We start from the raw sequence: 57,671 nt of genomic DNA, 5'->3' as shown, positions 1-57,671 counted from the left end.
ATTGATAATAAGAAGATGTCAAAATCTCTCGGAAACTTCCGCACTGTACGGGAGATCGGGGAGAAATATGACCTGCAGGTATTCCGGTTCTTTATGCTGAGCGCGCATTACAGAAGCCCGCTGAATTTCAGCGCGGAGCTGATGGAAGCAGCAAAGAACAGTCTGGAGCGTATTACCAATGCTGCAGACCATCTGAAACACCTGATGGAAACAGCACAGACAGAGCAGATGACAGATGTAGAGAAAGAAAACGCGGCAAAGACTGCAGAGTTCATCAAAGAATTTGAAGACGCTATGGAAGATGACTTCAATACAGCCGATGCCATCACTGCTATCTTTGAACTTGTAAAATTTGCCAACACAACAGCAGACGGAGAAAGCTCCAAAGAGTACGCAAAGGCACTTTTTGATCTGATTGTGCGTCTTTGCGATATCCTCGGACTGATTGTGGACAAAGAAGAGGAAATGCTGGATGCGGACATCGAGGCTCTGATCGAGGAGAGAACAAAGGCAAGGAAGGAAAAGAATTTCAAACGTGCTGATGAGATCAGGGATGAGCTTCTGGAAAAAGGAATTGTCTTAAAGGACACAAGAGAAGGAGTACAATGGAAGAGAGTATAACGATGGAACTGGATTCGTATCTGTGTGAAGTCTTTCAGACAGAGGAACATGATATCAGAAGTTATTCCCCTTTGTCCCTTGCCTTTATCGGGGACTGTGTCTATGACCTGGTGATCAAATCGCTGATTATCAGAAAGGGAAACCGCCCGGTGAATGTTATGCAGAAAGAGACGAGCAGGCTTGTGCAGGCATCTGCACAGTCTGCCATGATGAGGGTGATGCAGGAACATCTGACGGAAGAGGAACATGCGGTTTACCGGAGAGGGAGAAACGCAAAATCCGTTTCCCCGGCGAAGAATCAGTCCATCACGGACTATAGACGGGCAACAGGATTTGAAGCGCTGATCGGATATCTTTATCTGAAAAAAAACTACAGACGGATCGTTGATCTGATCAAAACCGGCCTTGTCGGGCTGGAGGAAGCAGAGGAGAAGGATGAAAGACCAGAAGAATAGAAATGAATCGATGATTGAAGGAAGAAATGCGGTGCTGGAAGCATTCCGCTCCGGGAAACCGGTGGATAAGCTGTACGTTCTGGACGGATGTCAGGACGGACCGGTGCGGACCATCGTACGGGAAGCAAAAAAGCACGATACGATTTTAAACTTTGTTACAAAAGAGCGGCTTGACCAGCTCTCGGAAACAAAAAAGCATCAGGGCGTTATTGCAGTAACAGCCGCGTATGAATACTCGGATATTGAGGATATGTTCAACCTTGCGAAGAAGAAGGGGGAGGATCCGTTCCTGATCCTTCTGGATAATATCGAGGATCCGCACAATCTGGGAGCCATTATCCGGACGGCCAATCTGGCGGGTGCCCACGGGGTGATCATTCCGAAACGCCGGGCGGCAGGATTGACCGCGACAGTCGCAAAAACATCGGCAGGGGCGTTAAACTATACTCCGGTTGCAAAGGTGACCAATCTGGTGAAAACAATGGAAGAATTAAAGGAACGGGGACTCTGGTTTGTCTGTGCCGACATGGGAGGCGATGTGATGTACGATGTCGATCTCAAAGGGCCGATCGGGCTTGTGATCGGGAACGAAGGAGAGGGAGTTTCCAGACTCGTAAAGGAAGCATGTGATTTCACTGCGTCAATTCCTATGAAAGGAGAGATTGATTCTCTCAACGCATCTGTGGCGGCCGGCGTACTGGCTTACGAGATTGTTCGCCAGAGGACAAGGTAAAGGAGCGGCAGAAAGATGGCTGATTATGAAACCAGAACAGATGAAGAGCTGATCCAGAGCCTTCGAAGCGGAGAAGCCGAGATTATGGATTTCCTTCTGGAAAAGTATAAGCCCGTGGTTAAGAAAAAAGCGCGGGCGATGTTCCTTTTGGGCGGGGACAGTGATGACCTGATTCAGGAGGGAATGATCGGTTTGTTTAAAGCGGTGCAGGATTACGATCCGGAGCAGGAGGCTTCCTTTGAAACCTTCGCGACGATCTGTGTGACAAGACAGCTGTATTCAGCGATCCGGGCATCGAGGAGGAAGAAACATCTGCCGCTGAATTCCTATGTTTCTCTCTATGATAAACAGGAGATTTCCGAGGAAAAGGAATCCGAGCTGATCGGTCTCCAGAATACTTCATCCAACAATAATCCGGAGGATCTGGTGATTCACAAGGAATCCGAGGATTCTTTCATGAAAGATCTGGAGGGACGTCTGAGTGATCTGGAAAAGAGGGTGTTGTACCTGCATCTGCTTGGAACCGATTATAAAACGATTGCAGGGCTTCTGGGAAAGAAGCCGAAGACGGTGGACAATGCCCTGCAGAGAATTAAAACAAAAGCAGAGGACCTGCTCTGATTATATTGTAAAACAGTGAAAACCGCCAAAATATTCATTGAAAAATGCGAGTGTTTTGGCGGTTTTTCTGTTATATAAATAACAATTGGAAAAATGTTGACAGGTCAAGAAAAAAACCTTATAATCCTACTGTTAGGAAACGAACAAATCATAGGAGTGGAAACGATGGACCAAGAGTTACGTAAGGCACGGGAGCATCACGTTGGGAGAATCATCCATATGCTGTCCCATCAGCTGAAAAGGCGGGGAACGATGCCGGAAGTGGAGATGGGGCTGACGCCGATGCAGAAGCATGTCCTGACCTTTATTCTGTTTGAGACGATGGAGCGGGATCTGTACCAGCGGGATATCGAAGAGGAGTTCCGTATCAGAAGATCTACCGCAAGCGGGATTTTGCAGCTGATGGAAAAAAACGGATTTATTTACCGCAATAGTGTTGCGAGGGATGCAAGGCTCAAACAGATTATCCCTACGGAAAAGGCAGAGAAACTCAGGATGGATATTCTGGTAAATATTCAGGAGATGGAAAAGAAGCTGACCGGAGGGATTCCGAAAGAGGACCTGGAAGTGTGTCTTCGTGTTCTGCGGAAAATGATCTGCAATCTTTCGGAAGAAGAACAGATCAAATGAATAACTTCAGGAGGTAGAGATGAACAGAAAGCTTTTTAAATCAATCAGGGAATATAAAAAAGAATCCGTTCTCGCACCGTTTTTTGTCATTCTGGAAGTGTTGATGGAAGTATTGATCCCGCTTCTGATGGCAAACATTATCGATATCGGAATTCAGGACGGCAATCTTCCCTACATTATTAAGATGGGCGTCCTTCTGGTCGTTATGGCCATGCTTGCTCTCTGGTTCGGAGTAAAGGCCGGTACCTATGCGGCAAGAGCCGGAGCGGGATATGCGAAAAACCTGCGGCATGATATTTTTTACAAGGTTCAGGAGTTTTCCTTTAAAAACATTGACCACTTTTCCACATCCAGCCTTGTAACACGTATGACGACAGATGTTACCAATGTGCAGATGGCGTATATGATGAGCATCCGTCTGCTTGCAAGAGCACCGATTATGATCGTTCTGTCATGGATCATGACACTGACGATCAATGTAAAAATCGCGCTCCTGTTCCTTATTGTAATCCCGCTGCTGGGAGGGACACTGATTTTCATTGCCAAGAAGGCCCATCCTCATTTTATCAAAGTATTTGATGAATACGATGTTCTGAACAACGAGGTACAGGAAAATGTCAATGCGGCCAGAGTGGTAAAGGCATACGTAAGAGAAGATTATGAAATCAGGAAGTTTCATAAAGTCTCCCGGACTGTCTACGATCTCTTTACGAAAGCAGAAAAAATCGTGGCCTGGAACTCTCCGACCATGCAGTTTTTTGTATATGCGGTTGTACTTTGCATGGTGCTGATTGGAGGAAAGGATATTGTATTTGAAACGATGGAAACAGGAGAGCTGACAAGCGTTATTGTCTATGCACTTCAGATTCTTTCTTCCCTGATGATGGTATCTTTTGTTTTCGTTATGATTATGATTGCGGAGGCTTCCAGTGACCGTATTGCGGAGGTACTGGATGAAGTGCCGGAGATGCAGGATAAAGAGGATGCTGTCAAGGTCGTTCCGGACGGATCCATCGATTTTGAACATGTGGATTTCAGCTATGCCGGGGAAGGTGGAAATCTTTCCCTGAAAGATGTCGATATTCACATCAAATCCGGCCAGACAATTGGAATTATCGGCGGTACCGGAAGTTCCAAATCTACGTTTGTGCAGCTGATACCAAGACTTTACGATGTGACAAAGGGATGTGTTAAAGTCGGGGGTATTGATGTCAGAGAATACAACCTGGAAGCACTGCGTGACCAGGTATCCATGGTGCTTCAGAAAAATGTGCTTTTTACCGGAACAATTTACGACAATATCCGCTGGGGTGATGAAAACGCATCTGATGAAGAAGTGCAGAGAGTATGTAAGCTTGCCCAGGCAGACACCTTTGTGCAGGAATTCCCGGCTGGCTACAATACAATGATTGTTCAGGGCGGAAACAATGTTTCCGGCGGACAGAAGCAGAGACTTTGTATCGCGAGAGCCCTTCTGAAAAAACCAAAGATTCTGATCCTGGACGATTCCACAAGTGCGGTGGATACGAAGACGGATGCCATGATTCGAAAGGCATTCCGGGAAGAAATTCCGGACACAACAAAGATCATTATCGCGCAGAGAGTCTCTTCTGTTGAGGATGCAGACCTGATTATCGTCATGGATGATGGTAAGATCAACGGAATCGGCACATCCGAAGAGCTTTTAAAGACAAACGCGATTTATCGGGAAGTTTACGAATCGCAGGTAAAGGGAGGTGAGGAAGATGAATAAGAATGACGAAAAGGTACGTGTTTCCAAAGGAACCTTAAAGACGGCAAAACGACTGCTCGGCTATGTGACCAGCCGCTTTAAAGTACAGTTTTTTGCAGTATTTATCTGTATCATTATCAGTTCCATCGCGTCTATTTCGGTATCTCTGTCACTGAAATTTCTGCTGGATGACTTTATTATCCCGCTGATCGGGCAGGAGTCGCCGGATTTCTCAGAGCTTTACATGGCGCTTGGAGTACTTGGAACCATCTTCCTGGCCGGAGTGATTTCTACATTTGTTTACACAAGACTGATGGTAACGATCGGGCAGGGTGTGTTAAAACAGGTCAGAGATGATATGTTTGAACATATGCAGAAACTTCCGATCCGCTATTTTGACCAGAATACCAACGGCTCCATCATGAGTCTTTACACCAATGATACGGATACCCTGCGTCAGATGATTAACCAGTCCATCCCGCAGGTGCTGATGTCTTCCATTACCATCGTGGTTACGTTTATTTCCATGGTGGCGCTGAGCCCGATTCTGACGGTTCTGGCTGTTATTATGATCTTCCTGCTCATCTTTGTCGCAAAGACGATCGGAGGAAACAGTGGAAAATATTTCCTGAAACAGCAGATTGCCATCGCAAATATTACCGGGTTTGTGGAAGAGAGGATGAACGGACAGCGTGTCATCAAGATTTTCAACCATGAGCGCGTATCGGAAGAAGAGTTTGATGAGTTGAATGAGAAACTTTATGACAGCGCCGCAAACGCAAATACCTTTGCAAACATGATGGGACCGATTATCGGAAACATTGGAAACCTGCAGTTTGTACTTACGGCGGTACTTGGAGGATTCCTGTCCGTCATGGGAGTGGGCGGCATCACCCTTGGTGTTATGGCTTCCTACCTTCAGTTTACAAAGAGCTTTACCCAGCCGTTCATGCAGGTGGCACAGCAGTTTAACTCCATTGTCATGGCGCTTGCCGGCGCGGAGCGGATCTTCTCGATGATGGATGAAGAGCCGGAAGTGGACGAAGGATATGTGACACTGGTCAATGTCCGCAAGGATGCAGACGGCAATATGATCGAGTGCAAAGAGAGAACCGGTATGTGGGCATGGAAGCATCCGCATCAGGCGGATGGTACCGTGACCTACACGGAACTGAAAGGGGATGTACGGTTCTACGATATGACATTCGGGTATACGGATGAAAAGATGGTGCTCCACGATCTGACACTCTACGCAAAACCGGGACAGAAGATTGCGTTTGTAGGTTCCACCGGAGCCGGAAAGACGACCATCACAAACCTGATCAACCGGTTCTACGATGTGCAGGATGGTAAGATCCGTTACGATGGCATCAATATCAACAAGATCAAAAAGTACGATCTGAGACGTTCTCTTGGAATTGTATTGCAGGATACCCATCTGTTTACCGGAACAATCATGGAAAATATCCGGTACGGAAGACTGGATGCAACGGACGAGGATGTATACGAGGCAGCAAAACTTGCCCACGCGGATCAGTTTATCAATATGCTTCCGAATGGTTATCAGACCATGTTAAGCGGTGACGGAGAAGAACTTTCCCAGGGGCAGAGACAGCTTCTTGCCATCGCGAGGGCAGCTGTATCCAATCCGCCGGTACTGATTCTGGACGAAGCAACATCCAGCATTGATACCCGTACGGAAAGCATCGTACAGAAAGGTATGGATAACCTGATGAAAGGACGTACGGTATTTGTCATTGCCCATCGCCTTTCCACGATCCGGAACAGCGATGCTATCATGGTTCTGGAACACGGACGCATTATCGAACGGGGCAATCACGAAGATCTGATCAAACAGAAAGGGACATACTACCAGCTTTATACAGGAAAACTGGAACTGTCATAAACAGAAAACCTTCCGGTACAGCACGAAAAGAAGCTGTACCGGAAGGTTTAAAATTTTCTCTTGACATTTCTGATAATTTACGATATAGTAAATGAGCGTGTTAAATATGCTGCCTTGGCTCAGTCGGTAGAGCGTCGCCTTGGTAAGGCGGAGGTCGGCGGTTCAAGTCCGCTAGGCAGCTTAAAAAACTCCTGAGAAATCAGGAGTTTTTTTAATGCCCGCACATATTCCCTCATTTTTGCTGATACGACGTGTTTCCTGAACGTCATAAACTTCAAAATTTTCAAACAGCATTGCAAAATGCCTCCGTTCGATCTGATCTGAAAAAACCGGAAAAAGCAAGAGGAGATTTGAGACTCTTCCGGAGAAATGATATAATTAGAATCAGTGAATAATATAGTATCAGGGAAAAGGAGGCGTTTACGTTGAAAGCAATGGTTTATCAGGGAGAGGGAAGAGCCGCGCTTCTTCAGAAGCCGCGCCCGGTCATCCAGAAGCCAACGGATGCTGTCATCCGGGTGACCCTATCAACGATCTGTTCCAGTGATATTCACATCCTGCATGGTGCGGTTCCAAAAGCGGTGCCGGGTGTGACTCTGGGACATGAATTTGTCGGCATTGTGGAGGAGACCGGACCTGCAGTCAGAAGCGTTTCCGTTGGAGACCGGGTGGCGGTCAATGTAGAGACATTCTGCGGAGAATGCTTTTTCTGCAAAAGAGGATATGTGAATAACTGTACTGATCCGGAGGGTGGATGGTCGCTTGGATGCCGGATCGACGGAGGACAGGCGGAGTACGCAAGGATTCCTTTTGCAGATCAGGGACTTATCAGGATACCGGATGAAGTGTCTGACGAGGAGGCACTGTTCACTGGGGATCTTCTTTCCACCGGATACTGGGCGGCACAGATGGTGGAGATCCGGAAAGAAGATACGGTCGTGGTTATCGGGGCAGGACCTGCGGGACTTTGCACGATGCTCTGCGCAAGACTGTATGAGCCAAAACGGATTATTGCCATTGACTGTATGAAAGAACGCCTTGCCTTCGCGGAAAAATACAAGATGGCGGATCTGACATTTACACCGGACGATATGGATCTTCTGGAACGGGAGATCCGGGCACTGACAGACGGACGCGGGGCTGATGCTGTCGTAGAGGCAGCAGGAGGCACCAACACCTTTGAGATGGCATGGAGACTGGCACGTCCCAATGCAGTGATCGGGCTGGAAGCCATGTACGAAGAACCACAGACACTTCCGCTCCCGGATATGTACGGGAAAAATCTGATCTGGAAATCCGGAGGGGTAGACGCATGCAAATGCAAAGAGATTCTGGAACTGATCCGGGAGGGCAGACTGGATGCCAGACCTTTGATCACCCACACATGCACACTTTCCGAGATCGAAAAGGCATACCGGATCTTCGAAAACCATGAAGACGGCGTGATGAAATACGCAGTCTATACGGAATAGTTTGATGCCGCTCGTTTGCGGTTTTGGCTTGTGGTTGCAGGTGTTTTATGGTAACATAAAAGTTATGAATAAAACCAAACCTATGAGGAGGGCTTTATGGAGACAACAGCAACTGAATCCAGGAATTTTATTGAGCAGGAAATAGAAAAAGATTTGAGGGAAGGAGTGTATGATCATGTCTGCACACGGTTTCCACCGGAGCCGAATGGATATCTGCATATCGGACATGCAAAGTCAATCCTTCTGAATTATGGTCTCGCACAGAAATACAATGGGGAATTCCACATGCGTTTTGATGATACGAACCCGACAAAAGAGCGTATGGAGTTCGTAGATTCTATTAAGGAAGATATCCAGTGGCTCGGCGCGGACTGGGGCGATCATCTCTACTTTGCATCCGATTATTTTGATGTGATGTATGAGTGTGCGGTAAAGCTGATTAAAAAGGGAAAAGCATATGTCTGTGATCTGACTCCGGATGAGATCAGAGAATACAGAGGAACTTTGACAGAGCCTGGCAAGGAGAGTCCGTACCGGAACCGTTCTGTAGAAGAGAACCTGGAATTATTTGAAAATATGAAGAATGGCGTTTACAAAGATGGAGAAAAGGTACTCCGTGCCAGGATAGACATGGTATCCCCGAATATCAATATGAGAGATCCGATCCTGTACCGTGTGGCGCATATGACTCACCACAATACAGGAGACAAATGGTGCATCTATCCGATGTACGATTTCGCGCACCCGATTGAGGATGCGGTTGAGAAGATCACACATTCCATCTGTACACTGGAGTTTGAGGATCACCGCCCGCTTTATGACTGGGTAGTCAGAGAGTGCGAGTTTGATCACGGCCCGAGACAGATTGAGTTTGCAAAGCTTTATCTGACCAATGTCGTGACCGGAAAGCGTTACATTAAAAAGCTGGTAGAAGAAAAGATCGTCGATGGCTGGGATGACCCGAGACTGGTGTCAATCGCTGCCCTCAGAAGAAGAGGATTTACGCCGGAATCCATCCGGATGTTTGTAGAGCTGTGCGGGGTTTCCAAAGCACAGAGCTCTGTAGACTATGCGATGCTTGAGTACTGCATCCGTGAGGATCTGAAGCTGAAACGCCCAAGAATGATGGCAGTACTGGATCCGATCAAACTTGTGATTGACAACTATCCGGAAGGAGAAGTGGAATATCTCGAGGCAGATAACAACCTGGAAAATGAAGCACTTGGAAAACGTATGGTACCGTTTGGCAGAGAGCTTTATATCGAGAGAGAAGATTTCATGGAAGAGCCTCCGAAGAAATACTTCCGTCTGTTCCCGGGCAACGAAGTGCGCCTGATGAATGCGTATTTTGTAAAATGTACCGGATGCGAAAAGGATGAAAACGGTAATGTGACAGTCGTACACTGCACCTATGATCCGGAGACAAAATGCGGCACCGGATTTACCGGCCGGAAAGTCAAAGGAACGATTCACTGGGTGGCAGCGCCGACAGCAGTGAAAGCAACCGTACGTCTTTATGAAAACCTGATTGATGAGGAGAAAGGCGTATACAATAAGGAGGACGGGTCTTTGAACCTGAATCCGAATTCTCTGGAAGTAAGAGAGTGCTATGTAGAGCCGAATTTCCAGGATGCAAAGGCATACGACAGCTTCCAGTTCGTACGCCAGGGATACTTCTGTGTGGATTCCAAAGATTCCAGACCGGATGCACTGGTATTTAACAGAATCGTATCACTCAAGAGCTCCTTTAAACTTCCGAAAAAATAAAAATGAATGAATTGACAATGAATCTGGAACCGCACAGTGCGGTTCCTCTTTATGAACAGATTTATCAGTATATAAAAAATGACATACAGAAAGGGAGGATTTCCGCAGGGGAAAAACTCCCTTCTACCCGTTCTCTGGCCGGCTATCTGGAAGTCAGCAGAAGTACGGTGGAACTTGCCTATGAACAGCTTGTATCGGAAGGTTATATCGAATCGGTACCGTACAAAGGGACATTTGTGCTGGATGTTAAGGAACTGTACCGGCTAAAACCGAAAAAGACAGTTGCAGGAGGACAGCAGGAGAAGAAAAAAGATATCCTGTATGACTTTTCTCCGCACGGGGTAGATCTGAAGCGTTTCCCGTATCAGGTGTGGAGAAAGCTCTCGAAAGATGTGCTGGGGGAGGACAAGTCCGAGCTGTTCCGGATGGGAGATCCGCAGGGGGAATATGGACTGAGAAGAGTCGTCGCCTCCTATCTTTACCAGGCGCGGGGGGTCAACTGTACGCCGGAACAGATCATCATCGGGGCAGGGAACGACTATATGCTTCTTCTGCTCCATACCATTCTCGGACATAATCATAAAGTGGCGTTCGAAAATCCGACTTACCGACAGGCATACCGGATGTTTGAGCGGCTCGGATATCCGGTATGTACCGTGGATATGGACAAATACGGAATGGAAGCCAGTATCCTTCGGGAGACGGATGCGGATATTGCCTATGTCATGCCGTCCCACCAGTATCCCCTTGGAATTGTTATGCCGATCAGGCGGAGAATGGAGCTCCTGGCATGGGCAGATGAAAAAGAAGGGCGTTATCTGATCGAGGATGATTACGACAGTGAATTCCGTTATAAAGGAAAACCGATCCCGGCGCTGAAAGGTTACGATGCGTCGGAGAAGGTGATCTATCTCGGCACTTTTTCCAAATCCATCGCTCCGGCTATCCGTATGAGTTACATGGTACTTCCGGAAAGCCTGATGAAAGTTTATCAGGCGGCCTGCCGGTTTATCAATCCGACCGTATCCAGAGTGGATCAGATGATTCTGCAGAAGTTTATCGAAGACGGTCATTACGAGCGTCACCTCAACCGGATGCGGGCACTTTATAAAGGAAGGCACGATACCTTTCTGAACTGTCTGAAACCATTTGCAGGAAAATGCAGGATTTCCGGAGAACATGCCGGTGTCCACCTGCTTTTGACATTTGAGAACGGACGGTCGGAAGAGGAATTGATCCGGCTTGCAAGGGAGGAAAAAGTGGCGGTCTACGGTCTTTCCTCCTACGATACACAGGGGACCAGAAAAAACCAGGCTTCTGTGCTTCTCGGTTATGCCAATATGGAAGAAGACCAGATTAAAGAAGCAGTGGAAATCCTGAAAAAAGCCTGGCTTTCCTGAGAAAAATCAAATGTGAATTTTTCAAAAAAAGGCTTTCAAAATCGTGGAAAAACGAGTATAATAAGGAGCTGTCTGATAAGAAAAATATGCACATAAGGCAGGAGAAAAACAATGAGAGAGGTATATGTGAATATTGGTTCAGTGGAGAAAGCAAAAGGACTGAATGGAGTTCTGAGAAAACTGGAGGGGGATTTCGATCTGGTTCAGGGGAGAGCCACGATTGATGCGAAATCCTTTTTGGGGATCCTTAGTATGGATTTATCCAAATCTGTCAAGCTGATCATTCATGACAGTGATTCGGTCGACATGACACTTCTGGAAGAATATATGGCATAGTGACAGAGAGGATAAAAGGGAAAAAGAAAGAAGCATCAAACGGGGATGCTTCTTTCTTTTCATAAAGAGAAACCCGGAAACAAATTTAAGCAGGAGATTAAAAATGGAGAACAGAATAGAAATAAAAGATGAGATTTATGTTAACGGAGAAAAACTGCAGATCATTTCAGGAAGTATCCATTATTTCCGGGTAGTTCCGGAATACTGGAGAGACCGTTTGGAAAAATTAAAGGCCATGGGCTGTAATACGGTGGAAACCTATGTGGCGTGGAATGTCCACGAGCCGTACGAAGGGGAGTTTCACTTTGAAGGAGAATATGATCTTTGCAGATTCATGGAACTGGCACAGGAGCTGGGGTTATATGTGATTTTAAGACCGTCTCCGTATATCTGCGCAGAGTGGGAGTTCGGCGGATTCCCGGCATGGCTTTTAACGAAACCGGGAATCCGGCTTCGCTGCAATAACAAAGTATATCTGGACTGCGTAGAGCGTTATTATGACAAACTGATTCCGATGATTGTGCCGTATCAGTTCACAAAGGGCGGTCCGGTACTGATGCTTCAGATCGAGAACGAATATGGTTCTTATGGAAATGATAAAGAATATCTGAACGCATTGAAAACAATGATGGTAGAACGAGGAATTGAAATACCATTTGTGACTTCGGATGGCACAGATGATCATATGCTGGCTGACGGAGGCGTTGAAGATGTCTGGCAGACTGCAAATTTCGGTTCCAAAGGTTCGGAGAGATTTGACGAGTTGGAAAGTGTCATTGGAAATCAGCCGCTGATGTGTATGGAATTCTGGGATGGCTGGTTCGATCACTGGGGACAGGGAGAACATAAAGTTGTAGGTCTTGAGGACCATAGAAAATCCCTGGAGGATATGCTGAATCGGGGACATGTGAACTTCTACATGTTCCATGGTGGAACAAACTTTGGGTTTATGAATGGTTCTAATTATGATGGAAAGCTTCTTCCGGATGTGACATCCTACGATTACGATGCTCCATTAAGCGAGGATGGCCAGATTACAGAGAAGTATCTGGAATTCCAGAAAGTGATTTCCAAATTCCGTGAGATTCCGGAAGTGGAGTTTACAACTCCAATTACAAGAAAATCATATGGAACATTGCAGGTACAGGAAAAAGCAGGACTTTTTGATACGCTGGATACATTAAGTACCCCGGTCAGAGAGGCCATGCCGTTGTCCATGGAGGAACTTGGACAAAATTATGGCTATGTTCTCTACAGAAGTACAATTACCAGAGGAAAAGAGATTCGTTCCTGCGAAATCCGTGGCGGAGCAGACCGTGCAATTCTCTTTGCGGATGGAAAACAGGTAGATATCCGTAATGATTATGAGATGGACAGAACGACTGGATTTGAACTGGAAAATGAACAGGGAAATCTTGATATTCTGATGGAAAATATGGGAAGGGTCAATTACGGACCGGAAATTGAATTACAGAAAAAAGGAATTACCCATGGGGTTCTGGTCAATGGAACGTTCCATATGGGATGGGATATGTATCCGCTTCCGCTTGAGGACATCTCAAAGGTGGATTTCGCAAGAGATTATGAAGAAGGGCTGCCTGCATTCTACAAATTTACATTTGATGCCGGGGAGACGGGAGATACATTCCTTGACGTGACCGGATTCGGAAAAGGATGCGTGTTTGTAAATGGTAAAAACATCGGAAGATTCTGGGAGGCCGGCCCGCAGAGACGTCTTTATATTCCGGGACCGCTGTTGAGAGAAGGAACCAATGAAATCATTCTGTTTGAGACGGACGGAAAATCAGTTGAGACAATCTGTCTCATGGATACACCGGATCTGGGATAAATAAAAAATATAACACAACACAAAAGATGTCCCTTGTCCACGGAAAACCTGCATAGTATAATAAATAAAAAGGGTTTCGGCCCTTGAAAAAGGGCAGAGTCCAAAAGGAGAGGATTGCCATGCAGGAGTTAAACAAGCTGGACACATTGAGGGAGATTATCGACAGAGGGCAGTATATTGTCGCATTATGCGGTTCCGGGATGATGGAAGAGTGCGGAATTTATCCGCTCAAGGATCAGGAACGTGCTTACCGGATTGAGGAAAGGTACGGACGATCTCCGGAATACCTTTACACGGACGCCTTTTTTAATACACGGACAGAAATGTTTTACGATTTTTATAAACACGAGATCCTTGCAGATCTGGAGCCGTCGGCATCTACCTATGCTCTTGCGGCAATGGAGCGGGCAGGAAAGCTGAAATGTATTATTTCAAGCAATATCTATGAGTTAAGTGAACGGAGCGGATGTAAAAACGTGATCAATCTTCATGGAAGTGTTTATCACAATCATTGCCAGAGATGCGGAAAAACATATTCTGTTGATTATATCAGACAGGCAAAGAAAGTTCCGTACTGTGAAGTGTGCGGAGGCGTGATCCGTCCGGATGTGTCGTTTTTTGGAGAGATGCTTGACAGCGAAAAGCTTTCCAGAACACTGGAAGAGATTGAAAAGAGTGATGTACTGCTTCTGCTGGGCACATCGCTTAGTTCGGAAGTATTCCATAACTATATTAAATGCTTTGAGGGAAGCAAGATCGTCTTGATTCACAATGAAGAGACGCTGATGGATGAAAAAGCAGATCTGCTGATTTATGACGAACCGAAAAATATTCTTCCCAAACTTGGCTATTAAAGAATAAAGACTGCTGTGCGATTTCAACAGCAGTCTTTTTCCGTGCATTGACGCAAATGGAAAAATCCCTTATCATATCTGGTAGTATGATCGGATACAGAAAGAATGAAATCGAAGAAGACAGGAGCAGCAAAGAGATGAATATCATAAATATAGAACACATTACAAAACGATTTGGCGATAAGTTTCTTTTTGAAGATGCCTCTTTTGGGGTACAGGAAGGAGACAAAATAGGGATTGTCGGAATTAACGGTACCGGAAAATCCACCCTTCTGAAGATGATTGCCGGAGAGGAGGAGCCGGATGAAGGACAGATTATCCGGCAGAATGGGAAAAAGGCTGCCTATCTTCTGCAGAATCCGGTGTTTTGCGCGGATTCGGATATTGCCGGATATGCACTGGACGGAAATCCGGATACGGACTGGAAGGTGCAGAGCAATCTGACGAAGCTTGGAATTCTGGACTATACGGCAAAGATGGCAGACCTTTCCGGCGGACAGAGGCGAAAGGTGGCGCTGGCGAAAGTGCTGGCCGAAGATGTGGATATTCTGCTTCTGGACGAGCCGACCAACCATCTGGATGAGGGAATGATTATCTGGCTGGAAGACCACCTGAGAAATTACCGGGGTGTTGTACTGATGGTAACCCATGACCGTTATTTTCTGGACCGTGTGACGAACCGGATTCTGGAAGTGGATAATGGAAAAATCTATGGATATGAGGCCGGTTATTCCGGATTTCTGGAACTGAAAGCCCAAAGAGAAGAGATGGAACTTGCATCTGAGAGAAAGCGTAAAAGTGTGCTCCGTATGGAGCTGGAATGGGCAAAGCGGGGATGCCGTGCAAGAAGTACAAAGCAGAGAGCGAGACTGGAACGGCTGGAGGCACTGAAAAACGGAAAAGTGCCGGAGGCGGAAAAGAGTGTGGATGTTGCAAAGATCAGTACCAGGATGGGAAAGAAAACCATCGAACTTCACCATATTTCAAAAGGATATGGGGAGAGGAACCTGATCCGGGATCTGGACTACATTGTTCTGAGAGACCAGAGGCTTGGCATTATCGGACCGAACGGCTGCGGAAAGTCCACACTGCTGAAAATGATGGCGGGGCAGATTGCTCCGGATGAGGGAGAGATTGAAATCGGGGAGACGATCCGGATCGTTTATTTCGCCCAGGAAGTGCCGGATATGGATAACAGTGTCCGGGTGATCGATTATATCAAGGACTTCGGAGAATATGTCCAGACGGAAGAAGGAAAGATCAGCGCATCGGCAATGCTGGAGCGATTCCTTTTCACGCCGGAGATGCAGTACACGCCGGTGGAAAAACTGTCCGGAGGAGAAAAACGCCGCCTTTATCTTCTGAGTGTTCTGATGCAGGGAGCGAATGTCCTTCTGCTTGATGAACCGTCCAATGATCTGGATATTGCAACGGTGACCATTCTGGAAGATTATCTGAATTCTTTTGAGGGGATTGTCGTGGCCGTATCCCATGACCGCTATTTCCTCGATAATGTTGTGGACCGGATTTTCGAACTGGACGGAAACGGGGATGTAACACAGTACGAAGGAGGATACACCGATTATCTGAATGCCAGAGGTGAACAGAGAAAAGAGACGGAAGAGGCGGAGAAATCAAGGAAAAACGAAGCGGGAGACTGGAAGAAGCCCCGTCAGGCAAAACTGAAATTTACTTACAAAGAGCAAAAAGAGTATGAGGGGATTGATGATGAAATATCATCTCTGGAAGCAAAGCTTGAAAAACTGGATCAGGATATGATGGCGAATGCCACCAATTCTATGAAACTGACAGAATTGACCCGGGAAAAAGATAAAACAGAAAAAGAACTGGAAGAAAAAATGGAACGGTGGGTCTATCTCAACGATCTGGCCGAGCGGATTGCAGAACAGAACGCACAGTAAGAAACAGAAAAGAAAAAAGATTTAATGCTTTACTTGACAAAAGGATGATTCATTGTTACAATAAAAAAACAGAACGCACTCTGTTTTTAGAAAAGAAAGTAGAGGTAGGTTGTATGAGAAAGCAGGTTTATTCTTTATTGGTGGATAATACACCGGGAGTGCTGAGCCGTATTGCAGGACTTTTCAGCAGAAGAGGGTTCAGTATTGACAGCATTACGGCAGGTGTGACAGCGGATCCGCGTTTTACAAGGATCACGGTTGTGGCAAGCGGGGATGAGAGGATTCTCTCTCAGATCGAAAAGCAGGTTCGGAAGCTGGAAGATGTACTGGAGATTAAGCTTCTCAATGATGAGGAAGCGGTTTACAGAGAGCTTATTCTTGTAAAGATCAAGGCAGATGCGACGCTTCGGCCGGGTATTATCGCGATCGCGGATGTGTTCCGTGCGAAGATCATCGATGTGGAGAAAGAATCTCTGATTATAGAGCTTACCGGAGCACAGTCTAAACTGGACGCGTTTTTGAATCTGCTTGACGGCTACGAGATTCTAGAACTTGCGCGGACCGGAATCACCGGACTTTCCAGAGGAAATAAAGATATTGCGGATGCAGAGGAGATTCTGAGAAAACGGGCCGAGGAAAACGGTCTGGACTAATCAGCAGCTGAAGGGATGATCCCTTTGACGATTATATCAGAAAATCAGGAGGTAGAGTAACAATGAACAAACCAAAAATCTATTATCAGGAAGACTGTAATTTAGCATTGCTGGAGGGAAAAAAGATTGCCATCATCGGATATGGAAGCCAGGGACATGCACATGCCCTGAACTTAAAAGAATCCGGATGTGATGTTGTAGTCGGACTTTACGAAGGAAGCAAGTCCAAAGCAAAGGCAGAGGCACAGGGACTCAAAGTCATGACAAACCAGGAGGCTGCAAAATGGGCTGATATTATCATGATCCTGATCAACGACGAGTTACAGGCCGACATGTACAAAAAAGACATCGAGCCAAATCTGACAGAAGGTAAGATGCTGATGTTCGCTCATGGATTCGCAATCCACTTTGGACAGATCAAACCACCGGCAGGCGTGGACGTAACTATGATTGCTCCGAAAGCGCCTGGACATACAGTAAGAAGTACATATGTAGACGGACAGGGCGTTCCGGCTCTCGTATGTGTAGAGCAGGATGCATCCGGAAGAGCACTGGATCTGGCACTTGCCTATGGTGCAGCAATCGGATGTGCAAGAGCAGGTCTTCTGACAAGTACATTCCAGATTGAGACAGAGACAGACCTTTTCGGTGAGCAGGCAGTTCTCTGCGGCGGTGTATCTGCACTGATGCAGGCTGGATTTGAAACTCTTGTTGAAGCAGGATATCCGGCAGAAAATGCATACTTTGAATGTATCCATGAGATGAAACTGATCGTTGACCTGATCTATCAGAGCGGTTTCGCAGGAATGAGATACTCTATCTCCAACACAGCAGAATACGGTGATTACATCACAGGACCAAAGATCATCACAGAAGATACAAAGAAAGCAATGAAGAAGATCCTCTCAGACATCCAGGACGGAACATTCGCAAAAGACTGGCTGTTAGAAAACAAGATCGGTGCACCGCACTTCCACGCTATGAGAGCAAAAGGCGCTCAGCATGAGTCAGAAGTAGTTGGAGCAGAATTAAGAAAACTCTACAGCTGGGCTGAAGACGACAAACTGATCAACAACTAATTTTTGATGCACGAATAATGCTATATGGAGAGTCGATATTGGGACACATGTTTCCCGGTATCGGCTTTCTTTTTGCTGTTTCACATGATAAAGACTATATGATACAATGAAAGAAAAGGGAAGAGGGAGTGAAATAGATGAAAAAGTGGAAGTATGAGATCATGGCAGGGACTCTTCTGCTTCTGGTCAGTATCCGGATTTATGAAATCGAAATTGGAACTCTGGTGGGACTTGTGTGCCTTATACGGGGATTGGAAGAGCTCTACCGACAGACGGGAGATCAGAGGTTCCGGTATGCCTGGATTGCAGGAATTGGAACGGCAATGGTTCGGTTTACAGGCACCTATGAGACAGGACCCTGGAGATGGGCGGGGCTCCTGGCGCAGCTGTTTTATCTCGTTATGGCAACATTGGCAGTCTGTGCCGCTGCCAGGGATGATCCGGAGCAGGAGCAGAAATCAAAACGCTTCGCCGTATGGCAGATGTTGTTCCTGATTTATACAGCAGTCTGTGGATTCAGAAGCTTTGTGGGAGATCAGGCTTCGTATGCCTGGATGTTAAGTCTTGTGTTACTGGCAGGAGGCGTGCTGCTGGCAGTGACGCTTGGCATCCTGATCCGAGACTGCAATGTGATCAGAGATGTTCCGGCAGAATAAAAAAACAGAGATACCTTTGAGCAAAGAGAAACAACAAATAAAAAAGACATCCTCTGACGGTTTCAGGATGTCTTTTGCTTTTTGTTTCTATAAATTAAGCGATAGAGTTTACAGCTTTTGTAAGGCGGGAAACTTTTCTTGCGCAAGTGTTTTTGTGGTAAACACCTTTGCTTCCAGCCTTGTTGATCTCAGAGATTGCTACGCTGAGTGCTTCTTTTGCAGCAGCAGCGTCTTTGTTAGCAACAGCTGTCTCAACTTTCTTCACGCAAGTTTTCACTTTAGATTTGATCGCCTTATTTCTTGCAGTTCTTGTCTCAGCAACTAAAATTCTTTTCTTTGCGGATTTAATGTTAGCCATGACCTACACCTCCAACTCTGGTAAATTCATTTCTTGTTCATCGTCAGAGCCGGACACGGAACGATCTGACGAAGCATACTCATTTATTTTATGTCAATAAATAATTTCTGTCAATACATATTTCGGCTTTTTTTTGAGAAACTAGTGTTTAAATGAAAAAAAGCGAGGTTTTATCATGGTTGAGAAGTATAGTATCCGGACCGATCTGGCTTTGGAGGAGAAAGAGCGATTTGAAGAAGAAAATGTGGAAGTTCAGGGCGTCGTTCTGGAAGAGGAGTATGACGAGGAACGGGAAATCAGGACTACGACGGTAAAGATCAAGACAGAGAACGGAGCAAAAACGATGGGAAAGCCTGTTGGAACATATATTACAATGGAGGCACCGAATCTTGCCGTACCGGATGAGGGGTATCACAGGGAAGTTTCTGTAAAGATCGCAGAGTGTGTGGAGAAACTTCTGAAGGGAAAATGGAAAAAAAGAAGCAAGGATGAGGACATTTCGATCCTGATGGTGGGACTGGGGAACCGGGAGGTGACGCCGGACGCTCTGGGACCGTATGTGGCGGACAATCTGAATATTACGAGGCACATTGTCCGGGAATATGGAAAGTACGCGATGGGCGAGGATGAAGTGACCCTGGTAAGCGCTCTTGTCCCGGGGGTAATGGCACAGACCGGCATGGAAACCGCAGAGATCGTCCGTGGCGTTGTGGCAGAGACGAAGCCGGATGTAATCCTTGTGGTGGATGCGCTGGCGGCCAGAAATTCCAAACGTCTGAACCGGACAATCCAGATTGCGGATACGGGGATCAGTCCGGGCTCCGGCGTCGGAAACCACCGCAATGCCATTACCGAAGACAGTATCGGTATCCCGGTGATTGCCATCGGTGTACCAACGGTTGTGGACGCTGCTACCATCGTAAATGATGCGATGGAAAACCTGATGAAAGAGATGGAACATTCCGAGGCGCTCAAGGGAGTCGGTGTGGTGCTGCAGGGGTATCATGCGGCCGAGAAATATGAATTGGTCAGACAGCTGATTTCCCCTCATCTCAACGGTATGTTTGTCACGCCAAAAGACATCGATGATACGGTAAAGCGGATCAGCTTCACCATATCGGAGGGCCTGAATCTGTTATTCTCCAGGAATGAGGAGAGCGGCGAAATGACAGGACAGGCACATAATCACGAAGAAAAAGGCATATAGTGTTAAGACATGAAAATCCTGATATGGTAAGAAAGTAGAGTGAGGCATTTGAGTGGAAACATACACCTTAGGCATCTCCTGATCGGAGGTGTGGTGAGTGTGCTTGGCGGATATATTATTCTGGGAGGTTATGAAAGTTCGGCAGAGTTTATCCGGGCAGAAATCGGGAGGACTATTCAAAAAGGGGCGGAGGCAATGTATTTCCCCGCCCTTGTCCGGGTGAACGATCAGCCGGAAGGAACGGTCGGTGAGTGGGTGGCCAGGCAGGCGATGCAGATGACGCCCCTCGGAAACTATGTAAAAGCGAATGAAGTAAGCGAGACGGAAATCGAGGACTCGGAAACGTATGAGATGCTTTTGAAAAAGGAGGCGGAAGATGAGAACGTGGTAGATGAAAATGGAAAGCTGATTGAACAGAATCAGGATACCACGACGGAAAAACCTCATGAAACGCAGATTCAGGGGACCATCGACCGGGAGAAGCTGAAGGACTATGAGTATCTGACCAGTCATTTTTATACGATTGACAGTACGACGATGACCAGCCCGGAAGAGTTGAATGCGGAAACGCTGCTTGCGAAAAACATGAAATTTGAGAATAAGGACAACGGGCCGAAAATTCTGATCTATCACACGCACTCGCAGGAAACGTTTGTAGATTCGGTTCCGGGGGATGATTCCACTTCCATCGTGGGAATCGGAGATTACCTGACGGATCTTCTGAACAATACTTACCATATTCCGACGATCCACGACCGGGGTGTCTACGATATCATCAATGGGAAACTGGACCGAAGCGAAGCCTATGAGCTCTCCGGAGCCGCGGCGGAAAAGATTCTGGCTGAAAATCCATCCATCGAGGTGGTCATTGACCTACATAGAGACGGAGTTGCCGAAACGACCCACCTGGTGACGGAAGTGAATGGAAAGCAGACGGCAAAGATCATGTTCTTCAACGGCCTGTGCCGGACGAGGGCAAACGGAGATATCCAGTATTTCAACAATCCGTATATTCAGGATAACCTGGCGTTCTCCCTTCAGATGAAGCTGGATGCCGATGAGCATTATCCGGGATTTACGAGAAATATCTATCTGAAAGGATACCGCTATAATATGCAGCTTGTCCCGAAGATGCTTCTCGTGGAAGCGGGAGCCCAGACGAACACGGTGCAGGAGATGAAAAATGCCATGGAGCCGCTGGCAGAGTCCTTAAACCGTGTGCTGAACGGGTAAAATTTAATTTCTTGAATCGTATGTTCGATTGTGGTAAACTGTTGAAAGTAATGGATTTTTTGAAAGATACGAATAATCAGAAGGAAGAAAGGAAGAATACGATGGCGAAACATACGACATACGATGCGGACAGTATCGCGGTACTGGAAGGTCTGGAGGCAGTCCGGAAGCGTCCCGGCATGTATATCGGAAGTGTAGGTACAAAGGGGCTGAATCATCTGGTATACGAGATCGTGGACAATTCCGTGGATGAACATCTGGCCGGATTTTGCATGAATATAGAAGTGACGCTGGAAAAAGACGGCTCCGCAACAGTCTCCGATGACGGGCGCGGCGTGCCGGTTGGAATGCATCAAAAAGGCGTATCGGCGGCGCGTATTGTCTATACAACACTGCACGCAGGGGGAAAGTTTGACGATTCTGTCTACAAGACAAGCGGCGGGCTCCACGGTGTGGGCTCTTCCGTAGTCAATGCCCTTTCCGAATATATGGATGTGAAGATCAGCCGTGACGGGGCCATTCACCATGACCGATATGAGCGGGGAATTCCGGTGGTGGAACTGGAAAACGGGCTTCTTCCGGTGATCGGAAAGACGAAAAAGACAGGGACGACCATTAATTTTCTCCCGGACGGCGAGATTTTTGAAAAGACAAGATTCCGGGAGGAGGAGATCAAGAGCAGGCTTCACGAGACTGCATATCTGAATCCGGAACTGACGATTCATTTTACAGATAAGAGAAAAGAGCCGGAAGAGCAGATTACCTACCATGAGCCGGACGGACTGATCGGGTTTATCAAGGATCTGAATTCCAAGAGCGAGCCGGTTCACGACCCGGTCTACTTCAAAGGGGAGGCCGAGGGCATCGAGGTGGAGGCGGTTTTTCAGTATGTCAATGAGTTTCATGAGAACATTCTTGGATTCTGCAACAATATCTATAATGCAGAAGGAGGAACTCATCTGACAGGCTTTAAGTCCACCTTTACGACAGTGATGAACCAGTACGCAAGGGAGCTTGGAATTCTGAAGGACAAGGATGCCAACTTTACCGGCGCGGACATCCGGAACGGGATGACGGCGATTGTCTCTGTCAAGCACCCGGATCCTAGATTTGAGGGGCAGACAAAGACGAAACTGGACAACCAGGATGCAGCCAAGGCCACAAGCAAGGTGACAAACGATGAAATCGTGCGTTACTTTGACCGGAATCTGGATGTCTTAAAGAAAGTGCTGTCCTGTGCGGAGAAGGCGGCAAAGATCCGGAAAACGGAGGAAAAGGCAAAGACAAACCTGCTGACAAAGCAGAAGTATTCTTTTGACAGCAACGGAAAACTCGCAAACTGCGAATGCAGGGATCCGAAAAAATGTGAGATCTTTATCGTGGAGGGAGACTCCGCAGGCGGTTCTGCCAAGACGGCGAGAGACCGGATGTACCAGGCGATCCTTCCGATCCGCGGAAAGATTTTAAATGTAGAGAAGGCAAGTATCGATAAAGTGCTGGCAAACGCGGAGATCAAGACAATGATCAATGCCTTTGGCTGCGGATTTTCCGAAGGATACGGAAATGATTTTGATATCAGCAGGCTGCGGTACGATAAGATTATCATCATGGCCGATGCGGACGTGGACGGAGCGCATATTTCCACGTTGCTCCTGACCTTGTTTTACCGCTTTATGCCGGAGCTTATTTTTGAGGGACATGTCTATATTGCCATGCCGCCTCTTTATAAGGCCATGCCAAAAAGCGGCAAGGAGGAATACCTCTACGATGACCGGGCTCTGGAAGAGTACCGGAAGAAGCACAAAGGGCCGTTCACGCTCCAGAGATACAAAGGTCTGGGAGAGATGGATGCCCAGCAGCTCTGGGAGACGACACTGGATCCGAAGACCCGGATTTTAAAACAGGTGGAGATCGAAGACGCCCGGATGGCTTCCAGCGTGACAGAGATGCTGATGGGTACCGAAGTACCGCCGAGACGGACGTTTATCTACGAGAATGCCAGAGAGGCAGAGCTGGATATTTAGCAGGAAACGGACAGTTACCATTAGAAATGAGGAAGATACATGAGTCAGAATGAAAGTGAACAGATCATCCGGACCGAATATTCGGATGTCATGAAAAAATCATATATTGATTATGCGATGAGCGTCATCGTTTCCCGTGCCCTGCCGGACGTCAGGGACGGCCTGAAGCCGGTCCAGAGACGTACCCTTTATGATATGTACGAACTGGGAATCCGGTATGACAGACCGTACAGAAAGTGCGCGCGTATTGTCGGGGACACGATGGGTAAATACCATCCTCACGGCGACAGTTCCATTTATGAGGCTCTTGTCGTGATGGCACAGGATTTCAAAAAGGGCATGGTGATGGTGGACGGCCACGGAAACTTCGGTTCCATCGAAGGGGACGGGGCTGCGGCCATGCGTTACACCGAGGCAAGACTTGCGAAGGTGACCCAGGAAGCGTTTCTTGCGGATCTGGACAAGGACATTGTCAACTTCGTTCCGAACTTTGACGAGACGGAAAAAGAGCCGGAAGTTCTTCCGGTCCGTTTCCCGAATCTTCTTGTCAATGGAGCGGAAGGAATCGCAGTCGGTATGGCGACAAGCATCCCGACCCACAATCTGGGGGAAGTCATCGACGCGGTGAAAGCATACATGAAGAACAATGCCATCAGCACCAGGCAGCTGATGAAATATCTGAAAGGCCCGGATTTCCCGACGGGCGGCATCGTGGTCAATCAGGACGACCTGCTGCAGATCTACGAGACCGGAAGCGGGAAGATCAAGCTGCGTGGAAAAGTGGAGATTGAAGACCTAAAAGGCGGGAAAAAGCGTCTTGTCATCACGGAGATTCCATACACGATGATCGGAAGCGGAATCGGTAAATTTTTAAATGATGTCTGCGCCCTTGTGGAGACGAAGAAGACATCGGACATTGTGGATATTTCCAACCAGTCCTCCAAAGAGGGAATCCGTATCGTCATCGACCTGAAAAAGGATGCCGATGTGGAAAATCTGACGAACATGCTTTACAAGAAGACGAAACTGGAGGATACGTTCGGCGTCAACATGCTGGCGGTGGCGGACGGAAAGCCGGAGACGATGGGGCTGAAAAAGATCATTGAATATCATGTGGATTTTCAGTTCGAGATTACTACAAGGAAATACCGGACACTGCTTGCAAAAGAGCAGGAAAAACGTGAGGTACAGGAAGGTCTCATCAAGGCCTGTGATGTGATTGACCTGATTATCGAGATCCTGCGGGGAAGCCGTTCGGTCAAGGACGCCAGGGCCTGTCTGATGTACGGAATCACCGATGAGATTACATTTAAAAGCAAAACTTCAGAGAAGATGGCAAAGCTTCTTTCCTTTACAGAGCGGCAGGCAACGGCCATTCTGGAGATGCGTCTCTACCGGCTGATCGGTCTGGAGATCGAAGCGCTTCAGAAAGAGCATGAAGAAACAATCCGTAAGATCGAGCGTTATGAGAAGATCTTAAATGACTACGATGAAATGTCGGCTGTCATCATTGATGATCTGAATAAGCTGAAGAAAGAATATGCGGTGAAGCGCCGCACCCTCCTTGAAAATGCAGAGGAAGCAGTTTACGAGGAGAAAAAGATCGAGGAGCAGGAAGTGATCTGTCTGGTGGACCGTTTCGGATATGCAAGGACGGTGGATCCGTCTGTTTACGAGCGGAACCAGGAGGCGGCGGACGCAGAAAGCCGCTATATTATCCGCTGCATGAATACCGGAAAGCTCTGTCTGTTTACTGCTGAAGGACGGATGCACCAGATCAAGGTACTGGATATCCCGCATGGCAAATTCCGGGACAAGGGACTGCCGGTGGACAATATCAGTAATTATGACAGCACAGGGGAACATATCGTTGCCTTGATGAATGAAGCGGATCTGGAAGGAGAATTCCTTCTGTTTGCTACAAAGGACGGACTTGTCAAACGGGTGGCAGGATCGGAATTCCTTGTTTCCAAGCGGACAACCGCGGCGACCAAGCTTCAGGAAGGTGATGAAGTACGAGCTGTGCTTCCGATGAACGGGCAGGATTTTGCCGTGCTTCAGACAGAAAACGGCTACTTCCTCAAATTCCCGGCGGAAGATGTATCCGAGAAGAAAAAGGGAGCCCTCGGAATCCGGGGAATCAGGCTTCAGAAGAAGGACGCTGTGGAAAGCGCCTATGTTTTTGCAGAAGGAACTGAGACCAAAGCAGTATATAAGGAAAAAGAAATTTCGCTGAACCGTCTGAAAACAGGAAAGCGTGACACGTCGGGCGTAAAGCAGAGAGCATAAAAAAGACCTCCTTTTTGTGAAAATGTCTTGACTCTGGGATAGTACCAGAGTTTAAGATAAACATAAAGGAGGTTTTATGATGTTGAAGAATAAGATGAGATGAACAGTACAAAGACTGGTTGAGGGAATTACGGTGCCGATGTTGTTATGGATTGCCGTGGGAGCGGCAATCTGTACCTTCGGTATCCACAATATTCATTCACAGACCGGGATTACTGAAGGAGGTGTCATTGGCATGACACTGTTTGCAAACAAATGGTTTCATATTCCAAAAGGACTTGTAACCCCGATCCTTGATCTGAGCTGCTACCTTCTGGCATTCCGGTTTCTTGGAGGAAAGTTTATCAGGATTTCCGTGATTTCCACCTTATTTGTGTCTCTGTTTTATGATCTGTGGGAACAGTTTCCCTACATGCTGCCGGATCTGTCGGATTATCCGCTTGCGGCGGCGCTTCTGGGAGGTGTTTTTGTAGGAATCGGTGTCGGCCTGATTGTACGTCAGGGCGGATCAAGCGGCGGAGACGATGCACTTGCCCTTTCCATTTCCAGAGGAACCGGGTGGAGACTTTCCAGAGCCTATCTTTTTACGGATCTGGTAGTACTGGGACTTTCCCTTTCTTATATTCCGGTCATCCGGATTGCGTTTTCCGTGGTGACAGTGATGCTTTCATCACTTTTAATTGACTTTGTACAGAATTTTAGAAGACAACCCGAACCTGAGACGGCGGGCGAATAAAACCACTCCAATAAACATTGGGGACGTGTTCCGGTGAAAAGGAACCCGTCCCCAATGTTTTTTTGTTAAATGAATTTTACATTTCCTGAAAAGACAGTAACGTGATTTTTGCAAAAGCTTTACGCAGGCCGGATGGAACAAAAAAACGTAAAGAGTTATAGTGCTATAAGATGAAAAAAACGATGAAATGTAGAAAATCTGGATAAAAGAAAGGGGCATTTGTACATGCTGGAATTAAAGCATATCAAAAAATCATTTGACGGAGTGAATGTTTTAAAAAACATCAATCTGCAGATCGAGGATGGCGAGATTGTATCGATTCTCGGACCGTCCGGATGCGGGAAAACAACACTTTTAAATATCATCCTCGGACTGACACAGGCAGATGCCGGTGAACTGATTTTTCAGGGTGAAGATATTTTAAATGTACCAATGGAAGAGAGAGGATTCAATATTGTATTCCAGGATTATGCGCTCTTCCCGAATCTGAATGTGAAACAGAATGTTACATACGGCCTTCGCAATAACAAAAACATTGTAACGGTGGAGGAAGTCAATGGACTGATCAATCTTCTGGGACTGAAGGACCATCTGGATAAGAAGATCGAACAGCTTTCCGGCGGACAAAAACAGAGAGTGGCTCTTGCGAGAACCATGGTAATGAAGCCGAAGATCCTGCTTCTTGACGAGCCGTTGAGTGCTTTGGATGGCGTGATCAAAGAATCCATCAAAGACAAGATCAAGGAGATTGCAAGAGAATATCATCTGACAACCATTATAGTCACACATGATCCGGAGGAAGCGCTCACCCTTTCCGACAAGGTTGTCATCATGAATCAGGGAACGATCGCCCAGTACGGAAGACCGGAAGATATTATCAATACACCGGAAGAAGATTTCGTAAAGAACTTCATTTTAAGACAGCTCGAAATCAAGAGAAACAACATCATGATGCTGTTCAGTGAATCAGAAGCAAAGAGATTTCAGGTGGTGTAAAAGATGAAGAAGATAAAAGAAAAAGAAATCAAAGGAATTTACGGGATTGCGCTTCTTCTGTTTTTGATCTTTCTGTTTGTCCCGGTTATCGTACTGTTTCAACAGTCTCTTGCAGGTGAGTCAGGACTTTCCCTGGCACACTACAGTGAAATGCTGACACAGAGAGGATTCGGCCTGGCTGTACGGCACAGCCTGGAAGTATCCATCGTCAGCGCGGTGGTGGCAACACTCCTTGCGTTTTTACTTGCGTACACCGTACATTATACAAATGCACCTGGAAAATATAAGAAATTTATCCGTCTGGCAGCACAGCTTCCAATGCTTCTGCCGACTATTACATACGGATTTGCCATTATCTATTCCTTCGGAAAACAGGGACTTCTGACAAGGCTCTTTGGAAGACAGCTGTTTGATATCTACGGATTTAACGGACTTGTGATCGGATATGTGATCTACACCCTTCCGGTATCCTTTATGCTTCTGTCCAATACGATGGAATATATCGATAAGAAATTTACGGTTGTCTCCAGAATCATGGGAGACTCCCCGCTGAAAACATTCCAGCAGACGATCATCCGTCCGTTGCTTGGAACCTTTGCAACATCCTTTGTACAGTGCTTTTTCCTCTGCTTTACCGATTACGGTATTCCGGAATCCGTGGGAGGAGAGTACGAAGTTGTTGCAACCGTACTTTACAATGAGATGCTTGGAAGTATCCCGAATTTCAACAACGGAGCGGTAGTAGCCGTGATCATGCTGATTCCTTCGATTGTCAGCATCCTGCTTCTGAAATTCCTGGAACGATACAACATCCGGTATACGAAGATCTCCGCAATCGGGTTAAAGAAAAACAAGACAAGAGACATCCTCTGCTCGGTCGGATCGGCTGTGATCCTGATCTGTGTATTTGCAGTCTTTGCTGTGATCTTCATCATGCCGTTTATTCAGGAATGGCCTTATCAGGCAGTGTTTACACTGGATCACTTCCGCGATGTATTCAACGACAATACATTGACGGCAGTATATAAAAACTCATTGTTTGTAGCATTTATGACGGCGATTTTCGGAACCCTGCTTGCTTACGGATGTGCGCTTGCTTCCGCGCGGAGCAGCCTGAGAGGATCCGCAAAGCAGGTGGTAGAAAGCACAGCCCTGATCACCAACACCATTCCCGGAATGGTTATCGGTATTGCATATATGCTTGTGTTCTCAGGAACATCGCTTCAGAACACTTTTTTACTGATCATCATCTGTAACATGATCCATTATTTTTCTACACCATACCTGATGATCAAGAACGCGCTTCTGAAGCTGAACACCTCCTGGGAGGCGACAGCGAAACTGCTTGGCGACTCCTGGGGGAAAACCCTCATAAGAATTATCACACCGAATATGTCATCTACACTTCTGGAAGTGTTCGGATACTATTTTGTGAACGCAATGGTAACCGTCAGCGCGGTGATTTTCATCGCGGGAGCGAGAACCATGGTCATTACGACAAAGATCAAGGAATTACAGTACTTTATGAAATTCAATGAAATTTTCGTACTGTCCACCCTGATCCTTTTGACCAATCTTTGCATAAAGGGAGTATTAGTCCTCCTTTCAGATAGAAAAAAATCTGAATTTAAAGTGAAAAAGGAGAAAAAAATTATGAAGATGAAAAGTGTGACAGCAATGTTTATGGCATGTCTGATGGCCGGCTCCGTAATGCTTGGCGGATGTTCCGGATCAGATGCGGCTTCAGGATCTTCAGAGGATCAGATCATTATCTATTCCAACGCTGATGAAGAGGCGGTAGATGCCATGAAAAAAACACTGGATGATAATGGATATGAAGGCGAATATGTATTCCAGACATTCGGAACATCCGAACTGGGAGGAAAGCTGATCGCGGAAGGAAAGAATCTGGAAGCAGACATGGTGACAATGAGTTCTTTCTACCTGGACAGTGCTCAGGAGCAGAACAGCATGTTTAAAGATCTGACATTTGACTATACAACACTCAGTGAAAATGACAGTTCTGATTTCTACGCACCGATTACAAAACAGGAAGGCGCGATCATTGTCAATACAGAACTCTTAAAGGAAAACAATCTGGACACACCGACCTGCATCAAGGATCTGGCAGATCCGCAGTACAAGGACATGATTTCCGTGACAGATATTAAGAGCTCTTCTACGGCATGGCTTCTGATTCAGGCACTTGTAAGCGAATACGGTGAGGAGGAAGCACAGAATATTCTGTCGGATATTTACGCAAATGCAGGCGACAACATCGAAGATTCCGGTTCTGCACCGCTTAAAAAAGTACGTGCCGGAGAAGTGGCAGTCGGATTTGGTCTGAGACATCAGGCGGTAGCAGATAAAGAAGAAGGACTTCCGATTGACTACGTAGACCCGACAGAAGGAAACTTCTCTTTGACAGAGTCCGTAGCTGTTCTCGACAAAGACAACGGAGACAAAGCAGACAAGGCAATGGAGATGGCGCAGTGCATCATTGAAAAAGGAAGAGAAGAACTTCAGAAAACATACCCGCTTGCTGTATATGAAGGAGAGACAGATTCCGACAACAAATCTGCTTATCCAAAGGTATTCCCGGAAAAACTGACAGTAGACTTACTGGAAAAACATCAGGAAATCTCAGAAGCAGCAAAATAAGACATGATCAATTAAGACAAATGCAGACTGCCGGAAAATAAGGCCGGCGGTCTGTCAATACGTCCGAGCGGATGCGAAAATACAGGAAAAAGGAAAGGAAAACGAAAATCATGAAGAACTACAAATTACTCACACCAGGACCGCTCACCACAACGGATACTGTAAAAAAGGAGATGCTGTTTGACCATTGCACATGGGATGACGACTACAAACAGATTACACAGGAGATCAGAAAAGAACTGTTAAAACTGGCTCATGTTTCCGAGGAGGACTACACCGTTGTCCTGATGCAGGGAAGCGGAACATTCGGCGTGGAGTCTGTACTGACCAGCGTCATTGGAGAAGATGAAAAACTTCTGATCGCAGCAAACGGTGCTTACGGAAAGCGTATGGCATCAATTGCGGAACATGCAAAAATTGACTACGTTCTTTATGAAGAAAATTTTGATAAAGTACCGGATGCCGGAAAGATCGCGGAATATCTGGATGAGGATGCAAAGATTACGCACGTTGCCATGGTGCACAGCGAGACGACATCCGGAATCTTAAATGATATCGAATCTGTTGCAAAAGTAGTAAAAGAAAGAGGAAAGACATTCATCGTGGATGCTATGTCAAGCTTCGGCGGCGTGGATATCCAGGTGGGAGAACTTGGTATTGATTTCATCATCAGCAGCGCCAACAAATGTATTCAGGGTGTTCCGGGATTCTCCTTTATTATCTGCAGAAGAGACAAACTGATGGAGAGCAAAGGAAAAGCAAGAAGCCTTTCTCTTGATCTCTACGATCAGTGGGAGACAATGGAAAAAGACGGAAAATGGAGATACACATCACCGACTCATGTGGTACTTGCATTCAGACAGGCGCTTCGCGAACTGGAGGAAGAAGGCGGCATTGAAAAGAGACAGGAACGCTACGAGAAGAACAATCAGATTCTCATTGAAAATCTGGCAGAGCTTGGTATCAGGCCATATGTAGGAGCAGATGTTCAGGGACCGATCATTACAACCTTCTACTATCCGGAACACCACAACTTCTCCTTCCAGGATATGTACCAGTACATCAAAGAAAGAGGATACGCGATTTATCCGGGAAAAGTAACGGATGCAGATACATTCCGTATCGGAAACATCGGAGAGATCTATCCGGAAGATATGGTAAAGGTGACAGCAATCATTTCAGAATTTTTAAAGGAAAGAAACTAAGATGAAATACGAAGCAGTGATTTTTGACTGGGCAGGAACGACAGTGGATTACGGATGCTTTGCACCGGTACAGGCATTCCTCGATTCCTTCCATGAATACGGAATTGACCCGACCATGGAGGAGGTCAGAGGACCGATGGGAATGCTTAAAATCGACCATATCCGGACCATGTTTCAGGGAGAACGCATCAGCGGACTGTGGAAAGAAAAATATGGAAGAGACTGGACCGAGGAAGATGTCCATGCGGTTTACGAGCTCAGCGAGAAGAAACTTCTGGAAAACCTTCCGAACTTCGCAGATCCGAAACCGTACGTGATCGAAACGGTGAAAGAGCTCCGCGAGATGGGAATGAAGATAGGATCCACAACAGGATACACCGATGATATGATGGCCATCGTTGCTCCGAAGGCAAAAGAGCTCGGATATGAGCCGGACTGCTGGTTCAGCCCGAATGCGGTGGGAAACCACGGACGTCCGTACCCGTACATGATCTTCAAGAACATGGAAGCACTTGGACTTTCTGATGTGAGAAAGGTCATCAAAGTCGGAGATACGGTATCCGATATTAAAGAAGGAAAGAACGCAGGAATGGAAGCGGTCGGAATCCTGGAAGGAAGTTCTGTTCTCGGACTCTCCAAAGAGGAATTTGACGCTCTTTCCGAAGAAGAAAAGAAAGCACAGTACGAAAGAGCGGAGAAAATTTACAAGGATGCGGGAGCAGACTATGTGATTCTCGACATCAGAGGCATTCTCGATATCGTAAAATAGGAGAAAACCGCTAAAATCGGCAAAAAACCTTGATTTTGTCAAAAAAACGTGCTATAGTGCATATAGTTACATAAGAAATCGGCAGAAGAGTGGACGTCATGTTCACTCTTCTTTAATTCTGCGGGTTGTCCGCATACAGGACGGTTTTTTATGACAGGCATGAAAATCTGAAAGAGAAAGGATGTTAGGATGTCAAAAAGAGAAAGCTACGAACAAAGAACAGAGGAATTGCTGATTCCGATCCTTACGAAGTATGAGTTTGAACTGGTTGACGTAGAATATGTGAAAGAGGCTGGCACCTGGTATTTAAGGGCCTATATCGACAAGCCGGGCGGAATTGCCATCAACGACTGCGAGGTCGTAAGCAGAGAGCTCTCTGATCTTCTGGATAAAAAGGATTTTATCGACGACAGCTATATCCTGGAAGTGAGTTCGCCGGGGCTTGGAAGACCGTTAAAGAAAGACAGGGACTTTGCAAGAAGCATCGGGGAAGAAGTGGAGATCCGGACATACCGGATGATTGACAAGCAGAAAGAGTTTACCGGAGTGTTAGAGGAATATGACAGTGATTCTGTGACGATTTCTTATGAAGATGGAACAAAACAGAAGTTTGACAGGAAAGAGATTGCATTGATCAGGCTGGCATTTGATTTTTAGTGTTTAGGAGGAAAAGAAAGCAATGAGTACAGAATTAATGGAAGCACTTACCATACTGGAACAGGAGAAGGACATCAGCAAGGAGACCATGCTGGACGCAATTGAAAATTCCCTGATGAACGCCTGCAAAAACCATTTCAAAAAAGCGGATAATATTAAGGTCGTGATGAACCGTGAGACCTGCGATTTCGCGGTTTACGCTGAGAAGACCGTAGTGGAGGAAGTGGAAGATCCGGAGGAGGAGATCAGTCTTGTAAATGCAAAGATGATGGACTCCAAATATGAACTTGGCGATATTGTACAGGTACCGATCGATTCAAAATCCTTTGGACGGATTGCGACACAGAACGCGAAGAACCTGATCCTCCAGAAGATCCGGGAAGAAGAACGCAAGGTCGTTTATGATCAGTACTTTGAGAAGGAAAAAGACATTGTGACAGGAATCGTGCAGCGTTATGTGGGACGCAACATCAGCATTGATCTTGGAAAGGCAGACGCCATGCTGACAGAAAACGAGCAGGTCAAAGGGGAAGTATTCAAACCGACAGAGCGTATCAAACTTTACGTGGTAGAAGTAAAGAATACGACAAAAGGACCGAAAATTCTCGTATCCCGTACCCATCCGGAGCTTGTAAAACGTCTCTTTGAGTCCGAGGTGACTGAGGTGAAAGACGGTATTGTTGAGATCAAGAGCATTGCAAGAGAAGCAGGATCCCGTACAAAGATTGCCGTATGGTCCAATGATCCGGACGTGGATCCGGTTGGAGCATGTGTCGGAATGAACGGACAGAGAGTGAATGCCATCGTGAACGAATTACGTGGCGAGAAGATCGACATCATCAACTGGAGCGACAACCCGGCCATCCTCATCGAAAACGCGCTGAGTCCGGCGAAGGTTATTTCGGTTGCGGCAGATCCGGAAGAGAAGACGGCAAGCGTCATCGTGCCGGATTACCAGCTTTCTCTTGCCATCGGTAAAGAAGGACAGAATGCAAGACTGGCCGCAAGACTGACCGGATACAAGATCGACATCAAGAGTGAGACTCAGGCAATCGAATCCGGAGAACTTCCGGCAAACTACATGGATATGCCGATGGAAGAAGGTGTATTCGAGTCGGACATTTATGAAGATGACGTTTATGAGGACGACGTCTATGAGGATGACGCATACGAAGACGACATTGATGAAGAAGAAAGTTACGGGGATGAAAGTGATGAATAAAAAGATCCCAATGCGCAAATGTGTCGGGTGCGGGGAGATGAAAAACAAAAAGGAGATGCTCCGCGTCATCCACACGAAGGAAGGGGAATTCCTTCTGGACGCAACAGGAAGAAAAAACGGAAGAGGAGCCTACCTCTGCTTTTCCAGAGATTGTTTTCTAAAAGCAGTAAAGAACAAAGGGCTGGAACGCTCTTTTAAGCAGGCGATTCCAAACGAAGTGTATGAACAGCTGGAAAAGGAGATGGAGCAGATTGAAACTGAATAAAGGTCTGTCACTTTTAAGTCTGGCTACCAGGGCGGGAAAGACAAAAAGCGGAAACTTTCAGACAGAGCAGGCGGTCAAGTCAGGGACGGCTTATCTTGTGATTATCGCCGCGGATGCCTCTGAGAATACAAAAAAGAAATTCCGTAACATGTGCAGCTTTTACGACGTTCCGATTCTGTTTTATGCAGATCAGGACACCCTGGGTCATGCAATGGGAAAAGAATTCCGCACAAGTGCTGCGGTGACAGATGCGGGATTTGCGGACGAGATTAAGAAACAGCTGACAGTGGAAGAAGAATAAAATTGCATATAGGAGGTAGTTGGATGTCAAAAGTGCGAGTACATGAATTAGCAAAAGAGATAGATAAAACGAGCAAGGAAATTATGGATTATCTGAAAGGGAACGGAGCGGACCTGAAAAGCCACATGAGTTTTCTGACAGAGCAGCAGGTGGAGGATGTGAAGAAGAAATTCGGAAGCGCCGGACACAATGCAGAAGCTCCGAAAAAGAAAACTATTGTTCAGGTTTTCCGGCCTCAGAACACACAGGGAGGACAAAGACGCCAGAACGCAAGAGGTGCCCAGAGACCGGGCGGACAGCAGGCGTCAGGAAGAACAGGAATGGATAAGGAAAAGAGAGAAGGATACGTATCTGCCCAGGAGAGAGGGCGCGACAATAACCGTACGGCAAGAGACGGAAACAAAGACCGTCAGGGAAGAGATTTTCGCGACAGAGACCGTCAGGGTCAGGGAAGAGACGGCAATAAAGACCGCCAGGGAGGAAAAGACTTCCGTGACGGAAGAGACCGTGACAGAGACCGTCAGGGCAGAGGATCAAGAGATAATAAAGACAGAGACCGCCAGGGCAGGGATTTCCGCGATAAAGACCGTCAGGGAGGAAGAGATTTCCGCGACGGAAGAGACCGCGACAGAGACCGCCAGGGCAGAGATTCCCGCGACGGAAGAGATCGTGACAGAGACCGTCAGGGCAGAGGATCAAGAGACGGAAGAAACAACGGACCGTCTATCCCGGCACCGATGGTAGCCGAGCAGAAGCCGCAGAGAAGAAACCAGAAGGATAATTATAAGAAGAAAGACTATGACCGCGATGATGAACGGGAAGGCAGGTTTGGCCAGAAGCAGGGAAAAGGCAGGAAGAACCAGCAGCCTGTAATGGAGAAACCGCAGCCGAAGCAGGAGAAGAAGGAAGAGCAGATCAAGCAGATCACAATTCCGAAGATGCTCACCATCAAGGAGCTGGCAGACGCGATGAAGATCCAGCCGTCCGCTATTGTCAAGAAACTGTTCCTTCAGGGCAAAATCGTGACAGTCAACCAGGAGATCGACTTTGATACTGCAGAGGAGATCGCAATGGAGTTTGACGTGCTTTGCGAGCAGGAAGAAGAAATCGATGTAATCGAAGAGCTCTTAAAAGAGGAAGAAGAGGACGAAAAGAAGATGAAAAAACGTCCACCGGTTGTCTGCGTTATGGGACACGTTGACCATGGTAAGACTTCCCTCCTCGATGCAATCCGTCACACGAATGTAACAGACAGAGAGGCCGGCGGAATCACACAGCATATCGGAGCATCTGTTGTCAACATCAACGGAGAGAGCATCACATTCCTTGATACACCGGGTCATGAGGCATTTACGGCAATGCGTCTTAGAGGTGCATGTTCCACAGATATTGCAGTACTTGTCGTTGCCGCAGACGATGGTGTCATGCCGCAGACGGTAGAGGCGATCAACCATGCCAAGGCGGCGGGCGTTGAGATTGTTGTCGCGATCAACAAGATCGACAAGCCAAGCGCGAATATCGAACGTGTAAAACAGGAGCTGACAGAGTATGAGCTCATCCCGGAAGACTGGGGTGGAAGCACGATTTTCGTTCCGGTATCCGCGCATACAAAAGAAGGTATTCCGGAGCTTCTTGAGATGATCCTTCTGACAGCGGAAATGCTTGAGTTAAAAGCAAACCCGAACAGACGCGCAAGAGGTCTTGTGATCGAAGCGCAGCTTGATAAAGGAAAAGGACCGGTGGCTACTGTCCTTGTACAGAAAGGAACACTCCGTGTAGGTGACGCCATTGCAGCCGGATCTGCGTTTGGTAAAGTCAGAGCCATGATGGATGACAAGGGAAGACGTGTCAAAGAGGCCGGCCCATCCATGCCGGTTGAGATCCTTGGATTCAATGACGTTCCGAATGCGGGTGAAGTCTTCGTTGTAAGCAAGAACGAAAAAGAGGCAAGAAACTTTGCGGAAACCTTTATTTCCCAGAATCGTATGAAGATGCTGGAGGAGACAAAATCCAAGATGTCTCTGGATGATCTGTTCAACCAGATTAAAGAAGGAAACTTAAAAGAACTGGATATCGTAGTCAAAGCGGACGTACAGGGATCTGTAGAGGCGATGAAGCAGAGCCTTCTGAAGCTGTCCAACGATGAAGTTGTTGTAAAAGTGATCCACGGCGGAGTTGGAGCCATCAACGAATCCGACGTTATGCTTGCATCTGCGTCCAACGCGATCATCATCGGATTTAATGTTCGTCCGGATGCGGCAGCAAAAGAGACAGCAGAAAGAGAAAATGTTGACGTTCGTCTGTACCGTGTCATCTACAATGCCATCGAAGACGTGGAAGCTGCCATGAAGGGTATGCTCGATCCGATCTTCGAAGAACAGGTGCTTGGACACGCGGAAGTACGCCAGACATTCAAGGCTTCCGGAGTCGGAACCATTGCCGGTGCTTACGTTCTGGACGGTATCTTTGAACGTGACTGCTCCGCAAGAATTATCCGCGACGGAATTGTAGTATTTGAAGGAAAACTTGCTTCACTGAAGCGTTTCAAAGATGATGTCAAAGAAGTAAAAGCAGGATACGAATGTGGTTTCGTATTTGAAAAATACAATGACATCAAAGAAGGCGATCAGGTAGAAGCATTCAAGATGGTAGAAAAACCAAGATAGGATGAAAATATGAGAAAAAACAGTATCAAAAACACGAGGGTCAATACAGAAGTGATGCATGAACTGTCCAATATGCTGCGCGGGGGGATCAAAGATCCCCGCGTGGCAGAGTTCACCTCTGTCGTTGCGGTGGAAGTCGCACCGGATCTGAAGACCTGTAAAGCCTATATCAGTGTTCTTGGTGATGAAAAGGCACAGGCAGATACAATCAAAGGGCTTCAGAGCGCAGAAGGGTATATCAGAAGAGAGCTTGCACATTCTCTGAACCTTCGTAACACCCCGGAGATCCGCTTTATTCTGGATCAGTCGATCGAATACGGGGTGGCAATGTCAAAGAAGATCGACGATATCACGAAAGGCAGTAAGAAAGAGGAAGAGTAATATGCTGAAACTGGATGAGATACTGAAAGGAGTAAAGCGGGCCGGCATTGCAGGGCATGTACGGCCTGACGGGGACTGCACCGGTTCCTGCCTGGCGCTTTACCAGTATTTACGTATGTATTATCCGGAAGTCAGCACGGATGTGTATTTGGAAGAGATCCCGAATTCGTTCCATATGCTGACAGGGGCAGACGAGATCCGTCACGGGCTGCCGGAAGATACCGGATATGATGTGTTCTTCGCACTGGACTGCGGGGATACGAAAAGACTCGGATTTGCAGGTACACTGTTTGAACAGGCCAAAAAGACGGTCTGCATCGACCACCACGTGAGCAACCTGGCATTTGCGGATGTAAACCAGATCGTTCCGGACGCAAGCTCCACCTCTGAGCTGATCTATGATCTGCTGGAAAAAGAGAGGATCACAAAGGAGATTGCGGAAGCACTGTATCTGGGAATTGTACACGACACCGGAGTGTTTCAGTATTCCTGCACAAAGCCTTCGACCATGGAGGCAGCTGCGGAGCTTTTAAGAAAAGGAATCGACGGACCGAAAATCATAGAGAAAACATTTTATGAAAAGACCTACGCTCAGAATCAGGTGCTTGGAAAGGCGCTTCTGGAGAGTATCCGTCTGATGGACGGAAAAGTAATCTTTTCCTACATTACAAAGAAAAGCATGAACTTCTTTGGAGTGAAGGCAAAAGATCTGGAAGGCATTGTCAGCCAGCTGAGAGTGACAACCGGCGTGGAGGCTGCGATTTTCCTCTACGAACTGGAAAGCGGAGAATTTAAAGTCAGCCTCCGTTCCAAAGAGAAAGTGGATGTCAGCAAGGTTGCCCAGTACTTTGGCGGCGGCGGACATGTGCGGGCCGCAGGACTTACGTTCCGCGGAACCGTCCATGATGCAGTCAACAACATCGTCGGACAGGTTGCCCTTCAGCTGGAGGAAGAAGCATGATCCACGGAATTCTGAACGTAAGAAAAGAAAAGGGCTTTACTTCCCATGATGTGGTGGCAAAGCTTCGGGGAATGACAAGACAGAAAAAGATCGGACATACCGGGACGCTGGATCCGGATGCGGAAGGCGTCCTTCCGGTCTGCCTTGGAAAAGCAACCAGGCTCTGCGAAATGATGACGGACAAAGAAAAGGCATATGAAGCCGTGATGGTGCTTGGAAAAGAGACCGATACCCAGGATCTTTCCGGTACAGTTCTCGATACTTCCGCGACCGACCATCTGACCGAAGAGGAAGTGCAGGAAGCCATCCTTTCTTTCGTAGGGATCTATGACCAGATCCCGCCGATGTACTCTGCGGTAAAGGTTGGCGGGAAAAAGCTCTATGAACTTGCAAGAGAAGGTAAGGAAATCGAACGGAAAGCCCGCCGGGTGGAAATCCGTTCCATCCGGATTCTTGAGATGCGGCTTCCGGAAGTCAGGTTTGAAGTAGTCTGCTCCAAAGGAACCTACATCCGCACCCTCTGTCATGATATCGGCAGAAAACTTGGATGCGGGGCATGTATGGGCGACCTGCTCAGAACAAAATCCGGAAACTTTACATTGGATCAAAGTCGGACTCTTTCTGAAATTCAGGAGTATCTGGATGGCGGCAGGATCGGGGAGATTCTTGTTCCGATCGATGCCATGTTTCCGGATGCGCCGAAAGTATCGGTGAAGCAGGGAAAGGAAAAGACCGTTTACAACGGGAATGCCCTGTCGCCGGATCAGATCGAGGACCACATCCCGGAAAAGGACGGGGAGACCATCCGGGTCTACGGTCCGGACGGAAGATTCCTCGCACTCTACCGCTATGCCGGGAGAGAAAAGAAATATCAGGTGGAAAAAATGTTTTACAGTCCGGAATAAGAGGAAAGAACATGCAATATATTACAGGATTTGAACATTACCAGGAAGAAGCCGGAACTGCCGTAACGCTGGGAAAATTTGATGGTCTGCACAGAGGACACCGTAAACTGGTGGAGCGGATTATGGAACATGTGGAGCAGGAGCCGGATTTAAAAAGTGTTGTTTGTTTTTTCGAGATGACCGAATTCAAAAAAATGTGTCACCTTGACCAGAAAAAACTGATGATGAATGAAGAGCGTGCCATCCGTCTGGACGGAAGAGTGGATTATCTGATTGAATGTCCGTTTCTGTCCGTAAAAGAGATGGAGGCGGAAGTATTTATCGAGAAAATTCTCTCGGATCTGTTTCATGCAAAATACATTGTGGTTGGCGAAAACTTCCGGTTCGGGCACGAGAGGCGTGGAGACGTCGGGATGCTCGCAAAGTACCAGGAAACGTACGGATACCGTCTCGAAGTGATACCAAATGAGTATTACGGAGAACGCATCGTAAGCAGTACTTATGTAAAGGAAGTCATGAAAACAGGAGATATTGATCTTGTGAACCGGCTGCTCAGTTATCCTTATACAATCGCGGGTACAGTGAGGAAAGGAGAGGGCATGGGACGCCGGATCGGATATCCGACGATGGATATCTTCCCGTGTCAGGAAAAAATCCTGCCTCCTGCCGGAGCCTACGTCTGTAAGCTGGAGGTGGACGGACAATGGTATCAGGGTGTGTGCAACATCGGAAAGAAGCCTACTGTATCAAGCGGGGAAGATACCATTCTTTCGGTTCATCTCTTCTGCTATGAGGAGAAGGAAGAAGCAGACGGAAAGCAGGTCGTACTGCAGCTTTATCATTATCTGAGACCGGAAGAAAAGTTTGACGATATAGATGAACTTAAAAGGCAGATTCAGACAGATATACGGGAAGGAAAGAGACACTTTCTTCTCACAATGGAAAGCAGACGCATGCTTCTGGAAATCAAAAACAAAAGTGAAGAAAAGAATTGACATCCGGCAGGGTGCCATGATATACTCAAAAAGTATGAGTGAGCCGATATCCAGTGGACGGAAGACTCCGACCGCCGCCTGATATCCGGCGTTTCAAAAATAAGGAGGATAAAAACATGATCGACAGAGAAAAGAAAGCAGCTATTATTGCTGAGTATGGAAGAAGCGAAGGAGACACAGGATCTCCGGAAGTTCAGGTAGCAATCCTGACAGCAAGAATCAATGAATTAACAGAGCATTTCAAAGCAAATCCAAAGGATCATCATTCCAGAAGAGGTCTTTTGAAGATGGTAGGTCAGAGACGTGGTCTTCTTGCATATTTAAAGAAAAAGGATATCGAAAGATACCGTTCTTTGATTGAAAGATTAGGACTCAGAAAATAGTCAGGCTATTCAGAGAGGACGGACACTTATCCGTCCTCTTTTATACTGCCGGGATATTTTTCCGGTTTTCAATATTTGTCAAAATCATGCGAAATGTATGCGGGGAGAGACACCGGGACCACTGAAAAGCAAGCCAGTATATGACTTGTTTTTCAGTAGTTTCGGGATTCTTCGCACGACAAAAAAAGAAAAGAAAAATGAGGAGGATCTTATGTACAAGACATTTGAGATGGAACTTGCCGGACGTCCTCTGCGTGTTGATGTAGGCAGAGTGGCAAAGCAGGCAAACGGTGCAGCACTGATGCACTATGGAGAAACAACAGTACTTTCCACAGCAACAGCTTCTGAGAAGCCAAGAGAAGGAATCGATTTCTTCCCGCTGAACGTAGAGTACAATGAAAAGATGTATGCAGTTGGAAAGATTCCGGGAGGATTCAACAAAAGAGAAGGAAAGGCATCTGAAAATGCGATCCTGACAGACCGTGTCATCGACCGCCCGATGCGTCCGCTCTTCCCGAAGGATTACAGAAACGATGTTACCCTGGAAAACCTTGTCCTTTCTGTAGATCAGGACTGCAGCCCGGAACTGACAGCAATGATTGGATCCGCAATCGCAGTTGCGATCTCCGATATTCCGTTTGACGGACCGACAGCTTCTACACAGGTAGGACTTGTAAACGGTGAGTTCGTATTCAACCCGACTGCAGAAGAAAAAGCAGTATCCGATATGCAGCTGACTGTTGCATCTACAAAAGAAAAAGTCATCATGATCGAAGCCGGAGCCAACGAAGTACCGGAAGATGTGATGATCAAAGCGATTTTCGCGGCACACGAAGTAAACCAGACGGTAATCGCATTCATCGACCAGATCGTAGCAGAGTGCGGCAAGCCGAAACATGAATATGAAAGCTTCGCAGTACCGGCAGACCTGATGGAAGAGATCCAGAAGCTCGTTCCGGCTGAGGAGATGGAAGAAGCAGTATTTACCGATGACAAGCAGACAAGAGAGGCGAACATCCGCGTGATTCAGGATCGTCTCGAAGAGGCATTTGCTGAAAACGAAGAGTGGCTGCCACGCATCGGAGAAGCGCTGTACCAGTATCAGAAGAAGACTGTCCGCAAGATGATCCTCAAAGATCACAAACGTCCGGACGGAAGAGCGATCGACCAGATCCGTCCGCTTGCAGCGGAAGTAGACCTGATCCCGAGAGTACACGGTTCCGCAATGTTTACAAGAGGACAGACACAGATCTGCAACATCACAACACTTGCTCCGCTTTCTGACGCACAGAAACTTGACGGACTTGATGAAGCAGAGACTTCAAAACGCTATATGCACCACTACAATTTCCCGTCCTACTCTGTAGGTGAGACAAAGCCGTCCAGAGGACCGGGACGTCGTGAGATCGGACATGGAGCGCTGGCTGAGCGTGCCCTCGTGCCGGTACTTCCGTCTGAGGAAGAATTCCCGTACGCAATCCGTACGGTATCCGAGACATTCGAGTCCAACGGATCCACATCTCAGGCAAGTGTCTGCGCATCCAGCATGTCCCTGATGGCAGCCGGTGTGCCGATCAAGAGCGCAGTAGCAGGTATCTCCTGCGGACTTGTAACAGGAGAGACAGACGACGATTACATCGTCCTGACAGATATCCAGGGTCTGGAAGACTTCTTCGGAGACATGGATTTCAAAGTGGCAGGTACACATAAAGGTATCACAGCAATCCAGATGGATATCAAGATCCACGGACTGACAAGACCGATCATCGAGGAAGCGATTGCCCGTACAAGACAGGCAAGACTTTACATCATCGATGAAGTGATGAACAAAGCAATCGCAGAGCCGAGAGCAGAAGTCGGCAAATATGCTCCGAAGATCATTCAGATGAGCATTGACCCGCAGAAGATCGGCGATGTGGTAGGACAGAGAGGAAAGACGATCAACGCTATCATCGAAAGAACCGGTGTGAAGATCGACATTTCCGACGAAGGAAGCGTATCCATCTGCGGTACAGACAAAGAGATGATGGAAGAGGCAAAACGCCTGATCACAATCATCGTAACAGACTTCGAAGCCGGACAGGTTCTCGAAGGAACAGTAGTCAGCATCAAAGATTTCGGCGCATTCCTCGAGTTTGCTCCGGGCAAAGAGGGAATGGTTCACATTTCCAAGATCTGCAAACAGCGCATCGACCACGTAGAAGATGTTCTGACACTGGGAGACAAGGTCAAGGCAGTCTGCCTTGGAAAAGACAAGATGGGAAGAATCAGCTTCAGCATCAAAGACGTCGCTCCGGAAAACAGATAATCCAAACGGAAAAGTTCAAGCATCCATGCCATAGACGGTGTGGATGCTTTTTTTTGTGGGAAAAGTGTGATATGATGGGAAAAGAGAAGACGGAAAAAGGACTGGGAGGAACGAAAAAATGGAAGAAAAAAAGATCAGAAGATCCTGCGTAGACTGTGCAGTGACAGCATGTGAGAAAAAGGACGGGAACTACCCGGATTTCTGCCTGACTGCGTCACTGGACGAAGAACTGTTGGAGGAGGCGCTTGCCTGCTATGAAGATCCGGAGAATCATAAGCTTGCCATTGCCGCGGCGGAGGTCGAGTATGAAGGATATCTGAAACTGACAAGAGTGGAGGAGATCATTCAGTTCGCCGGAAAAATCGGAGCGAAAAAGATCGGAATCGCGACCTGTGTCGGACTGATCCGGGAGAGCAGGACACTGGCGAAGATCCTGAGATCCCACGGTCTGGAAGTCATCGGAGTAGCCTGCAAAACAGGAGCGGTGGACAAAAGCAGAATCGGCATCCCGGAAGAATGTCAGGAAATCGGCTGCCACATGTGCAATCCGATCTTACAGGCAAAATATCTGAACAAAGAAAAGACCGACCTCAATGTCGTAGTCGGCCTCTGCGTAGGACACGACAGCCTGTTCTACAAACATTCGGATGCACCGGTTACCACAGCCGTGACCAAAGACCGGGTACTGGGACACAATCCGGTTGCCGCACTTTATACGGCAGAGTCTTACTATAAGAAACTTTTATAAAAATACAGAACCGCATTGTATCTGTATAAATCGAAACCGAGTAAAAGAAGCATATCAGGGCAGAAGCATGCTGCCGGATGTGCTTCTTTTTTTATTGCCCGGATGTAAAAAAGAAAAAAATTGTAAAAATTTCCCGTTTTTCTGACCCTTTTTGCTGTTTTATTCCATCTTTATATTATAGAAGGATAAAAACAGGGAAAAGTAAGCGTGAGGAGGAATCATCATGACAGAGAAAGTATATTTTACGGTGAAGGAAACAGATGTTAAGGATTTTAAAACCTATCTATATGAAAGGGAAAACGCGGAGACGACTATTAGCAAATACAGTACAGACCTGCGTTGCTTTTTGAAGTTTCTTGGAAACAGCCGGGAAGTGGACAAGGCAAGACTTCTTGCATATAAAGAATGGCTGATAGAGCGTTACGCTGTAAGCAGCGTAAATTCCATGCTGGCTGCATTGAATCAGTTCCTGGAATTCTGCGGATACGCCCAGTTGAAGGTAAAATGATAATATGGAAATTTTTTAACGGGGACGTGTTCCGACGCATCGGAACACGTCCCCGTTAAACGTCTACATCTCATCTCTTTCAACCTACAAAATATCCCACAACCCCTTGAAAATACTGGAAAAACAGCAAAAGTAAAGAAACAACTATCCAAACAATAAGATCCACCAAACTAACTACGTCGTGTACCTGTGAAAAAAATTAGACAATAATAGATGTATACACAAAACCCGCCTGCCCGATCTAAAAGTTACAAAAGTATGAAATCCAGAAACTACAGAAAATCCGAGACTGCGACAGGGAAATATCTGATGCGCCACATAACAAAAAGATAAAAAGTCGAAAAAGATCGGTAAAAACAACTTAAAGACAACTTCATAATTTTTTCAATGGGGACGTGTTCCGATGCATCAGAACACGTCCCCCTGCATATATTGTGATGTAAAAGGTGGTGGACAATCATGAGTAAGCGGGAGGAGATTTTTCGGATTCTTCCGGAAAGGTTGAAGAGTGTAATAGGAAAGAGAAATCTGGATTTTGATCAGGTTACGGAAATTTGTATCCGGGTCGGGCGGCCGGTTTGTGTTTATGTGGGCGGTCGGGAGGTACGTCTGGATTATTTTCCGGGAAAAGAGGAGTTGAAGGAGATTGTGAATTTTATGAGCAGATATTCGCCGTATGCGTTTGAGGAGGAGATGCGGAAGGGTTTTTTGACGATTGAGGGTGGTCATCGTGTGGGGATGGCGGGAAAGGCGATTACGGAGAGAGACCGGGTAAAGAATCTTAGGTATGTGTCTTCGGTACATATTCGTGCGGCCCATGAGGTGAAAGGGTGTGCGGACCGGGTGTTTCCGTATATTACGAATCAGAAGGAGCTGTACCATACGATGATTATTTCGCCTCCGGGCTGCGGAAAGACGACCTTGCTTCGGGATATCATCCGTCAGGTATCTGACGGCAATACTTATGTGAAGGGCTGTACAGTGGGAATTGTGGACGAGCGTTCGGAGATTGCCGGATGTTATCTTGGGGCGGCGCAGAATGATATCGGCCTTCGCAGTGATGTGCTGGATGCATGCCCGAAGGCGGAGGGGATGCTGATGCTGATTCGTTCGATGACGCCGAAAGTGGTGGCGGCGGATGAGATCGGGACGAAGGAGGATGTGGAAGCGATTGAGTATGCCATGCACTGTGGGTGCAGGATACTTGTGACGGCCCATGGAAATTCGGTACAGGAGCTGAGGAAAAAGCCGGTTCTTGGGAGAATGATTCAGGAGGAGCGGTTTGAGCGGTACATTGTACTGAAGCAGGGGGACAGGCCGGGCATGATCGAAGGGATTTATGACAGGAGGGGACAGCCGTGCTGTTGAAAGTCGCGGGAGCGGTTCTTGTAGTTTCTGCCTGTTCGGCCCTTGGCTTCGGTTACGGGCGGTCGCTGAACCAGCATCTGGAAGAACTGCGTTTCTTGAGAGAATTGTATCAGATGATCCGGGGCGAGATTGAATATACCAGGGAGCCGTTCCCGGAGGTGATGCTGGAGATCTCTTCCAGAATCAAGGAGCCGTATGCATCGTTGTTTGTGCAGGCGCACCGGGTGTTTGAGGAGCAGGGAAGCCTTAAGTTTCCGGAGTGGTTCCGTGAATATGCCTCCCGGACTTTGGAGGCATATCGAAAGGAAAAGCATCTGTCCGCAGAGGAGTGGGAAATATTTCTTTCCCTTGGGAGCCAGACCGGATATCTGGATCTTAAGATGCAGACGGGGATGCTGAAACTCTCGGGAGAGCGATGGGAAAAATGGATCCGGGAGGCGGAAGCGGAGATTGGTCCCAGGCGGAGGATCGGGAACTGTCTTGGAGTGCTTGGCGGGGTTTTTCTTACGATTCTGTTTTTGTAAAAAACGATGGATGAAATGCTGGGAGAAAAAAGAAGGGAAGGAAGTGCGTATGAGTGTCAGTCTGATCTTTAAAATTGCCGCAGTGGGAATTCTGGTCTCGGTTTTAAGCCAGGTGTTAAAGCACAGCGGGCGGGAGGAGCAGGCGTTTTTGACCAGTCTTGCCGGGCTGATTCTGGTCCTGATTTGGATTGTGCCGTATATCTACGATCTGTTTGAAACCATGAGGCGTCTGTTTGCCCTGTAGCTGTAAATAAAATGACGAGGCAAAGGAGGGAGTAGATGTCCATACAAAAAGCAGCGGCCATCGGTGTATGTGCGGCACTGATTGCGTTGCAGTTTAAGGGAGGAAAAACAGAATACGGAATTTATGTCAGTATTGCGGCGGGAATTCTGCTTGGTGCGGGGATTATTGGAAAGCTCGGCACAGTGCTGGATACGGTAAAGGAGATCGGCTCGTTCCTCCAGATTGAAGGCTCTTATCTTGGAGTTCTCCTGAAGATGCTTGGTATTACTTATGTGGCGGAATTTGCCTCCAATATCTGCAAAGATTCCGGCTGCCAGACCATCGCCGCCCAGATTCAGCTCTTCGGGAAGATCACAGTGCTGGCGCTTGGAATGCCGGTTCTCCTGACGCTGCTTCGGACGATTGAGGCGTTTTTATCATGAGAAGAAAGGAAAGCAGAATCGTTCTGGCAGTCATTCTTGGACTTCTCCTGTTTTGGGGCGGCCTGAGTGTGACGGCAGAAGCAGCAAACGGGGAGGAGGAAACACCGGAGGCGGCCCGGGAGATGATGGAGGATCTGGATTTCACGGATGTGGATAAGATGATGCGGGAAATCTTTCCGGATGAGAGAATCCGGTTTGCCGATGTTCTGGAGACGTTTATGGAAGGGGATGTGTCCGGTGCCTTGCAGCTTGCGGGAAAAGGACTTCTTGGCACCTTGTTTTCGGTCCTTTCCGAAAACAGACAGGCGATGCTCCACATCCTGGTGATCGCGCTGATTGCGGCAGTCTTTGCCAACTTCAGCCATGTGTTTGCGGCAGGACAGGCTGCGGATGCGGGATTTTTTATTTTGTATCTGCTTTTGATTACGTTGCTTTTGCAGACCTTTGAGATGATGATGGATGCGGTTACATCCGGGCTGCAGCTTTTGACGGATTTTATGCAGGTGCTCTGTCCGGTCTACCTGATGGCCGCGGCTGTGGTCACGGGGAGCGCGACTTCTGTTGTGTTTTATAATCTGATGCTGTTCCTTATTTTTCTCGTCCAGAATGTGGTCTGCTATCTGATTCTACCGCTGATCCATGTATATCTGATGATCCGTCTGATGGATGAACTCTCCCCGGAACCATTTCTGGGACGGTTTGCGGAACTGGTGGAAACGGTGATCAGCTGGATCTTAAAGACGATGCTGGTAGGAATTGTGGGGATGAATCTGATACAGGGGCTCATCAGTCCGGTACTTGACCAGGTCAGGCGAAGCGGACTGCAAAAAGGGCTGGAATCCATTCCTGGAATTGGAAATACCATTGGAGGAATGACGGAGATTATCATTTCGGCGCTGACGCTGATCCGGAATGGAATCGGAGTGGCCGGCGCGGTTATCTGTGTGGTGATCTGTCTCATTCCGGTTATTCAGATTGCGGTGATGGCGCTTCTATATAAATTGACCGCGGCGCTCCTGGAGCCTGTTTCGGATAAACGGGTGGTCGGATGCATTGCAGGTGCAGGAGACGGAGCGGTGCTTCTGTTAAAAACCGTCTATACCAGTGCAGTGCTGTTTTTGATTACCATCGTGATTGTGGCGGCCGTTCGGTCATAGGAGGAGACATGTTTACATATATATATGACTGGATAAAGAATCTTGTTTTTTATCTGATCTTGATGACAATGCTGATGCAGATCATTCCGGATTCCGATTACAAAAAGTATATCCGCTTTTTTACGGGGCTGGTATTGATTCTGCTTCTGGCAAGGCCGGTGCTTGGGGTATTCCAGCTGGAGGGAGAATTTGAAAACCTGTATCATAGTATGGAATACCGCCAGAACGTAAAGGAAATGGAACGGGCGAGGGAACAATTCGAGTCTGCGGAGGAGGGATATTTTGAATGGCAGCAGGACATGGCTTCAGAATCTTCTGAAGGGCGGGAAAATGCCGATGAAAAATAAGTGGCTGCTTCTGCTGCTTGCCGGGCTTTTGCTTCTGGTGATAGCACTTCCTGTTTCTGAACCTGAAAACAGGAAGACAAAAAAGGCTGAAACCGACACCGTGAATGAAGAGGATTACGCTTCCATGGCTGAGGCTAAGCTGGAAAAGATTCTGGCGCAGATGGAAGGGGCAGGGAAGGTGAAGGTGATGATTACTCTTTCTTCCTCTTCAGAAAAGATAGTGGAAAAAGACAAGGAGACATCCAAAGATGAAACCCAAAGTACAAGCAGCGAGACAACGGTTTATGAAGAAACGACAGACAGGGGACAGACGCCTTATGTGGCAAAAGAACTGACTCCGGCAGTGGAAGGGGTGGTAGTGCTCTGTGAGGGAGGAGATGAACCGGTTGTGGTACAACAGATTACAGAGGCGGTTGAGGCATTATTTCCCGTAGAGTCACATAAGATTAAGGTAGTAAAGATGAAATAGGAAAAGCAGGAGGAATGACGGTGAAACGATTGATTAAGAAAAATCAGGTGATTGTGGCGGCACTGGCATTGATGATCGCGGCGGCAGGGTATCTGAATTATTCAGGAAAACTTTTTGAAAGTACAGATGACAGCGGAGTTTCCCAGCAGGCAAACAGTGAACTGCTTGATATTTCCGAGGAAGATATCGAGACCGGGTCCGGGGATATTGAAAGCCAGGATCAGGACGCGTCCGAGGAAACGGACGGGGATGTGGAAGGCACACCGGGAGAGGCTGTGCTGACAAGCGGAGAGGTGAAAAATACGGTGGCCCAGGCCAAGGTATCCAGAGAACAGGTACGGGCGAAAAACAAGGAGACGTTGCAGGGGATTATCGACAGCGCTTCTGTGACAGAGGAACAGAAAGAAGAGGCGGTAAATCAGATGATCGAGCTGACCAGGGTGGCTGAGCAGGAGTCTGCGGCAGAAACGTTGCTTGCCTCAAAAGGATTTACCGAGACGGTTGTGACGGTCAGTGAAGGGGAAGCGGATGTGGTCGTCGGAAATGTGGAAATGACGGAGGCAAACCGTGCCCAGATCGAGGATATTGTCACAAGAAAAACCGGAGTGGCGCCGGAAAATATCGTCATCACTCCGATGAATAAAAAGGCGGACCAGAATACCGCTGCTGCAGAGGGCACGTCTTCGGATTCGGAAACCAACACGGAAGGCACAGAGAATACGGAAACAGCAGAATAAAAAGCGGACATCACGCGCAAAAGGTCCGAAAAATGCGGTCTGGACGGGAAAACCTGTTGCGAAATTCAGGATGGATGTGCTACAATATTTACCTGTGTGGAATCATATGGAAGATTCCGGGTAGAATAAAAGAAAATACAGGAGAGTATCATGTCAAAGATTACAGATGAAATAAAAAAGCGGAGAACGTTCGCGATTATTTCCCACCCGGATGCCGGGAAGACGACATTGACTGAAAAATTTTTATTATATGGCGGAGCCATCAATCAGGCAGGTTCCGTAAAAGGAAAAGCGACTGCAAAGCATGCGGTGTCAGACTGGATGGAGATCGAAAAGGAGAGAGGAATCTCGGTCACCTCTTCGGTACTGCAGTTTAATTATGGGGGATACTGCATCAATATCCTTGATACTCCGGGACATCAGGATTTCTCGGAGGACACATACCGGACCCTGATGGCGGCGGATTCCGCCGTGATGGTGATCGACGCATCCAAAGGTGTGGAGGCGCAGACAAGAAAGCTGTTCAAAGTCTGTGTCATGCGTCATATCCCGATCTTTACCTTTATTAACAAGATGGACCGAGAAGCGATGGATACCTTCGAGCTTCTGGATGATATCGAAAAGGAGCTTGGCATCGCAACCTGTCCGGTCAACTGGCCGATCGGATCGGGAAAGGCATTCCGCGGGGTATATGACAGAAATGAAGAGGAGATCGAGCTGTTCTTCGATACGAAAAAGGGAACGACTACAGGGGAAGTAAAGAAGATCCGTCTGGATGACCCGGATGTGGACAGTTACATGGATCCGGACCAGAAAGAGCAGCTGTTAGGAGAGATCGAGCTTCTGGACGGAGCAAGTGCAGAGTTTGACCAGGATCTGGTGGATAAAGGAGAGCTTTCTCCGGTCTTCTTCGGATCTGCGCTTACCAACTTCGGAGTAGAGACCTTCCTGCAGCATTTCCTCAAAATGACGACGTCTCCGCTTCCGAGACATTCGGACAAAGGCGACATCGATCCGATGACGGAGAAAGATTTTTCTGCTTTTGTATTTAAAATTCAGGCAAATATGAATAAGGCACACCGGGACCGGATCGCATTTATGCGCATCTGTTCCGGAGAGTTTGACGCAGGGATGGACGCCTTCCATATTCAGGGAGGAAAGAAAGTCCGTCTCTCCCAGCCGCAGCAGATGATGGCAAGTGAGAGAAAAATGATCGAGAAAGCATACGGCGGAGATATCATCGGAATTTTTGATCCGGGCATTTTCTCAATCGGAGATACGATCACCACATCCCCGGAAAAATTTGCCTATGAGGGGATTCCGACCTTTGCGCCGGAGCACTTTGCACGGGTGCGCCAGGTAGATACGATGAAGAGAAAGCAGTTCATCAAAGGGATCAATCAGATTGCCCAGGAGGGTGCGATCCAGATTTTCCAGGAGTTTAACACCGGAATGGAGGAGATTATCGTCGGTGTAGTCGGCGTTCTGCAGTTCGATGTGTTGAAATACCGTCTGAAAAATGAGTACGGTGTGGATATCATTCTGGAAACGCTGCCGTATGAGCATATCCGCTGGATCGAAAATGAGGAAATCGATATGGATCGTCTGACCGGTACATCCGATATGAAGAAGATCAAAGATCTGAAAGAAAGACCACTGCTCTTGTTTGTACACGAATGGAGCATCCGGATGACACTGGAGAGAAATGAAGGACTGAAGCTTTCCGAGTTTGGCCGGTCTTAAACGAAGGGATACAGGTTTGTCAATACCATAGCATTGATGATGAAATTGTTCAGGGGCCGTTGCAGCTTTTTTAAGCTGCAACGGCCCCTCTTTCAATCTCTGACTTTCGATCCTTCTGTTTAAACGAACTGCTTTTGAAAATCGTCTGGGGACATCCCGCATGCAGACGCTGCCTGTTCTAGATTCAGGACCCCTTCCTGATATAATTCCATCACGGCATCCTTCCGTCCCTGCTCATGCGCAGCATCTTTCTGCGCACGAACTGTTTCCAACAGCCTTTGAGCTTCGGAAAGCTTTCCCTGAGTCTTTTCAGACCGTTGTTCCGCCTCAATCGTTTTTTGTTCCGCCTCAATCGTTTTTTGTTCCGCCTCAACCGTTTTTCGTTCAGCCTCGGCAGTTTTTTGTTCAGCCACGGCAGTTTTTTGTTCAGCCACGGCAGCCTTTTGTTCTGCTTCGACTGCTTTCTGTTCTGCCACGGCAGCCTTTTGTTCTGCTTCGACTGCTTTCTGTTCAGCCACGGCAGCCTTTTGTTCTGCTTCAACCACTTTTCGTTCCGCCTCGACTATTTTCCGCGCTGCCTTTTCCAGTTTTTCCTGTGCGTCTGTCAACTGCTGAAAAGTACGTTCGGCCTGTCGCTGCAGGGACAGCTGATCTCGAATTGCACGTTCTCTTGCCTCATATGCACGGCGTTTTTCTTCATCCTGGCTCATTTCCATCAGATCTTCATAGGCTTCTTCAAGATAAGAATTTCCTTTTGACATCTCCTTTAAGTCCTCCTTTTTACCGCCGCGGAAGAATTTCATCCATGCAATGATACCGTCCGGATGATGATACTCCTTGGGAATCTTGGGGAGTTCCAGAACCTGAATTTCCAGCTTGTCACTGTACAGGCTTCCGGTTTCTTCATCGTAAATCCGGGCCTTGCGATAACAGATATCATCATTTTTATAGTAGGTAAAATTCAAAACGCCGACATGCACGCATTTTTGAAGCTGATCATAGTCCTCGCCTTTGTGGAGTTGACTGGAAAACATCTTGCACAGATAAAACAGACTCCGGTCGTCCCAGTAGTGCATGTAGACGACCTGCATCTCGATGTCCAGCTGAGTGCCGTTTTCCAGAAGAACGTGAACATCCAGTACTCCCTTCTTTTCCTCCTCCGACCGTTTGGAAAGTTCATTTTCCAGGATGGTCGTATTCCCGATCTGATCAGGGGAAAGCTTCAGCAATTCGGCGATGAACCCTCTTCTTGTATTCGGATTCCGCATTAGCTCTTTGAAGCACCAGTCGATGTAAGGCTTCATAATAAAATCTTCTTCCGAAGTGGCCGCGGTGGTTTGATTTGTCATGTTGTTTTGCTGCATAAACAGTCTCCTTTCTGCGATGGCAATGCCTCTGACATAAGAAAACTGTTTCCGTTTCTTGTAGTCTACCATACTTTCCGGTATCAGAAAAGAGACACCCCGAAGGAAACGGATTTTCCAGATATATTTTCTAAACACATTTTCCAGACAGGAAGCTGCCAGCCATGTTTCTTTTGTCAAACAGTTGGGTAAATCGGCGAATGCCGTGAACGATGAAAAAGCAGAATGCTTTTTCCGATGGCCAAAGGATAGCACGAAAAACCGGAGCGGACAAGATGGAGAAAGATAAAATTTTTATGAAATGGCAAATCGCCTTGTAAGCATCCGGGGAATTTGGTATAATGAACACAGTAATTGTGTATTCTATACACAGGAAATGTGCATTAAGACCGAGATGAGGAGGTTTCAGATATGGGGAAAGAAGAAAGAAATACCTATACGATCCAGGAAGAGGAGATCGGACAGGTACAGATTGCTGATGAGGTGGTAGCGATTATTGCAGGCCTTGCGGCAATGGAAGTGGACGGCGTATCTTCCATGGCTGGCACATCCACGAGAGATCTCATCAGTAAACTGGGAAAGAAGAATCTCTCAAAGGGAGTCAAGGTAGATGTTCTGGACGGCGTAGTGACAGTATCCTTATCACTGAATTTACGGTTTGGAAAGAATATTATGGAAGTATCTTCCAAGGTACAGGAAAAAGTCAAGACAGCAATTGAAAATATGACAGGACTGACTGTCGCTGATGTCAATATCCGTGTTGTAGGCGTTGATGATGACACAGAAGCATAAAACCCGCACATTGTAAAGAATAAATATACGAGAAAATGCATTTTTATGCACAATAGATTGCCGCATAGCGGAAAGTACGGTATAATGAGGGGTGTCGGGATGATGCCCCTTTTTTATTCCACAGAAAAGTTCTGCCGGTAAAAGGCAGGAAAGCCATGCGGGAAGAGCAGAGAAAGGAAGTAATATGGGAAGATCAGAAATCAGAGAACACATTTTCAGAATTTTATTTGGAAAGGAATTCCACACACCGGAAGAGCTTCCGGAGCAGGCGGACCTCTATATGGACCTTCTGAAGACGGAACGGGAAGTAAGAGAAGAGGATGAGGCGTATATTGAGGAAAAAAGCAGGAAAATTGAAGCACTGATCCCGGAGATTGACGTGCTGATCAATGAACATACGACCGGATGGAAGACCGGAAGAATGAATAAAGTGGACCTGACAATTTTGCGGCTTGCAGTCTACGAGATCAAATGGGACGATGACATCCCGGTCAAGGTGGCGATCAATGAAGCGGTAGAACTTGCGAAGCGGTACAGCAGTGACGAGGGTCCGGCTTTTATCAACGGAGTTCTCGCAAAGCTGGCAGATTAACAGATGATGAAAAATATATATACCGTCAGTCAGGTTAATCAATACATCAAAAATATGTTTACCCAGGACTTTATGCTGAGCCGCATCTATGTCCGGGGCGAAGTGTCAAATTGTAAATACCATCCGAAAGGACACATTTATTTTTCTCTGAAAGATGAGTCAGGATCGATTTCCTGCATTCTGTTTGCGGGAAACCGGAAAGGACTGCCGTTTCGGATGCAGGACGGGCAGCAGGTTGCTGTGTTTGGCTCCATTTCTGTGTATGAGCGGGACGGGACCTATCAGTTGTATGCCAGGGAGATTGTCCTTGACGGTGCAGGGATTCTGGCGCAGAGATTTCAGGAGCTCAAAGAAGAGCTGGAAGAGATGGGCATGTTTGCACCGGAATATAAGCAGCCGATTCCGGCTTTTGCGAAAAAGATTGGCATTGTGACCGCGCCGTCCGGAGCAGCCGTCCGGGATATCATTCACATCGCAAAACGGAGGAATCCATACATAGAACTGATTCTCTCCCCGGCACTTGTTCAGGGAGCGGAGGCAGCGCCAAGTATTGTAAAGGCGCTTGAACGGATTCAGAAAGAGGATGTGGATGTTATTATCGTCGGAAGAGGCGGCGGATCCATGGAGGATCTGTGGGCATTTAACGAGGAAGAAGTGGCAAGAGCCATTTTTGACTGCCCGATTCCGGTGATTTCCGCGGTCGGACATGAGACAGATACGACGATTGCGGACTATGTGGCGGATTTACGCGCGCCTACGCCGTCGGCGGCCGCCGAACTGGCAGTATATGACTGCCGGGCGGTGAAAGACGAAATGGAAACGAGACGCCAGAGCCTGAAGCGGGAAATCAACAGACAGACAGCCATCCGGAAGATGCGTCTTTCCCAGGAATACGAAGTGTTCCGGAGACTGCATCCGGGCACCCGGATTGCGGAAAAAAGGAAGCGTCTTGCGGATCTCGAAATGAGGATCAGGGAAGGAATGGATATAAAAATCCAGAGGCAGCGCCAGCGTCTTGCAGTGCAGATCGAGACTTTTTCCGGTCTGTCTCCAGTGAGCCGGCTCAATCAGGGCTATGCGTTTGTGCAGGATGAAACACGCCATGCGGTAAGGACGACCGGTCAGGTCCGGCAGGGAGACCGGCTGACTTTGTATGTGACAGACGGAACGATTCATACGATCGTGGAAAGGATAAAGAAGAACGACGATGGAGATCAACGAAATCTTTGAAAAACTGGATGAGATCCAGGAGAAGATGCAGTCGGAGGAAATCTCTCTGGAAGATTCCTTCCGGTATTATGCGGAAGCGATGGAGCTTTTAAAACAGTGCGATGAGCAGATCGGCACCGTGGAGAAACAGGTGCAGATGCTGGACGAGAATGGAGAAAAGCATGAGTTTGAATAGTTGGGAAAAAGAAAGAGAAAATAAAGTAAAAGAGCTGGAAGAGATCATCGTCTCCTATCTTCCGAAACAGGAAGGGTTTCAGAAGGTAATCATGGAGGCTATGGAATACAGTCTGATGGCAGGTGGAAAGCGGCTTCGTCCAATGCTGATGATGGAGACCTACCGGATGTTCGGAGGTACTTCCGACATCATCCGGCCGTTTCTTGCGGCACAGGAGATGATTCACACCTACTCTCTGGTGCACGATGATCTCCCGGCGATGGACAATGACGAATATCGAAGAGGGCGGAAGACTACTCACATCGTCTATGGAGAGGATATGGGAATTCTGGCCGGAGATGCCCTGTTAAATTATGCCTTTGAGACGGCTTCAAAAGCTTTTGATATGAAGCCGGAGGCGTCCCGGATGATCGGGAAGGCACTGCAGGTGCTTGCAGGGAAAGCGGGAATCTACGGCATGATCGGAGGCCAGGTTGTGGATGTTGCTTCTACGGGAAGCCGGATCGGGAAAGATAAACTGGACTTTATCTATGAGCTGAAAACAGGCGCCCTGATCGAGAGCTCCATGATGATCGGAGCGATTCTTGCCGGAGCGTCCGAAGCGGAAATCCGGACGATGGAACGCATTGCGTCCAATGTGGGGATTGCGTTTCAGATTCAGGATGATATCCTGGATGTGACAAGCACGACGGATGAGCTTGGGAAACCGGTCCACAGTGACGAAAAGAACGAAAAGACAACCTATGTGACGCTGCGCGGACTTGAGAAAGCAAAAGAAGATGTGGAGCGGATTTCCCAAGAGGCGCTGACGCTTCTTTCAGGACTATCTGTGGAGAATCCATATCTGACATGGCTGATAAAGGAATTGATACATAGAAAGAAATAGTGAGGGATTTCTATGGTACTTGAGAGGATACAAAAAGAAAATGATATTCAGAACATAGCAAAAGACGAACTGCCGGTTCTCGCGCAGGAGATCCGGGAATTTCTTGTGGAGAAAATCAGCCGTACCGGCGGACATCTTGCGTCCAACCTTGGTGTGGTGGAACTGACAATCGCGATGCATCTGTGTTTCCATCTCCCGGAGGATAAGATGATCTGGGATGTGGGACACCAGTCCTACACGCACAAGATTCTGACAGGACGCCGGGAAGGTTTTGACGAGCTGAGAAAATACGGCGGAATGAGCGGATTCCCGAAACGGAATGAAAGTAAGTGTGACGCATTTAATACAGGACACAGTTCCACATCGATTTCCGCAGGACTCGGCTATGTGGAGGCACGGGATATCCGTGGAGAGGACTATTATGTGATCTCCGTCATCGGGGACGGTGCCCTGACAGGCGGAATGGCATTCGAGGCACTGAACAATGCTTCGAATCTGAAGACAAATTTTATCATTGTGCTCAACGATAATCAGATGTCGATCTCTCAGAACGTGGGCGGGATGTCCTGGTATCTGGATGAAATCCGGACGGCGGATGCCTATACGAACCTGAAGAAAAGTCTCGAAAAAGCGATTCGCAAAATTCCGTCAGGCGGCGATCAGATCATGAATCATTTGAGAAAGACAAAGAGCAGTATCAAGCAGCTGTTTGTCCCGGGAATGTTTTTTGAAGATATGGGGATCACCTATCTGGGACCGGTGGACGGGCACAATATCAAAGAACTTGTCCGTGCCTTTCATGAGGCGAAGAAAGTCCAGGGACCGGTGCTGCTACATGTTCTGACGAAAAAGGGAAAAGGATATCTTCCTGCTGAGGAGGAGCCGTCCCGGTTCCACGGTACGGAGCCCTTTGATATCCGCACAGGAAAACCTTTAAAAAAGAAAGAGAAAGACACCTATACTGATGTGTTTGCAAAAGTCATGTATGAGATGGGCGCAAAGGAGCCATCTCTTGTGGCCCTCACGGCTGCAATGGAAGACGGAACCGGCCTTGCCCCGTTCCACCGGAAATACAAGGAACGATTTTTTGACGTGGGAATCGCAGAAGGACATGCAGTGACCTTTGCAGCAGGGCTTGCCGCAGGTGGACTCAAACC

At 47.3% G+C, this 57,671-nt stretch carries 56 protein-coding genes and 1 tRNA gene (2 of these 57 cut by a window edge); 55 read left to right on the top strand and 2 right to left on the bottom strand.

Features of this window, described 5'->3' with window-relative positions; translation table 11 throughout:
- The 18 genes from cysS to B5E64_RS04535 form a co-directional block, all read left to right on the top strand.
- A protein-coding gene (gene cysS / locus B5E64_RS04620) for a cysteine--tRNA ligase (protein ID WP_087167358.1) crosses the window boundary here: on the top strand, window positions 1-621 show its 3' portion. The gene continues 786 nt to the left of window position 1, outside the view; 621 of the gene's 1,407 nt are visible here — the last part of the coding sequence; its start codon lies beyond the left edge, outside the window; it ends in the stop codon at window positions 619-621.
- A complete protein-coding gene (locus B5E64_RS04615; RefSeq protein ID WP_087167357.1) occupies window positions 606-1,076 on the top strand; it encodes a ribonuclease III domain-containing protein in 471 nt (156 codons plus the stop codon). Before cysS ends, B5E64_RS04615 begins: the two co-directional genes overlap by 16 nt.
- Window positions 1,077-1,086: 10 nt before the next feature.
- Window positions 1,087-1,809 (top strand): 23S rRNA (guanosine(2251)-2'-O)-methyltransferase RlmB, encoded by a 723-nt coding sequence (gene rlmB, locus B5E64_RS04610; RefSeq protein ID WP_343284045.1) that lies wholly within the window; start codon window positions 1,087-1,089, stop codon window positions 1,807-1,809.
- A gap of 15 nt (window positions 1,810-1,824) precedes the next feature.
- Window positions 1,825-2,430: a sigma-70 family RNA polymerase sigma factor gene (locus B5E64_RS04605; RefSeq protein ID WP_087167355.1), complete on the top strand. Its 606-nt coding sequence runs from the start codon at window positions 1,825-1,827 to the stop codon at window positions 2,428-2,430.
- A 165-nt stretch (window positions 2,431-2,595) separates the two neighbouring features.
- Complete coding sequence (locus B5E64_RS04600; protein WP_087167354.1) at window positions 2,596-3,060, top strand: MarR family winged helix-turn-helix transcriptional regulator; 465 nt, start codon at window positions 2,596-2,598, stop codon at window positions 3,058-3,060.
- Window positions 3,061-3,079: 19 nt separating this feature from the next.
- Window positions 3,080-4,813, top strand: coding sequence for an ABC transporter ATP-binding protein (locus tag B5E64_RS04595; protein WP_087167353.1), 1,734 nt, complete (start codon window positions 3,080-3,082; stop codon window positions 4,811-4,813).
- Window positions 4,806-6,698, top strand: coding sequence for an ABC transporter ATP-binding protein (locus B5E64_RS04590; RefSeq protein ID WP_087167352.1), 1,893 nt, complete (start codon window positions 4,806-4,808; stop codon window positions 6,696-6,698). Before B5E64_RS04595 ends, B5E64_RS04590 begins: the two co-directional genes overlap by 8 nt.
- 108 nt (window positions 6,699-6,806) lie before the next feature.
- Window positions 6,807-6,879, top strand: a tRNA-Thr gene (locus B5E64_RS04585).
- A gap of 253 nt (window positions 6,880-7,132) precedes the next feature.
- Window positions 7,133-8,170: an alcohol dehydrogenase gene (locus B5E64_RS04580; protein ID WP_087167519.1), complete on the top strand. Its 1,038-nt coding sequence runs from the start codon at window positions 7,133-7,135 to the stop codon at window positions 8,168-8,170.
- A 96-nt stretch (window positions 8,171-8,266) separates the two neighbouring features.
- Window positions 8,267-9,937, top strand: a complete 1,671-nt coding sequence (locus tag B5E64_RS04575; RefSeq protein WP_087167351.1) for a glutamine--tRNA ligase/YqeY domain fusion protein — start codon at window positions 8,267-8,269, stop codon at window positions 9,935-9,937.
- A gap of 2 nt (window positions 9,938-9,939) precedes the next feature.
- Complete coding sequence (locus tag B5E64_RS04570) at window positions 9,940-11,337, top strand: PLP-dependent aminotransferase family protein (RefSeq protein ID WP_087167350.1); 1,398 nt, start codon at window positions 9,940-9,942, stop codon at window positions 11,335-11,337.
- A 111-nt stretch (window positions 11,338-11,448) separates the two neighbouring features.
- The gene (locus B5E64_RS04565; RefSeq protein WP_087167349.1) at window positions 11,449-11,673 is read left to right on the top strand and encodes a hypothetical protein; all 225 of its coding nucleotides are present in this window, start codon (window positions 11,449-11,451) and stop codon (window positions 11,671-11,673) included.
- A 103-nt stretch (window positions 11,674-11,776) separates the two neighbouring features.
- The gene (locus B5E64_RS04560; RefSeq protein ID WP_087167348.1) at window positions 11,777-13,522 is read left to right on the top strand and encodes a beta-galactosidase family protein; all 1,746 of its coding nucleotides are present in this window, start codon (window positions 11,777-11,779) and stop codon (window positions 13,520-13,522) included.
- Between the two features lie 119 nt (window positions 13,523-13,641).
- Window positions 13,642-14,376: a Sir2 family NAD-dependent protein deacetylase gene (locus B5E64_RS04555; RefSeq protein WP_087167347.1), complete on the top strand. Its 735-nt coding sequence runs from the start codon at window positions 13,642-13,644 to the stop codon at window positions 14,374-14,376.
- Between the two features lie 137 nt (window positions 14,377-14,513).
- The gene (locus B5E64_RS04550) at window positions 14,514-16,298 is read left to right on the top strand and encodes an ABC-F family ATP-binding cassette domain-containing protein (protein ID WP_087167518.1); all 1,785 of its coding nucleotides are present in this window, start codon (window positions 14,514-14,516) and stop codon (window positions 16,296-16,298) included.
- A gap of 113 nt (window positions 16,299-16,411) precedes the next feature.
- On the top strand, window positions 16,412-16,951 hold the full coding sequence (gene ilvN / locus B5E64_RS04545) for an acetolactate synthase small subunit (protein WP_087167346.1): 540 nt from the start codon (window positions 16,412-16,414) through the stop codon (window positions 16,949-16,951).
- Window positions 16,952-17,013: 62 nt separating this feature from the next.
- On the top strand, window positions 17,014-18,030 hold the full coding sequence (ilvC, locus tag B5E64_RS04540; protein ID WP_087167345.1) for a ketol-acid reductoisomerase: 1,017 nt from the start codon (window positions 17,014-17,016) through the stop codon (window positions 18,028-18,030).
- A gap of 137 nt (window positions 18,031-18,167) precedes the next feature.
- On the top strand, window positions 18,168-18,686 hold the full coding sequence (locus B5E64_RS04535) for a hypothetical protein (protein WP_087167344.1): 519 nt from the start codon (window positions 18,168-18,170) through the stop codon (window positions 18,684-18,686).
- Between the two features lie 94 nt (window positions 18,687-18,780).
- Here B5E64_RS04535 and rpsT read toward each other — a convergent pair whose 3' ends face one another.
- A complete protein-coding gene (rpsT, locus tag B5E64_RS04530) occupies window positions 18,781-19,044 on the bottom strand; it encodes a 30S ribosomal protein S20 (protein ID WP_087167343.1) in 264 nt (87 codons plus the stop codon).
- 175 nt (window positions 19,045-19,219) lie between these two features.
- Here rpsT and gpr point away from each other — a divergent pair, with 175 nt between their 5' ends.
- From gpr to B5E64_RS04375, 31 genes are all read left to right on the top strand, one after another.
- Complete coding sequence (gene gpr / locus B5E64_RS04525; protein ID WP_087167342.1) at window positions 19,220-20,251, top strand: GPR endopeptidase; 1,032 nt, start codon at window positions 19,220-19,222, stop codon at window positions 20,249-20,251.
- A 48-nt stretch (window positions 20,252-20,299) separates the two neighbouring features.
- On the top strand, window positions 20,300-21,484 hold the full coding sequence (spoIIP, locus tag B5E64_RS04520) for a stage II sporulation protein P (RefSeq protein WP_242960087.1): 1,185 nt from the start codon (window positions 20,300-20,302) through the stop codon (window positions 21,482-21,484).
- 101 nt (window positions 21,485-21,585) lie between these two features.
- Window positions 21,586-23,508, top strand: coding sequence for a DNA gyrase subunit B (locus B5E64_RS04515; protein ID WP_087167516.1), 1,923 nt, complete (start codon window positions 21,586-21,588; stop codon window positions 23,506-23,508).
- Window positions 23,509-23,547: 39 nt separating this feature from the next.
- A complete protein-coding gene (locus tag B5E64_RS04510) occupies window positions 23,548-25,797 on the top strand; it encodes a DNA topoisomerase (ATP-hydrolyzing) (protein ID WP_087167341.1) in 2,250 nt (749 codons plus the stop codon).
- Window positions 25,798-25,936: 139 nt separating this feature from the next.
- On the top strand, window positions 25,937-26,533 hold the full coding sequence (locus B5E64_RS04505; RefSeq protein WP_087167515.1) for a YitT family protein: 597 nt from the start codon (window positions 25,937-25,939) through the stop codon (window positions 26,531-26,533).
- Window positions 26,534-26,758: 225 nt separating this feature from the next.
- Window positions 26,759-27,529, top strand: coding sequence for an ABC transporter ATP-binding protein (locus B5E64_RS04500; RefSeq protein ID WP_087167340.1), 771 nt, complete (start codon window positions 26,759-26,761; stop codon window positions 27,527-27,529).
- Between the two features lie 3 nt (window positions 27,530-27,532).
- Window positions 27,533-30,190: an extracellular solute-binding protein gene (locus tag B5E64_RS04495; protein ID WP_087167339.1), complete on the top strand. Its 2,658-nt coding sequence runs from the start codon at window positions 27,533-27,535 to the stop codon at window positions 30,188-30,190.
- 110 nt (window positions 30,191-30,300) lie between these two features.
- Complete coding sequence (gene phnW / locus B5E64_RS04490) at window positions 30,301-31,395, top strand: 2-aminoethylphosphonate--pyruvate transaminase (protein ID WP_087167338.1); 1,095 nt, start codon at window positions 30,301-30,303, stop codon at window positions 31,393-31,395.
- A 1-nt stretch (window position 31,396) separates the two neighbouring features.
- Window positions 31,397-32,164 (top strand): phosphonoacetaldehyde hydrolase, encoded by a 768-nt coding sequence (gene phnX, locus B5E64_RS04485; RefSeq protein WP_087167337.1) that lies wholly within the window; start codon window positions 31,397-31,399, stop codon window positions 32,162-32,164.
- Between the two features lie 189 nt (window positions 32,165-32,353).
- Entirely contained in the window at window positions 32,354-32,821 is a 468-nt protein-coding gene (gene rimP, locus B5E64_RS04480; RefSeq protein ID WP_087167336.1) for a ribosome maturation factor RimP, read from the top strand.
- Window positions 32,822-32,843: 22 nt separating this feature from the next.
- A complete protein-coding gene (nusA, locus tag B5E64_RS04475) occupies window positions 32,844-34,043 on the top strand; it encodes a transcription termination factor NusA (protein WP_087167335.1) in 1,200 nt (399 codons plus the stop codon).
- A complete protein-coding gene (locus tag B5E64_RS04470) occupies window positions 34,036-34,308 on the top strand; it encodes a YlxR family protein (protein ID WP_242960086.1) in 273 nt (90 codons plus the stop codon). The genes nusA and B5E64_RS04470 overlap by 8 nt, the downstream gene beginning before the upstream one ends.
- On the top strand, window positions 34,295-34,609 hold the full coding sequence (locus B5E64_RS04465; RefSeq protein WP_087167334.1) for a ribosomal L7Ae/L30e/S12e/Gadd45 family protein: 315 nt from the start codon (window positions 34,295-34,297) through the stop codon (window positions 34,607-34,609). Before B5E64_RS04470 ends, B5E64_RS04465 begins: the two co-directional genes overlap by 14 nt.
- 23 nt (window positions 34,610-34,632) lie before the next feature.
- Window positions 34,633-37,275 (top strand): translation initiation factor IF-2, encoded by a 2,643-nt coding sequence (infB, locus tag B5E64_RS04460; protein ID WP_087167333.1) that lies wholly within the window; start codon window positions 34,633-34,635, stop codon window positions 37,273-37,275.
- A 9-nt stretch (window positions 37,276-37,284) separates the two neighbouring features.
- A complete protein-coding gene (gene rbfA / locus B5E64_RS04455) occupies window positions 37,285-37,656 on the top strand; it encodes a 30S ribosome-binding factor RbfA (RefSeq protein WP_087167332.1) in 372 nt (123 codons plus the stop codon).
- Between the two features lies 1 nt (window position 37,657).
- Window positions 37,658-38,617 carry a bifunctional oligoribonuclease/PAP phosphatase NrnA gene (locus B5E64_RS04450; protein ID WP_087167331.1) on the top strand — a complete coding sequence of 320 codons (960 nt, stop codon included), beginning with the start codon at window positions 37,658-37,660 and terminating at the stop codon, window positions 38,615-38,617.
- Window positions 38,614-39,522 carry a tRNA pseudouridine(55) synthase TruB gene (gene truB / locus B5E64_RS04445; RefSeq protein ID WP_087167330.1) on the top strand — a complete coding sequence of 303 codons (909 nt, stop codon included), beginning with the start codon at window positions 38,614-38,616 and terminating at the stop codon, window positions 39,520-39,522. The genes B5E64_RS04450 and truB overlap by 4 nt, the downstream gene beginning before the upstream one ends.
- Window positions 39,523-39,533: 11 nt before the next feature.
- Window positions 39,534-40,517 carry a riboflavin biosynthesis protein RibF gene (ribF, locus tag B5E64_RS04440; protein ID WP_087167329.1) on the top strand — a complete coding sequence of 328 codons (984 nt, stop codon included), beginning with the start codon at window positions 39,534-39,536 and terminating at the stop codon, window positions 40,515-40,517.
- Window positions 40,518-40,633: 116 nt separating this feature from the next.
- Window positions 40,634-40,900, top strand: coding sequence for a 30S ribosomal protein S15 (gene rpsO / locus B5E64_RS04435; RefSeq protein WP_024732247.1), 267 nt, complete (start codon window positions 40,634-40,636; stop codon window positions 40,898-40,900).
- Between the two features lie 211 nt (window positions 40,901-41,111).
- Window positions 41,112-43,208 carry a polyribonucleotide nucleotidyltransferase gene (locus B5E64_RS04430; protein ID WP_087167513.1) on the top strand — a complete coding sequence of 699 codons (2,097 nt, stop codon included), beginning with the start codon at window positions 41,112-41,114 and terminating at the stop codon, window positions 43,206-43,208.
- 118 nt (window positions 43,209-43,326) lie between these two features.
- Window positions 43,327-43,956, top strand: a complete 630-nt coding sequence (locus B5E64_RS04425) for a DUF1847 domain-containing protein (protein WP_087167328.1) — start codon at window positions 43,327-43,329, stop codon at window positions 43,954-43,956.
- A 223-nt stretch (window positions 43,957-44,179) separates the two neighbouring features.
- Window positions 44,180-44,464, top strand: coding sequence for a site-specific integrase (locus B5E64_RS04420; RefSeq protein WP_087167327.1), 285 nt, complete (start codon window positions 44,180-44,182; stop codon window positions 44,462-44,464).
- Window positions 44,465-44,923: 459 nt separating this feature from the next.
- Window positions 44,924-45,832: a stage III sporulation protein AA gene (spoIIIAA, locus tag B5E64_RS04415; protein WP_087167326.1), complete on the top strand. Its 909-nt coding sequence runs from the start codon at window positions 44,924-44,926 to the stop codon at window positions 45,830-45,832.
- Window positions 45,823-46,356 (top strand): stage III sporulation protein AB, encoded by a 534-nt coding sequence (locus tag B5E64_RS04410; RefSeq protein WP_087167325.1) that lies wholly within the window; start codon window positions 45,823-45,825, stop codon window positions 46,354-46,356. The genes spoIIIAA and B5E64_RS04410 overlap by 10 nt, the downstream gene beginning before the upstream one ends.
- Window positions 46,357-46,405: 49 nt before the next feature.
- Window positions 46,406-46,600: a stage III sporulation protein AC gene (gene spoIIIAC, locus B5E64_RS04405; RefSeq protein WP_024732252.1), complete on the top strand. Its 195-nt coding sequence runs from the start codon at window positions 46,406-46,408 to the stop codon at window positions 46,598-46,600.
- A gap of 35 nt (window positions 46,601-46,635) precedes the next feature.
- The gene (locus B5E64_RS04400; RefSeq protein ID WP_087167324.1) at window positions 46,636-47,022 is read left to right on the top strand and encodes a SpoIIIAC/SpoIIIAD family protein; all 387 of its coding nucleotides are present in this window, start codon (window positions 46,636-46,638) and stop codon (window positions 47,020-47,022) included.
- Window positions 47,019-48,179 carry a stage III sporulation protein AE gene (locus tag B5E64_RS04395; protein ID WP_087167323.1) on the top strand — a complete coding sequence of 387 codons (1,161 nt, stop codon included), beginning with the start codon at window positions 47,019-47,021 and terminating at the stop codon, window positions 48,177-48,179. The genes B5E64_RS04400 and B5E64_RS04395 overlap by 4 nt, the downstream gene beginning before the upstream one ends.
- Before the next feature lie 8 nt (window positions 48,180-48,187).
- The gene (locus B5E64_RS04390) at window positions 48,188-48,526 is read left to right on the top strand and encodes a stage III sporulation protein AF (RefSeq protein WP_162610131.1); all 339 of its coding nucleotides are present in this window, start codon (window positions 48,188-48,190) and stop codon (window positions 48,524-48,526) included.
- Complete coding sequence (locus B5E64_RS04385; RefSeq protein ID WP_242960085.1) at window positions 48,462-48,995, top strand: stage III sporulation protein AG; 534 nt, start codon at window positions 48,462-48,464, stop codon at window positions 48,993-48,995. Before B5E64_RS04390 ends, B5E64_RS04385 begins: the two co-directional genes overlap by 65 nt.
- Before the next feature lie 14 nt (window positions 48,996-49,009).
- The gene (locus tag B5E64_RS04380) at window positions 49,010-49,732 is read left to right on the top strand and encodes a SpoIIIAH-like family protein (RefSeq protein ID WP_207738697.1); all 723 of its coding nucleotides are present in this window, start codon (window positions 49,010-49,012) and stop codon (window positions 49,730-49,732) included.
- 150 nt (window positions 49,733-49,882) lie between these two features.
- Window positions 49,883-51,475, top strand: coding sequence for a peptide chain release factor 3 (locus B5E64_RS04375; RefSeq protein WP_087167320.1), 1,593 nt, complete (start codon window positions 49,883-49,885; stop codon window positions 51,473-51,475).
- 119 nt (window positions 51,476-51,594) lie between these two features.
- Here B5E64_RS04375 and B5E64_RS04370 read toward each other — a convergent pair whose 3' ends face one another.
- On the bottom strand, window positions 51,595-52,977 hold the full coding sequence (locus tag B5E64_RS04370; protein WP_140398822.1) for an Rpn family recombination-promoting nuclease/putative transposase: 1,383 nt from the start codon (window positions 52,975-52,977) through the stop codon (window positions 51,595-51,597).
- 273 nt (window positions 52,978-53,250) lie between these two features.
- On the opposite strand from B5E64_RS04370, the gene B5E64_RS04365 reads away from it, so the two are divergent.
- From B5E64_RS04365 to dxs, 6 genes are all read left to right on the top strand, one after another.
- On the top strand, window positions 53,251-53,631 hold the full coding sequence (locus tag B5E64_RS04365) for an Asp23/Gls24 family envelope stress response protein (protein WP_087167318.1): 381 nt from the start codon (window positions 53,251-53,253) through the stop codon (window positions 53,629-53,631).
- 184 nt (window positions 53,632-53,815) lie between these two features.
- On the top strand, window positions 53,816-54,223 hold the full coding sequence (gene nusB, locus B5E64_RS04360; protein ID WP_087167317.1) for a transcription antitermination factor NusB: 408 nt from the start codon (window positions 53,816-53,818) through the stop codon (window positions 54,221-54,223).
- 3 nt (window positions 54,224-54,226) lie between these two features.
- Window positions 54,227-55,453 carry an exodeoxyribonuclease VII large subunit gene (xseA, locus tag B5E64_RS04355; RefSeq protein WP_087167316.1) on the top strand — a complete coding sequence of 409 codons (1,227 nt, stop codon included), beginning with the start codon at window positions 54,227-54,229 and terminating at the stop codon, window positions 55,451-55,453.
- Entirely contained in the window at window positions 55,431-55,628 is a 198-nt protein-coding gene (xseB, locus tag B5E64_RS04350; RefSeq protein WP_087167315.1) for an exodeoxyribonuclease VII small subunit, read from the top strand. Before xseA ends, xseB begins: the two co-directional genes overlap by 23 nt.
- Complete coding sequence (locus tag B5E64_RS04345; RefSeq protein WP_087167314.1) at window positions 55,615-56,514, top strand: polyprenyl synthetase family protein; 900 nt, start codon at window positions 55,615-55,617, stop codon at window positions 56,512-56,514. The genes xseB and B5E64_RS04345 overlap by 14 nt, the downstream gene beginning before the upstream one ends.
- Before the next feature lie 12 nt (window positions 56,515-56,526).
- Window positions 56,527-57,671 carry the 5' portion of a 1-deoxy-D-xylulose-5-phosphate synthase gene (dxs, locus tag B5E64_RS04340; protein ID WP_087167313.1) on the top strand. 757 nt of this gene lie beyond the right edge of the window, so only the first 1,145 of its 1,902 coding nucleotides appear in the window; it begins with the start codon at window positions 56,527-56,529; the stop codon falls past the right edge of the window.

This window comes from Drancourtella sp. An12 (genome assembly GCF_002160935.1).
Classification (GTDB): Bacteria; Bacillota; Clostridia; order Lachnospirales; family Lachnospiraceae; genus Sellimonas; species Sellimonas catena.
The sequence above is the reverse complement of the archived record's forward strand: the minus strand, read 5'-3'. Positions and strand labels throughout refer to the sequence as shown.

Coding starts and splice junctions, on each gene's coding strand:
- B5E64_RS04615 (WP_087167357.1), top strand. CDS start 606: ATGGAAGAGAGTATAACGATGGAACTGGATTCGTATCTGTGTGAAGTC.
- rlmB (WP_343284045.1), top strand. CDS start 1,087: ATGATTGAAGGAAGAAATGCGGTGCTGGAAGCATTCCGCTCCGGGAAA.
- B5E64_RS04605 (WP_087167355.1), top strand. CDS start 1,825: ATGGCTGATTATGAAACCAGAACAGATGAAGAGCTGATCCAGAGCCTT.
- B5E64_RS04600 (WP_087167354.1), top strand. CDS start 2,596: ATGGACCAAGAGTTACGTAAGGCACGGGAGCATCACGTTGGGAGAATC.
- B5E64_RS04595 (WP_087167353.1), top strand. CDS start 3,080: ATGAACAGAAAGCTTTTTAAATCAATCAGGGAATATAAAAAAGAATCC.
- B5E64_RS04590 (WP_087167352.1), top strand. CDS start 4,806: ATGAATAAGAATGACGAAAAGGTACGTGTTTCCAAAGGAACCTTAAAG.
- B5E64_RS04580 (WP_087167519.1), top strand. CDS start 7,133: ATGGTTTATCAGGGAGAGGGAAGAGCCGCGCTTCTTCAGAAGCCGCGC.
- B5E64_RS04575 (WP_087167351.1), top strand. CDS start 8,267: ATGGAGACAACAGCAACTGAATCCAGGAATTTTATTGAGCAGGAAATA.
- B5E64_RS04570 (WP_087167350.1), top strand. CDS start 9,940: ATGAATGAATTGACAATGAATCTGGAACCGCACAGTGCGGTTCCTCTT.
- B5E64_RS04565 (WP_087167349.1), top strand. CDS start 11,449: ATGAGAGAGGTATATGTGAATATTGGTTCAGTGGAGAAAGCAAAAGGA.
- B5E64_RS04560 (WP_087167348.1), top strand. CDS start 11,777: ATGGAGAACAGAATAGAAATAAAAGATGAGATTTATGTTAACGGAGAA.
- B5E64_RS04555 (WP_087167347.1), top strand. CDS start 13,642: ATGCAGGAGTTAAACAAGCTGGACACATTGAGGGAGATTATCGACAGA.
- B5E64_RS04550 (WP_087167518.1), top strand. CDS start 14,514: ATGAATATCATAAATATAGAACACATTACAAAACGATTTGGCGATAAG.
- ilvN (WP_087167346.1), top strand. CDS start 16,412: ATGAGAAAGCAGGTTTATTCTTTATTGGTGGATAATACACCGGGAGTG.
- ilvC (WP_087167345.1), top strand. CDS start 17,014: ATGAACAAACCAAAAATCTATTATCAGGAAGACTGTAATTTAGCATTG.
- B5E64_RS04535 (WP_087167344.1), top strand. CDS start 18,168: ATGAAAAAGTGGAAGTATGAGATCATGGCAGGGACTCTTCTGCTTCTG.
- rpsT (WP_087167343.1), bottom strand. CDS start 19,044: ATGGCTAACATTAAATCCGCAAAGAAAAGAATTTTAGTTGCTGAGACA.
- gpr (WP_087167342.1), top strand. CDS start 19,220: ATGGTTGAGAAGTATAGTATCCGGACCGATCTGGCTTTGGAGGAGAAA.
- B5E64_RS04515 (WP_087167516.1), top strand. CDS start 21,586: ATGGCGAAACATACGACATACGATGCGGACAGTATCGCGGTACTGGAA.
- B5E64_RS04510 (WP_087167341.1), top strand. CDS start 23,548: ATGAGTCAGAATGAAAGTGAACAGATCATCCGGACCGAATATTCGGAT.
- B5E64_RS04505 (WP_087167515.1), top strand. CDS start 25,937: ATGTTGTTATGGATTGCCGTGGGAGCGGCAATCTGTACCTTCGGTATC.
- B5E64_RS04500 (WP_087167340.1), top strand. CDS start 26,759: ATGCTGGAATTAAAGCATATCAAAAAATCATTTGACGGAGTGAATGTT.
- B5E64_RS04495 (WP_087167339.1), top strand. CDS start 27,533: ATGAAGAAGATAAAAGAAAAAGAAATCAAAGGAATTTACGGGATTGCG.
- phnW (WP_087167338.1), top strand. CDS start 30,301: ATGAAGAACTACAAATTACTCACACCAGGACCGCTCACCACAACGGAT.
- phnX (WP_087167337.1), top strand. CDS start 31,397: ATGAAATACGAAGCAGTGATTTTTGACTGGGCAGGAACGACAGTGGAT.
- rimP (WP_087167336.1), top strand. CDS start 32,354: ATGTCAAAAAGAGAAAGCTACGAACAAAGAACAGAGGAATTGCTGATT.
- nusA (WP_087167335.1), top strand. CDS start 32,844: ATGAGTACAGAATTAATGGAAGCACTTACCATACTGGAACAGGAGAAG.
- B5E64_RS04470 (WP_242960086.1), top strand. CDS start 34,036: ATGAATAAAAAGATCCCAATGCGCAAATGTGTCGGGTGCGGGGAGATG.
- infB (WP_087167333.1), top strand. CDS start 34,633: ATGTCAAAAGTGCGAGTACATGAATTAGCAAAAGAGATAGATAAAACG.
- rbfA (WP_087167332.1), top strand. CDS start 37,285: ATGAGAAAAAACAGTATCAAAAACACGAGGGTCAATACAGAAGTGATG.
- B5E64_RS04450 (WP_087167331.1), top strand. CDS start 37,658: ATGCTGAAACTGGATGAGATACTGAAAGGAGTAAAGCGGGCCGGCATT.
- truB (WP_087167330.1), top strand. CDS start 38,614: ATGATCCACGGAATTCTGAACGTAAGAAAAGAAAAGGGCTTTACTTCC.
- ribF (WP_087167329.1), top strand. CDS start 39,534: ATGCAATATATTACAGGATTTGAACATTACCAGGAAGAAGCCGGAACT.
- rpsO (WP_024732247.1), top strand. CDS start 40,634: ATGATCGACAGAGAAAAGAAAGCAGCTATTATTGCTGAGTATGGAAGA.
- B5E64_RS04430 (WP_087167513.1), top strand. CDS start 41,112: ATGTACAAGACATTTGAGATGGAACTTGCCGGACGTCCTCTGCGTGTT.
- B5E64_RS04425 (WP_087167328.1), top strand. CDS start 43,327: ATGGAAGAAAAAAAGATCAGAAGATCCTGCGTAGACTGTGCAGTGACA.
- B5E64_RS04420 (WP_087167327.1), top strand. CDS start 44,180: ATGACAGAGAAAGTATATTTTACGGTGAAGGAAACAGATGTTAAGGAT.
- spoIIIAA (WP_087167326.1), top strand. CDS start 44,924: ATGAGTAAGCGGGAGGAGATTTTTCGGATTCTTCCGGAAAGGTTGAAG.
- spoIIIAC (WP_024732252.1), top strand. CDS start 46,406: ATGAGTGTCAGTCTGATCTTTAAAATTGCCGCAGTGGGAATTCTGGTC.
- B5E64_RS04400 (WP_087167324.1), top strand. CDS start 46,636: ATGTCCATACAAAAAGCAGCGGCCATCGGTGTATGTGCGGCACTGATT.
- B5E64_RS04395 (WP_087167323.1), top strand. CDS start 47,019: ATGAGAAGAAAGGAAAGCAGAATCGTTCTGGCAGTCATTCTTGGACTT.
- B5E64_RS04390 (WP_162610131.1), top strand. CDS start 48,188: ATGTTTACATATATATATGACTGGATAAAGAATCTTGTTTTTTATCTG.
- B5E64_RS04380 (WP_207738697.1), top strand. CDS start 49,010: ATGACGGTGAAACGATTGATTAAGAAAAATCAGGTGATTGTGGCGGCA.
- B5E64_RS04375 (WP_087167320.1), top strand. CDS start 49,883: ATGTCAAAGATTACAGATGAAATAAAAAAGCGGAGAACGTTCGCGATT.
- B5E64_RS04365 (WP_087167318.1), top strand. CDS start 53,251: ATGGGGAAAGAAGAAAGAAATACCTATACGATCCAGGAAGAGGAGATC.
- nusB (WP_087167317.1), top strand. CDS start 53,816: ATGGGAAGATCAGAAATCAGAGAACACATTTTCAGAATTTTATTTGGA.
- xseA (WP_087167316.1), top strand. CDS start 54,227: ATGATGAAAAATATATATACCGTCAGTCAGGTTAATCAATACATCAAA.
- xseB (WP_087167315.1), top strand. CDS start 55,431: ATGGAGATCAACGAAATCTTTGAAAAACTGGATGAGATCCAGGAGAAG.
- B5E64_RS04345 (WP_087167314.1), top strand. CDS start 55,615: ATGAGTTTGAATAGTTGGGAAAAAGAAAGAGAAAATAAAGTAAAAGAG.